The organism is Propionicimonas sp., from assembly GCF_049840635.1.
Taxonomy (GTDB): domain Bacteria; phylum Actinomycetota; class Actinomycetes; order Propionibacteriales; family Propionibacteriaceae; genus Propionicimonas.
The window spans coordinates 624,981-682,651 of record NZ_JASGKL010000004.1; the positions used below are offsets into that span (position 1 = coordinate 624,981).

Genomic DNA, 57,671 nt, shown 5'->3' on the forward strand with positions numbered 1-57,671 from the left:
GCACATGCGCCGGCTCAATGTCGACTTCGTTGCCGATCCCGCCCAGCGGGCGAAGATCGGGGAGGCCCTGGAGCTGATCGCGTCCGCCGACGGCCCGGTCGTCGTGCACTGCACGGAGGGCAAGGACCGGACCGGGTGGATCTCCGCAATGCTCCAGTACATCGCCGGTGCCGACGACGAGCAGGTGCTCGCCGAGTACCTGAAGTCGAACGAGTACCGCGCCGGGCTGCTCAGCAGCACCTTCGCGCGGACGAGGCGGACCAGGGGGCTGACCGCGGCCCGGATCGAGCGGGCCCTCCTGCGCGTGGAGAGCGGGTACCTGGGGGCCGGTCTGGACGAGGTCGCGGCTCGCTACGGCGACATCGACACCTACCTGACCGAGGGCGTGGGCCTCTCGGCGGCCACGGTGAAGGAGCTCCGTCGACGCCTCGTGGTCGCCTAGCCGAGCTGGCCCTCCGCCGGCGCGGCACCCGCGGCGCTGCCGGTGAGCTGGTCCCAGGCACGGAGCCGGACCAGGTCGAGCAGCGCGTCCCGGCCGGCGATGGTGGACGCCTCGGCGGAGAAGCTGAAGTGGCCGTCCAGCCACAGTGCGCTGAGCGTGTAGACGCCGCTGGACCGCTTGTCACTGCGGTAGATGGTGCCGACGGTGTGCCCGTCCAGCACCAGCGGGGTGGCGTCCGCGTCCTCGTACTTGCCCGTGTAGTGCCGCTGCGCCTCGTCGGAGTCCTCCCAGTAGCGGTACCTCAGCACGCCCCCGGGAAGTGAGCAGTCATAGTCGACGGTCGTGGAGCGATAGGCCTTGTTGACGCAGGAGTCCCACTGGTCGACCAGCGACAGGTACACCCAACGCAGGCCCTCGGTGCCGTGGGGCGGCCCGCACTGCTCCTGGTCGTCCACCGGCACCGCGTTCCAGCAGACCACGGCGGCGGAAGGGGAGGAGCCAGGGGTCGGGGTCGCCGTCGGTGCCGACCTGCCGGCACCGAGGGAGAGGGTCGTCGCGAGGACCAGCGCCGCGACGACGAGTGCCCCGACGCCGATCAGCCACGCGCCTCGGCGACGGCGCTGCGGAGGTGGCGGGGCAGCGGCGGGCTCGGACGGGGTGAGGGTCTGCGGTGGCGCTGCGGCGTGGGGGCGGAAGATGCCCGAGTCGGGGCGGGAGATGTCCAGCGGGCCCACCCCGTCGGCGAGGGCGAGGGGTGTCGCCGCCAGGCGGAGGGCCTCTGCCGCGGTCTCGGGGCGCTCGGCCGGGTCCTTCGCGAGGCAGGACCAGAACAGCCGGTTGAGGGCGACCACGAGGGGGTCGGACCCGGGGAGCTGGGCCACGGGCGCGTTCAGGTGTGCCATCGCCACCTGGACGTCCGTCCCCGAGTACACGTTTCGGCTGGTCAGCATCGCCCACAGCACGCACGCGGCCGAGTACAGGTCGCTGGCGGGTGTGGCGGGCCGGCCGGACTGGCGTTCGGGGCTCAGGAAGGCCCAGCTGCCCGCCACCATCCCCGTGCGGGTGTGGTGGGAGTCGTTCGCCTGGGCGATCCCGAAGTCGCACAGGTAGGCGAACGGCTCCGCCTCGCCGGGGCGGAGCAGGACGTTGCTGGGCTTGACGTCGCGATGGACGATGCCGCGGGAGTGGGCGTCCTGCAGCGCCTCGAGGACCTGGCCGAAGATCTTCAACGCCGTCTGCGGCGGCAGTGCGCCGGTGCGTCCGATCAGCCCGCTGAGGTCGCCGCCCGCCACGTACTGCATGGCGAGGTAGAGGCAGCCGTCCACATTCCCGTGGTCGAAGATCTGCACGATGTGGGGCGAGTCGAGACTGGCCAGGATCGAGGCCTCCCGGGAGAACCGTGCGACGAAGTCCGGCTCGGTGGCGAGGCGCGGATCCAGGATCTTCAGGGCGACGGGACGGTCGAGCCCCACCTGCGTGGCGCGGTAGACGATCCCCATGCCGCCGCGTCCGACCTCGGCGTCGACCCGGTATGCACCGATCAGGTCTCCGATCTCCGGAAAACCAACCATGGGCGACTCCATCAGTGCGGGGCGTTTCCCCAGCGTACCGACGAGCCGGGCCGATCCCGGTCTTGCCCCTAGGATGTCTGCCTGCGGGCGCATAGCTCAGTTGGTTAGAGCAGTTCCCTTACAAGGAACAGGCCGGGGGTTCGAGTCCCTCTGCGCCCACCGCAGCCCGGTGGGATTCCCGCCTACGAGGCCACCGGCTCGTCAACCTCCGCCGTCCGCGCCGGGGACGCCGGCTTGCGGAGCCCGGGCTCGCGGATCGCCAGCGCGGCGAGCCCCGCGATCAGGATCACGGCGGCCAGCACGTTCATCGAGATCGTGTACGAGCCCGTCACGGCCAGGGCGGACGACCCGACCGCGAGGCCGACGAACGAGCCGAACCCGGCCAGGCTGGTCGTGGTGCCGCCGAGGCGTCCGGACACCGCGCTGGGGTAGTGGTTGGCGATGTAGCCGTAGATCGTCGGGTTGACGATCGAGCTGAACAGGAGCATCGCGCACGGCAGCAGCACGAGGGCGAGCCCGCTGTCCTTGGTGATCACGTGCATGCCCATCGTGAACGCGGCGGACAGGACGCAGGCGATCCCCAGCGGCACCTTCGGGTTGCCCTTGAACACCCGGTCGACGATGAACGGCGCGATCAGCGTGCCGACGATCGACGCGTAGCCCGCCCAGGTCAGCGCCTGGCCCGCACCGACGGGACCGAGGCCGAGGCCCACCGGCGCCGCGACGGCGTAGAAGCCCGGTGCCATGTCGTTGTACGCCTGCTGGAACCACGCCTCGAAGAACGCCATCACGAACAGCACCCAGATGGCCGTGGTCGCCAGCGACCGCTTCATGTCCGCGGCGTGGGCGGCGCGGTCCACCCCGGTGGCGAGGGTGGTGCGCACCGGAGGCTTCGGCCCGAACATGATCACCACAGCGAGGACGAGGCCGATCGCCGGCGGGATCGCGGACATCATCAGCGCGCTGTGCCAGCTGCCGAACGTCGCGAACCAGTGCGGGGTCCAGAGCAGTCCGAACGAGATGCCCAGCCACATCGACACGCCCTGCGCGGACGCGACGTAGCCGCGCTCTGCCGGCTTGAACCACTGTGCGCAGACGGTCGCGATCACCGCGTTGATCGGGCCCATGCCCATGCCCATCAGGATGCGTCCCACGACCAGGCCGGCCGCGGTCGAGCTCAGCGGGCCGATCGCGAGCGCCGCGACCACCTGCATCGCGCAGCCGGCGATCCAGACCGCGGCGAAGCCGACGCGGTCGATCACGAAACCGCTGAGGAAGGCGAAGATGCTCGTGGTGAGCATGACGACCATCATCGTCATCGCCGTGGCGGCGCCCAGGCTGACGCCCAGGTCCTTCGACACCTCGCCGACGAGCGGAGCGGGGCCGATCATCGACATGGCTCCCGCTGTCGTGATCACGACGAGCGATGCCAGGACGAACCAGCGGTAGCCGGGATAGTTCGGTGCGTTCACGTCTCTCCTTCGAGTCGTGCGGCCGCGCGGGGACGCGGCGGTGCGGCAGGTTGGCGGCAACACTGGCACCCCCACCGCGGATCAGCTACGTCGTTTCTCGCATGAGTCCTGGCTCTCCCGGAGGCGTTCCGGCGGGGATCCACCGGCCCGTCGAGGGGGCACAGGATCTATGCGCAATCGGGATTGGCTGACGCAGCGCGGGGCTGGCTTACTCGGATCGTCAGTGGTGGCGAACAGCAGCCGTCTGCGCTGCTCGCACCGATCCAAGGAAGGAAGACACGACAGATGATCCGGGGCAATTACGAGTCCGACGCCGGAAAGCGCAAGGAGATCCCGCATTCCGAACTCGGCACCATCCCGCACATGCCGTTCGAGGAGTACCAGGAGAAGTGCAAGCACTTCCTCACCATGAAGAGGGAGAACGGCATCCTCGAGGCGCGCCTGCACACCAACGGCGACTCGCTGGTCTGGAACGCCCAGGCGCACCAGGGCCTGCACTACTTCTTCGACTGGGCCGGCCGGGACCCGGACAACGAGGTCATCATCCTCGGCGGCTCCGGCAAGGACCTGTTCAAGGGCATCGGCCGCGTCCAGCCGGACGGCTCGACGGGCTACGCCCACGAGTTCGACTCGGCACCCGAGAACGCCTGGCGCCTGTACGACTACCAGTACTACGACGGCACCAACGACATCGAGGGCCAGGTCTTCGACGTCGAGGTCCCGACGATCGGTGTCTGGAACGGCGCGGCCTTCCACACCGACCTGGTGCTGTTCTCCGACATCACCCTGTGCACCGAGGACGCCTGGACGACCGAGATGCACTACCGCGTCAACATGGTCCCCGGCGACGGCATCCAGATCGCCTGGCGTGAGCTGATGGGCCGCAAGCGCTTCGCGTACGCCGAGCTCACCGGCGAGATCATCACTGCCCGCAAGGCGCTCGAGCTGGGCATGGTCAACGAGAATCTGCGAGGACACCGAGGCCGCGTACGCCCGGGCCCAGGAGATCGCCGAACTGATCATGCGCGCCGGCACCCGGCAGACCCGCCGCCTCACCGTCCAGCAGCTGCGCAAGCCGTGGAAGGAGGACATCTCCAACGAGGTGCGCAACGCCTTCGCCACCGAGATGTGGAACACCTCCACCGAGCACTCCCCGCACGAGGTCAGCTTCTGGGAGTGGGCGCACGAGGAGGCCGAGCTGGTCAAGGCCGCAGAGAAGAAGGGCAAGGTCGTCCGTCCGCGCCTGAACGGCGGCCAGGAAGAGGACGAGATCAAGTAGTCCCCACCGGCCGGGGCGCCCGCCACAGCGCCCCGGCCGGACCGGGTCCGGATTCATGCACGATCCGCAATTCCTCATCTTCCGGATCCTGCCTAGCTTCATGACTGTCAGCCGTACGCCCACCGTGCGTGACACAGGCGTCCGACCCGCCCAGGCGGGGTCCGGCTCCGGCGCTCCGGCAGGCACCACAGCGATGTCGACGACGACGTCTCGTCCCAAGGAAGGAACACCGGCAATGCCGAACACGAACTTCGTGAACTGGCCCACGTTCGACCAGATCAAGGAGATGTTCAAAGAGCACTTCATCATGGACCAGCGCGAGGACGGCGTGGTCACCGTGCGCATGCACACCCTCGGCGGTCCCCTGATCTGGTCGATGGAGCTGCACGACGCCATCGGCAAGATGTGGCGGATGCTCGGGACCGAGCGCTCCACGGAGATGATCATCTTCACCGGCACCGAGGATGCGTGGGTCACCGACTTCGAGAAGAAGTCGTGGATCCCGGAGAGCGTCGAGCCCGCCGCCACCCGCTACAACCACATGTTCATCGACGGCCGGCGCATGCTGATCGCCCAGATCCAGGACGTGGAGGTGCCCACCCTCGGCGTGCTGAGCGGCTCCGGCGGCCACACCGAACTGGCCCTGTGCTGCGACCTCGCCATCGCGGCCGACGACATCACGATCCTCGACCCGCACATGCTGGTCGGGAACGTCCCCGGCGACGGTATCCACAGCTGCTTCTTCCAGCTGATGCCGTACCGGCAGGCCGTGTGGTACCTGCTCAGCGGCGCGAAGATGACCGCGGAGGAGGCCCTGAAGTTCGGCCTCGTCTCCGAGCTCGTGCCGCGGGAGAAGCTGATGGACCGCGCCTACGAGATCGCCGACCTGCTGATGGCCCAGAACCGCTACACGCGTCGCCTGGCCACCCAGGTGATGCGCCGCGGCTGGAAGCAGCGGATCGTGGACGACCTGGACATGACGTTCGGCACCGAGTGCTTCGGCATGTTCACCGACTCCCACGAGCACTCGTACATGCAGTCCATGAACGAGTACCTGGATCTCAAGCCCCACTACAAGGGCGCCATCGACATGCCGGAGAACGTCGACCGCGAGGCCGTCGCCCGGCGCGCAGAAGAGGCCAACTCGAGCCTCCCTCCCCACGGGGCCGGTCGCCGCTGACCGGCCGGCCCCGTCCGGGGCGCCGCCGGCGCCGCGGATGACGTCAGCGATGGATCATCGCCAGGAAGTTCAGCAGCGTCTGCTGCCGGTTGTCCTTCCTGTAGATGGCCACCAGGTCGAACTGCGTGTCGAGGTCGGCCAGCTCACACACCCGGATCGGAACACCCTGGAAGGCGGTGTCACTGATGAACCGCGGCTGGATCGAGATCCCGAGCCCCAGTTCCACGCGGAGCACCGCTGTCGGCGTGTTCGGGACGAAGGAGATGCCCGGGCTCGGCTCTGTGCTGTTCCGCGCCGCCAACTGCAGGGCCCGCAGGACCGGGGGGTCGACGTGACGCGGCATGATCAGGCGCTGGCCGAGCAGTTCGGCGATCGTCACCACATCCCCGGGGGGAACGGGTAGTCCTCGCGCATCACGGCGACGAAGTGGTCGTGCCCGATCGAGATCTGGGCGAGGGCGTCGTTGGCGGGAACCTCGAAGTCCAGCGTGAACGCCAGGTCGTAGACGCCGTGCAGGATGCTGTCGCTGAGTTGCGGGAACGCGACGTCGTCGATCCGCGTCCGCACGTTCGGGTACGCGGCGGTGTACTGCTGGACGAGCGTCGTGAACGCCGCGCCGAAGTTCGTCACGGTCGCGATGCCGAGCTGGCCGGACGCTCCCGACTTGGCCGCCTCCAGCTTGCGGAAGACGAGCTCGTGGTGGCGCAGCAGCAGGTCGCACTCGTCGTAGAGCACCGCGCCGGCGTCCGTCAGGTGCACGTTGCGGGTGTCCCGGACGAACAGTTGGACGCCCAGCTCCTTCTCCAGGTTCGCGATCTGCCTGCTCAGGGCGGACTGGCCGATGTAGAAGTGCTCGGCCGCCTTGCTGAAGTTCCGGTACATCGCGACGAACTGGAAGTACCTCAGCGACTGCAGGTCCACGTGGGCCCCCTTGCTCAACATTCCTCGACCGACCAGCAGGCAAGCCTAAGCCATCTCCCTGTCCTCCAACTGTGCGGAGCCACCACATCATGAGCCGGATACTCACCATCAACTGCGGGTCGACCTCCACGAAGGTCGCCTTCTTCGACGACGACCGCGAGCTCGCCCGCGCGTCCCTGGACGTGCCGCTGGCCGACCTCGCGACCATGCCCAAGGTGCTCGACCAGACCGGCTACCGCACCGCGCAGGTGCGCGAGTTCCTCGCCGCCAACGACCTCGACCCGGCGTCGGCCGACATCGTCGTCGCCCGGGCCGGCACCATTCACCACGTCCGCACCGACGGCGCGTACGCCGTGAACGAGCTGATGGTCGCCACCCTCACGTACGCGCCGGCGGCGCAGCACGCGTCCGCGCTCAGCTGCCTGATCGGACGCGAGCTCGTCGAGGGCACCGACATCCCGGTGATCATCTACGACCCGACCTGCGTCGACTCGGTCGACGAGATCGCGAAGGTCACCGGCGTCCCCGAGATCGTGAACATGCCGGTCTACCACCTGCTGAACCCGAAGGCGGCCGGACGGAAGTACGCCGCGTCGATCGGCGCCGACTACGCCGACCTGAACCTCGTCATCGCCCACCTCGGCGGCGGCATCACGATGGCCTTCCACGACCACGGCCGGGTCGTCGACTGGCTCTACGACGACGGCGGCCCGATGTCCCCGCAACGCGGCGGCGCGATCCCGACCCGGCTGCTCACCGACTTCATCTACACCTCCGGGATGACCCACGCGCAGATGCGGATGTACCTGGCCGGCAAGACGGGGATCGCCGCCCACCTCGACACCCAGGACGTCCGAGAGGTCGAACTGCGGATCATCGCCGGCGACGAGCACGCCGAGCTGATCTACCGCGCGATGGCCTACGGCGTCGCGAAGGGCATCGGCCAGCTCGCCACCGTCCGGGCCGGGAAGGTCGACCAGATCATCCTCACCGGCGGCATCGCGCACTCGCAGATGTTCACCGAGTGGGTGTCCGAGCTCGTCGCCTGGATCGCGCCGGTGACGATCATCCCCGGCGAGAACGAGATGGAGGCCCTCGCCGCCGGCGGCCTGCGCGTCCTGCGCGGTGAGGAGCCCGTCCACGACTACGACGTGCTCCCGGCCGGCTACAGCTCGCTCGAAGACATCATCGCCCGCCCCAGCTTCCTGGCCTGATCAGCAATCCCAACGAAGAAGGAAACCACCATGGATCTGTCCAACAAGGTCGTGCTGACCGCGGCGCTCACCGGCGCCGTCACCCCGAAGTCGATCAACGACGCCATCCCGATGACCCCGGAGGAGATCTCCGAGGACGCCTACCGCGTGTGGCAGGCCGGCGCGTCCGTCGTGCACTTCCACATGCGCGACGACGAGGGCCTCGGCACGATGGACAAGGAGCGGTTCAAGAAGACCATGCAGCTGCTGCGGGGCAACCACCCCGACTGCGACGTGGTGATCAACTTCACCACCGCCGGTGACAGCCGCGCCTCCGACGACGAGCGGCTCGCCCACCTGCCCTACGTCACCCCCGAGATCGGCACCTTCGACGCCGGCTCGTTCAACTGGATGCCGGACGGCGTGTTCGTGAACTCCCCTCAGTTCCTCGAGCGCCTCGGCCGCACCCTGACCGAGCTGGACATCAAGCCCGAGTTCGAGATCTTCGACTCCGGCCAGATGTACAACGTCGCCCACTACGCGAAGGCGGGCATCCTCTCCGACCCGCTGCACTACCAGTTCGTGCTCGGCGTTCCCGGCGGGATGCCGGCGGACGTGGAGAGCCTGATCTACCTGAAGAACCTGCTGCCCAAGGGTGCGACCTGGGGCGCGTTCGGGGTCGGCAGGGACAACCAGAAGGTCGTCTACGCCACCCTCGCCCTCGGCGGCCACGTCCGCGTCGGGCTGGAGGACAACGTCTACCTCACCCGCGGGGTGAAGGCCACGAACCTGCAGCTCGTCGAGCGGGCCGTCCGGGTGATCCGCGAGTTCGGCAAGGACGTCGCCACCCCCGACGAGGCCCGCCAGATCCTCGAGATCCCGTCCCACACGGGCCTCGTCAGCGCGGCATGAGCACCGTCAATACCGTCACCGGTCCGGTCGAGGTCGACACCCTCGGCCGGACGCTGATGCACGAGCACCTCGTCTTCGGCTACCCCGGCCACGAGGGCGACCGGACGATGTGGACCTACGACGAGGACGCCATCGTCGCGGCCGGCGTCGCGTCCCTGCGCGCGATCAAGGCGCAGGGTTTCTCGACGATCTTCGAGGCCACGCCGAACGACTGCGGACGCAACCCGCTGGTGATGAAGCGGATTGCGGAGGAGGCCGACTTCACCGTCATCTGCGCGACCGGCTACTACCGGGAGCACCACGGCGGTGCCGCGTACTTCGACATGCGCAGCCTGTTCACCGACACCGTCTCGGAGATGGCCGACCTGTTCATCAAGGAACTCACCGAGGGCATCGGCGACACCGGGGTCAAGGCCGGCATCATGAAGCTCGGCACCGGCCACGGCGAGATCTCCGACTACGAGCAGGTGGTGATCAAGGCCGCGGCCCGCGCGCAGCAGGCCACCGGCGCCCCGATCATCACCCACACAGAAGGCGGCACGATGGGCCCCGAGCAGGCCCGGGCGCTGGTCGAGGCCGGGGCGGACCCGTCGAAGACGATCGTCGGCCACATGTGCGGCGGCGCCAAGGACCTCGACTACCAGCTCGAGGTGCTCTCCTACGGCGTCGGCGTCGGCTACGACCGGACCGGCGGCAACCGGCTGTTCAACGACATCACCGACGACGACCGAATGGACACGGTCACCACCCTCGCCGAGCGCGGCTACCTGAACCGGATCTTCTGGTCGCAGGACAGCATCGCGACCTGGCTGGGCCGCAGCTGGGACGGATTCCGCTCGCTGCCGGGCGCCGAGCACTGGAAGATCACCCGGATCGGCGACTACATCATCCCGGGGCTGCTCCAGCGTGGCCTCACCGAGGCGGACATCGACCAGCTGCTGGTCGGCAACATCGCCAGCCTGTGGGGTGGGCAGTGAGCTACGCCACCTTCGCCGAGCTGCGCGCGGCCCGTCCGCTGACCGGGCGGCCGCAGCGCTGCGCTGTCGCCGGCGCAGCGGACGCGCACGCACTCGAGGCGGTCATGCTGGCAGCCCGCGAGGGCTACCTCACCCCGGTGCTGGTCGGGCCGGCGGACGCTATCGCCGACGTGATCGCCGCGCTCGACGTGGTCGAGCCGCACGTGGTGGTCGACTGCCCGGAGGAGGAGAACCCGGCCGCTGTCGCCGTCCGGCTGGTGCGTGACGGCGAGGCCGACTTCATCCTCAAGGGCGGCATGCAGACCGCCGACCTGCTGCGTCCGATCCTGAACAAGGAGACCGGGCTGAACGAGCGCGGCTTCATCACCCACTTCGGGCTGATGCAGCTGGGCAGCTACCACAAGCTGCTCGCGATGAGCGACTCGGCGGTCATCCCGCACCCGTCCCTCGCCGACAAGGCCCGGATCGTCGAGGTCTGTACCGAGGCGCTGCGCAGCCTCGGCATCGAGCGTCCCGTCGTCGCGGCACTGTGCCCGGCCGAGACGGTCAGCCCGAAGGTCCCCGAGACGGTGGACGCCGCCGAACTGGCCGCGATGAGCGAGCGCGGTGAGTTCGGGGACGCGGTCGTCGTCGGCCCGATCTCCTACGACCTCGCCACCAGCCGCGAGGCCGCCGAGGTCAAGGGCTACGACAACCCGTACGCCGGCGACGTCGACATGCTGCTGGTGCCCGAGATGGTCACCGGCAACGTGATGAGCAAGATCTGGAACGCCGATCCCCGCAACACCCTCGCCGGCTGCCTGGTCGGCGCCCGGGTGCCGGTCGGCCTCACGTCCCGCAGCGCCTCGATGGAGGAGAAGCTCGCCTCGCTGCTGCTGTGCAGCCTGCTGAGCGCCGCTGCCCGCGCTAACCAAGGAGCACAGCAATGACCGAGTACCAGCCGGACGATGTCGTCATCGTCGGCGCGGCCCGCACCCCGAACGGACGCCTGAAGGGCGGGCTGTCCGAGGTCAGCGCCGTCGACCTGGGCGCGGCCGCCATCCGCGGCGCGCTGGAGCGGGCGGGCATCGACCCGTCGGTCGTCGACCACGTGGTGATGGGCAACGTGCTGCAGGCCGGACTGGGCCAGTGCCCCGCCCGCCAGGCCGCAATCGCCGCCGGACTGGGCTGGGACGTCCCGGCCAACACCGTGAACAAGGTGTGCCTGTCGGGGCTGACCGCGATCATCGACGGCGCCCGGATGATCCGCTGCGGCGAGGCGTCCGTCGTGGTCGCCGGGGGCATGGAGTCGATGACCCGCGCGCCCCACCTGCTGACCGGCTCCCGCAACGGGTGGACGTTCGGCCACGTCACCGCCATCGACTCGATGGCCAACGACGGTCTCTCGGACGCCTGGAGCCACGAGGCGATGGGTCTGGACACCGACAAGCGGACCGCCGACTACCCGGCCACCCGTGAGGACCAGGACGCGTTCGCGGCCCGCTCCCACCAGCTGGCCGCGAAGGCCTGGGCCGGGGGCGTGTTCGCCGACGAGATCGTGCCCGTCACCATCCCGGGCCGCAAGGGCGACGTGATCGTGGACGCCGACGAGGGCATCCGGGCCGACACCACCACCGACACGCTGGCGAGGCTGCGTCCGGCGTTCCGTCCGGACGGGACGCTGACCGCGGGCAACTCGTCGTCCATCAACGACGGGGGAGCGGCGGTCGTGCTCACCACGAGGGCGAACGCCGAAGCCAACGGGTGGACGATCCTGGCCACCCTGCGGGCCCACGCCCAGGTCGCCGGGCCGTCGCCCGCACTCGCGCCGCAGCCCGGCAACGCGATCCTGGCCGCGCTGAAGACGCAGGGCTGGGGCGTCGACGACCTCGACCTGGTCGAGATCAACGAGGCGTTCGCCGCGGTCGCCGTGTACGCCGTCCAGCAGCTCGGCATCGACGAGGACAAGGTGAACATCCACGGCGGCGGCATCGCCTACGGCCACCCGATCGGCCAGTCCGGCGCCCGGCTGGTCGCCCACCTCGCGCACGAATTGCACCGCCGCGGCACCGGACGTGCCGCCGCCGCCCTGTGTGGCGGCACCGGACAGGGCGACGCCCTGCTGTTGGAGGCATGAGATGACCAAGGTGATCGCGGTCGAGGAGGCAGCGGGCAAGCTCCGCGACGGCATGACCGTGATGTTCGGCGGGTTCATGGGGTGCGGCAACGCGCACCACATCGTCCAGGCGATCATCGACGCCGGCGTGAAGGACCTGACGATGATCAGCAACGACGCGTCCGTCCCCGGCTACGGGGTGGCCAAGCTGGTCGAGCAGAAGCGGCTGAAGAAGCTGATCACGTCGCACGTGGGCCTGAACCCGGAGGTCGGCGTGCAGATGAACGCCGGTGAGCTGGAGGTCGAACTCGTCCCCCAGGGCACGCTCGTCGAGCGGATCCGCTCCGGCGGGGCCGGGCTCGGCGGCGTCCTCACACCGACCGGGCTGGGCACGCCGGTCGCCGACGGCAAGCAGGTGGTCACGGTCAACGGCCGCGACTACCTGCTGGAGGAGCCGCTGCGCGCCGACGTCGCGGTGATCAACGGCTACCGGGTCGATGTTGCCGGCAACGTCTGGTACAAGGGCGACGCCCGCAACTTCAACCCGGTGATGGCCACCGCCGCCGACCTGGTGATCGTGGAGGCCGACCACCTCGTCGGGCTCGGCGACATCACCCCCGAGGACGTCGTCACCCCGAGCGTCCTCGTCGACTACATCGTTGAAGGAGGAGAGCTCCCGTGACCGCATCAACGCTCGACCGTGCCGGGCTGAAGGACTTCATCGCCGCCCGGGTCGCCCGCGAACTGCGGGACGGCGACTTCGTGAACCTCGGCATCGGCCTGCCGACGCTCGTGCCGAAGTACCTGTCCGCCGACGTCAAGGTCGTCCTGCAGGCCGAGGTCGGCATGGTGGACGCCGGCCCGTGCCCGGAGTGCGACCCGGAACCCCGCTATGTGGTGGACGCGGGCGGACGTCCGGCGTCCATCCGGCTCGGCGGGGCGTTCATCGACTCGGCCACCTCGTTCGCCCTGATCCGCGGCGGCCACGTGGACGCCACCGTCCTCGGCGCGTTGCAGGTGGACGCGGCCGGCAACCTGGCCAACTGGATCATCCCCGGGAAGATGGTGCCCGGCATGGGCGGGGCGATGGACCTGGTCGTCGGCGCGAAGCGGGTGATCGTCGCCATGGAGCACACCCAGCGCGGGGCGCCCAAGATCCTGCCCACCTGCACGCTGCCGCTGACCGCCATGGCCTGCGTCGACCTGATCGTCACCGAGATGGGCGTCATCCAGGTCACCCCGGACGGCCTGGTGCTGGTCGAGATCAACCCCGACCTGAGCGTCGAGGACGTGGTGGCGGCGACCGCCGCGCCGCTGACGATCTCCCCGACGCTCGCTCCGATGTGCTGACGCCGCCGTGGCTAGCTTCTATGCGTTTCTTGGATTAGCCCATGCAGCCACCCCGGGGTTTACTGATCCCGGTGGTGGCGGCGACGGGGCCGCGAACGCTGGAGAGCGACGCCACCAGGGTGCAGACGAGGACGGGAGGGTCCGGGCCGCGAGGGTCCGGGAACCGTCGACAACACGGACGGAGGTCTGAAGGGCAAAGGCTCAACGCCCACGGCATCGGACGCCGGGAGGGTGTTGGGCAGCCGGCCCCAACCGGCCGCCCGACACAGCACGTCCGACCGCACGACCTGAGCGGAAGTTCAGGCAGAGAAGTAGCTCACAACCCCGCGCTCCACGCAGACGCGGCAGAACGTACAAGACAAGGAAACCACAATGGCACACAGTGCAACGTCGCCAGCCGTGAGCGAAGGGGCGTACAAACCCTTCCGCTGGTTCATCCTGGCAACCCTGATCGTCGTGGTGGCCGTACAGGCCATCGCCCTGATCACCCCCGCCCCGCTGATCGGCGAGATCATCAAGACCACCGGCCTCTCGGCCGGCGAGGTGACCTGGATGACCATGGGCACCTGGAACCTCTTCGTGGCGTTCGCCGCCATCCTCGGTGGGCCGCTGGTCGACAAGTTCGGGTTCAAGTGGATGTACATCTTCGGCATGGTCATGATCGGCCTCGGCTGGATCCTCATGCCGGCCATCGGCGGCACCTTCACGGGCATGACCATCGCCCGCGCCGTCCAGGCCATCGGCGGCGGCCCCATCATGGGCGCCGGCGTCTACGTCTCGGCCACCTGCTTCCCCAAGAAGGAGCGGGCCATGGTCAACGGCGTCCTCGGGGCGGCGATGGGCCTCGGCATCATGATCGGCCTCAACCTCGGCCCCGCCAGCATGGCTGCGGCCGGTGACTGGGCCGTCGGCCTGCGCAACCTGTGGCCGCTGGCCCTGGTCGGCATCGTCATGACGGTCGTCTGCATGGTCGGCCCGAAGGTCGCGCCGGAAGGCGCGGGCCTGGAGAACGTGGACGAGGCCGCGGCCGCGTCCAACCTCGCGCTGTACAAGAGGGCCATCCTGCTCCCGCTGACCTGGATCGCGACCGCCTGCGTGGTCATCGCCTCGTGGTTCAACCAGGCCTACAACGACATGACCCCCGGCTACCTGGCCCTCGACCCGCCCGTCGGCCTCGGCCTCGGTGCGGCGGGCGCCGGCTCGATCGCCTCCCTGGCCCAGATCGGCAACATCGTCGGCTGCCTGGTCGTCGGCATCATCGTCGAGCGCGTCTTCAAGGGCAAGGCTCGTCCGGCCCTGATGATCGCCTTCGGCGCGATGGCTGTCGGCGCAGCCCTGATCCTGGTGCCCGGGGTCAAGACCAGCCAGGTCATCCTGACCACGGTCATGCTGGTCACGGTCTTCTTCCTCGGCTGGATCAACGCCTCCGCCCTCGGCTGGATCGCGAAGAACTACCCGGCGGAGATCACCGGCAAGCTCGGCGGCATGGCGCAGGGCATCGGCATCTTCGGTGGTCTGGCCGGTGTCGCTGCCGGCTCGGCCGCCCTGCACGCGACGGGCTTCTACGTGGTGTCGACGATGATCATGGTCGGCGTCGCCCTCGTCGGTGTCGTCGTGGCCTTCTTCATGCAGACCCACAAGCACCAGAAGCTCGAGAGCACCGCTCCCGAGTCCCTGGCCTCGTCGGATCGCTGACCACCCGGCGTGGGCTCGCGGCCATCCGCCACGAGCCCACGCCGTTCCACGCCTGCGGAAGGAATCGTTGTGACCGTGCACCAGGACAGGGAGACCTCGGGTCGTCTCTCCGTCGACGATCGCAACACCTTCGGCCTGCTCACCGACGCGCTCTACGACGAACCCGGCGTCGTCTTCCGTGAGCTCGTCTCCAACGCGTTCGACGCCATCGGGCGGCGCGCGGCGCTGGACCCCGGTGCGCCCGCCGGCCGGGTGCTGGTCGCCCTCGACACCGAGCGGGGGACGCTGGACGTCCGCGACAACGGCATCGGGATGAGCGCGGACGAGGTGCGCCGCTACCTCAACCAGGTCGCCTGGTCCGGCACCGCCGAGCACCTGCGGCAGTGGCAGGACGCGGGGGCGTCCGCGCCGATCGGTCAGTTCGGTGTCGGCTTCTACTCGGCCTTCATGCTCGCCCCCACGGTCGAGGTCCACACCAGGTCCGTCCTCGGCGAGGAGCCGGTGCGCTGGACGTGCACCCGCGAGATGGAGTGGCGGATCGGTGCGGGCGAGCGGGCCGAGGCCGGCACCACCGTGTTGCTCCACCTGGACGCCGACAGCCCCTACCTCACCCACCCCGCGAGGATCAGGGAGGCGCTCCTGCGCTGGTTCCCCTTCCCCCGGGTTCCGCTCGAGCTGCGCGTCGACGACGCGGAGCCGGAAGCCGTCGGCGACCTCGACCCGGCCTGGCGCCGTCCGGACGCCACGGCCGCCGAACTCGACCGCTTCTACCGCGAGCACTTCGGCGAGGCCGACGACCCGGTCGGCGTGGTGCCGTTGGGCAGCCCCGACCTCGGTCTGCGCGGCATGGTGTTCCTGCGCGACACGCACGGCGGTGCGGACGCCATCGACGGTCGCGTCGAGGTCTTCAGCCGCGGTGTCCACGTGGGCACAGACCTGCGGGCGCTGGTGCCGAAGTTCGCGAACCTCCAGCACGCGGTCATCGAGTGCGACCGGCTGCCGCTGGTGGTCTCCCGCGGACAGGTCCGTGGTGGGGGGACCGACGACGTCGCGGCGCTGGTGGCCGAGTGCCTCAGCCAGGAGTTGGCGATCGCCCTGCACGGGATGTTCACCGAGGACAGGGCCCGCTACGAGGTCCTGTGGCCGGAGCTCGCACCGTTCGTGAAGTACGGCGTGCTGACCGACCGGATCTTCGGGTCCGTGATGACCCGCAGGATCCTGTTCCCCGGCATCGACGGCACGCTGCGCACGGTGGCCGAGTACCTCGACCAGGTGGCAGGGACGCACCCGGGCACGGTCTTCTACGTCTCCGACCCGGTCGGCCAGGCCGCAGCAGTCGAGGCCTTCCGGCACGCCGGCGTCCCCGCTCTCGTCCTCGACCACGTGATCGACCAGCCGCTGTTGCAGCGCCTCGAAGCGGTCACGAAGGACGTCCGGTTCACCCGTCTCGACGCCGACATCGCGCACACCCTGGCCGGTGACCCCGATCCGGCGGACGCGGAGCTCGCCGGGCGGGTGGTCGACCGATTCGAGCGCCACGCGTCCGACCGGCTGCCCGGCGCACGGTTCGCTGCGGTCCGGCTGCGGGTGCCGGACCTGCCCGTCGTGCTGTCGAGCGAGGAGGACGTGCGCAGGATGAGCGAGCTCGCCCGCATGGGCGGACTGCTGAACGGGCGCGAGACGAGCGAGCCGGTCGTCCCGCAGACCCTCGTGCTGAACCTGCACAACCCGCTGGTCCGTCGCATCGGGACCGCACCGGAACCGGTCGCGGCGCTGGCCGCGGCCCAGCTGGCCGACCTGACCCTGCTCGGCCAGGACGAACTCTCGCCGGAGAGCCTGCTCGGCTTCCTGGCGCGCAGCCAGGCGATCCTGGCCGACTACCTGGGCGCAGGCCCGAACGAATGAGGAAAGACATGGACGCAGTGATCGTCGGCTACGGCCGATCCGCCATCGCCAAGGCGGGGAAGGGCAGCCTCGCGGGGGTGCACCCCGTCGACTTCGGCGCGGAGGTGCTGCGCGGCGTGGTCGGGCGCGTGCCCGCGCTGGATCCGGCCCAGATCGACGACGTGATCGTCGGGTGCGCGATCCCCGAGGCCGCGATGGGCCTCAACCCCGCCCGCAACATCGTGCTGCGCGCCGGCCTTCCGGACGCCGTGTCCGGCGTCACGGTGAACCGGTTCTGCTCGTCGGGACTGCAGGCCATCGCGGACGCGACGGCCAGGATCCGCGCCGGCATGGCCGACGTGATCGTGGCCGGCGGCGTGGAGCACATGTCGAGCCCCGTGCTCAGCGACAACCCCGAGTACCTCGATCCGTGGCTGGTGGAGCACACCGACGCCTACCTCCCGATGGGCATCACGGGGGAGAACGTCGCCAGGAAGTGGGGGATCACCCGCACCGAGCTCGACGAGCTCGCCGTGCAGAGCAACGCCCGCGCCGCCCTTGCTCGGGAGGAGGGCCGGTTCGCCGGCCAGATCGTCCCCGTGTCCGGACGCACCCCCGCCGGGGAGGAGTTCGCCTTCGCCGTCGACGAGGGGATCCGTCCCGGCACGAACCTGGAGTCGCTGGCCGGGCTCAAGAGCGTGTTCGCAGAGGACGGCCTGCTCACCGCGGCCACCAGCTCCCAGCGCAGCGACGGCGCAGGGTTCGCCGTCGTGATGTCGGCAGAGCGCGCCGCGAGCCTCGGCGTCCGTCCGCTCGCCCGGCTGCTCGGTTTCGCCGTCGCCGGCGTGGACCCCGCCTTCATGGGGATGGGCCCGGTGGCGGCGGTCCCGAAGGTGCTCGCTCAGGTCGGGCTGGGCATCGATGCGCTCGACGTGGTCGAGCTGAACGAGGCGTTCGCGTCCCAGGCGCTGGCCGTGGTGCGCGACTTGGGCCTCGACCCGGAACGGGTGAACCCGAACGGCGGCGCGCTGGCCATGGGCCACCCGCTGGGCGCGACCGGCGCGATCCTCACCGCCAAGGTGATCGCCGAGCTGGAGCGCCGCGATGCCCGCTACGGGCTCGTCACGATGTGTGTGGGAGGCGGCATGGGCGCCGCCGGAATCCTCGAGAAGCTGTGAAAGGCACGACGATGACAACGAAGTACAGCCACCTGGCAGCGCCGATCAGGATCGGCAATCTTGAGCTGCGGAACCGGTTCATGAAGAACGGCACCGGCTTCTTCTGGGACGACCCGGACTCGGGCAGCTACATCAACGATCGCTACCTCGACTACTTCGAGGCGCTCGCCAAGGGCGGCACGGCGCTGATCTCGTCCGCGAGCGGCCCGCTGGGCCGCGACCTCGAGGCGAAGATGCCGGGCTTCCGGATCATCGACGACCGCTACATCCCCGGCTGGCAGCGCTGGGCCGACGTCGTGCACCGCCACGGCGCGGTCGCGTTCGGGCAGTTGTTCCACCTCGGGCCGATGGCGCCGCTGCTGATCAATGTCCCGCCGTCCGCGTCGGCGTCGGCGATCCCGCGGGAGGAGTCCCCGCGTCCCGGCTTCGGCGACTACCGGGCGTTCACCGTCCCCGAGATCGAGGACATCATCGACCTGTTCGGCGAGTGCGCCGAGCGGCAGAAGAAGGCCGGCCTGGACGGCACCGAGCTGAACGCCGCCTGCAACCACTTCATCAACAACTTCCTCTCCCGGGCGTGGAACCGCCGCGAGGACGAGTACGGCATCGGCTCCATGGAGAACCGGACGCGCGTGGCGGTGAACATCATCCGCGAGATCAAGCGGCGCAACGGGGCGGACTGGCCGCTGATCATGCTGTTCAACGGCATGGAGGTGGATCTCGACAACGGCATCACGATCGAGGAGAGCACCGAGTTCGCGAAGATCTTCGTCGCGGCCGGGGCGGACGCCCTGGAGGTGCGCGGCGAGTACTACACATGGACGAAGGACGTCGACCGCCGGGAGAGCCTGCACTTCCCGGACATGTACCTCTACCCGCACCGGACCGGCCCGGTGGACCCGTACGTGGACGCGTCCCGGCGCGGAGCCGGCGCGAACATCCCGATGGCTGCGGAGATCAAGAAGGTCGTCACCGTCCCGGTGATCACCGTCGGACGGCTGGACTGGGAGATCGGCGAGAAGGCGATCGCCGAGGGCAAGATCGACATCGTCAGCATGAACCGGCGGCTGTTCGCCGACCCGGGGCTGCCGAACAAGGTGCTGCACGCGGACACCCGTGACATCAACCCGTGCAGCTCGTGCATGACTTGCTTCGACGCCTGCGAGCACTTCGAGCCCGTCCGCTGCCGGGTGAACGCGAGCCTGGGCCACGAGCGCGAGTACGCGATCCGCCCGGCGCCGGTGAAGAAGAAGGTCGTCGTCGTCGGCGGCGGACCCTCCGGCATGGAGGCCGCCCGCGTGGCGGCGCTGCGCGGCCACGAGGTGGTGCTGTACGAGAAGCTGCACAAGCTGGGCGGCTCGCTGCCGGTGGCGGCACTGGTGAAGGGCCCGCGTGAGGACATCGCCGGGCTCGTCCACTACCTCGATCGGCAGGTGCACTCCGCCGGCGTGACCGTCCACCTCGGCAAGGCCGCGACGCACGAGATGCTCGCCAAGGAGCACCCGGACGCCGTGGTGGTCGCGGCCGGCGGCACCCACGAGGTGCCGGCGATCCCCGGCATCAACGGGTCGAACGTGCTGCCCGCGGCCGAGCTGCACAAGATGGCGAAGACGCTGCTGCAGGTGGTGCCGATTGGGGCACTGCGCACCCTCCAGTCGCTCCCCGTGGCCCGCGACGTGATGATCGGCAAGCGGGTCGTGATCATGGGCGGACGCCTGCACGGCTGCCAGACCGCCGAGTACCTGATCGGCCTCGGCAAGCAGGTGACGATCGTCGACACCGCGTCCCGCGACGAGATCGGCGAGGGGCTGCTGGAGGTCTTCCTCAAGCCGTACCTGCTGTTCTGGCTGGAGGATCAGGGCGTCGAGTTCGTCACGGACGTGACCTACGACCGGGTGACGAAGGAGGGCCTGGTCGTTCGCACGAAGGACGGCGGGACGCGGCTGCTGGAGGCCGACACCGTGATGACGGCACTGCCGCTGCACCCGAACAAGGCGGCCACGGCGCTCGCCCAGGGGCTGGGCGCCGAGGTGCACACCATCGGTGACGCGGCCGACCCGCAGCTGATCGTCGACGCGATCGCCGCCGGCGCCCGCCTCGGCCACGAGCTGTAGGGGCGAGGCATGCGCGCAGCAGTCCTGTACGGCACCGGCGACCTCCGGGTGGAGGAGCGTCCTGTCCCGCACGCGGGGCCGGGGCAACTCGTCGTCCGGATGCTCTACGCGGGCCTGTGCGGCACGGACGTGGAGGCCTACGAGCACCCGATCCTGCCGCCGGACATGGTGCTCGGCCACGAGAACGTGGGCGAGATCATCGAAGTGGGCGAGGGCGTCCGCGGCGACTGCACGGTGGGAATGCGGATCATCTGCGGCCCCCCGGACGCGTGCGCGGACGGCTGCCCGGCGTGCCGGGTGGGCAAGACCAACGTCTGCTCGTCAGCGTTCCCGCACACGAACGGCATCGGCGGCCCGGACGGCGGCATGGCGGAGTTCATGCTGGTGGCCGACGCCGACCACACGATGCTGATCCCCGTCCCGGAGGGCGTCGATCCCCGTGATGCGGTGCTGTACGACCCGGTCTGCGTGGCGCTGCACGGCGTCCGCCGGTCGAGCTTCCGAGTGGGCGACGACGTGGTGGTGTCCGGCGCCGGACCGGTGGCGCTCGGTGCGATTCAGTTCCTGAAGGCCGGCGGAGCCCGGCGGCTGGTGGTGCTGGGCACCAACAGTGCGAAGTTCGATCTGCTGCGGCGGTACGGGGCGGACGTGTGCATCCATGCGTTGGAGTCGACCGACCTGGCCGGCGACATCCGCGAGGCGCTCGGCCGTCCGGAAGGTGCGGACGTCACGTTCGAGTGCGCCGGCAACGCCACCAGCCTGCGCAACTGTGTGTTCGCCGCGGCGAAGAACGGCAGCCAGGTGGTGCTGCTGGGCACGATCGCCACGCCGATGGACCTCGTCCAGGCGCAGTTCGGCCCGCGCGAGATCGACCTGATGGGGAGCTTCGTGTACACCCGCGAGGAGATCGGCATCTTCCTCGACATGCTGCGTTCCGGGAAGGTCGCGTTCCCCGACATGGTCGGTGACGTGATCGGCCTCGACGACGTGGTGACCCGCGGCCTGTGCCGACCCGAGCGCAGCAGCGCGTTGAAGATCCTGGTCGATCCGGCCCTACGGTAGGCAGGCATGGGACAACTCGAAGGCAAGGTGGCGATCGTCACCGGCGCGAACTCGGGGATCGGCAGGGCGACCGCGCTGCTGTTCGCCAGGGAGGGCGCGACGGTGGTGGTGTCCGGACGTCGGCAGGACGCGAACGAGCGGGTGGTCGCGGAGATCGCTGAGGCGGGCGGGACAGCCATCGCCGTGGCCGCGGACGTGGCCGTCGCGGAGGACTGCCGGCGCCTGGTGGACGCGACGATCGCCGCGTACGGCCGGATCGACGTGCTGGTGAACAACGCCGGGATCGCGGACAGGCACCTGCCGATCGACGCGTGCAGCGAGGAGTGGTTCGACCAGGTCACGAGGATCGACCAGTACTCGGTGTTCTCGATGTCGAAGTACGCACTGGAGCACATGGAGCGGGTCGGCGCTGGCGCGATCGTGAATGTGTCGTCGATCGGGGCCGGGGGAGTGGCCGGCATCGCCTACAGCGGGGCCAAGGCGGCCGTGAACGCGATGACGAAGAACATCGCGATCCGCTACGCCGCGACGGGCATCCGCTGCAACGCGGTCGCGCCCGGGCCGACGCCGACGCCCCTGAACGCGCCCGAGGCCGCGGCCACGTTCCACAGCGAGTTCGCCGACATGTGCGCACGCCACATCGACACGACGCTGCCGACCGCCTCCGCCGAGGACCAGGCCCAGGCGATCCTGTGGTTCGCGTCCGACGCGTCCCGCGCGGTCACCGGCCAGATCCTCTACGTCGACCACGGGACCAGCCTCTACGGCTGAGCTGCGGGCAGGGTGTGACCTTGTCCACCGAGTTCGGGGGACGAAGTCACAGTCAGGCTCCTGTGCCGTGCCGTTCCGCGATCGAGAGCCGGACACCGGTGCACTCAAGAGTTGAGCGTGAAGGCTCCTCCGATGAGCACCGGCACGTGGGGCGACGCATCGATCTCGACTGCGGCGGCAACGTCGGCCTCGAAGCCTCTCGCTGAGAGCTCCTTGCCGGAGACGCATTCGCGAATGGCCTGGCCGAAGCTGGCGGAATGTGCCGTGAACAGGAGTGCTGCGGCGCGTGCTTCTGGGCTCATTCGGCCGGCAAGACCTCCTTCGGCGAGGATCGCGAGCGCGGCGCCGGCTCCCAGGTGGTCCTCCAGGCACGGCCGGAGGGTGTCGTCGCCGTTCCATCGTTCACCGGCGGCGATGAAGGTCACCGTCAGTCCGGCGTCCAGAGCGTTGCGGACGTGGTGCGCTGCTGCGGTGGCGTTGCGAAGGCTGCCAATAGCCACCCCGATCTCCCGCTGCCGGAGCGCCTCGCAGATCGCGGAGCCGTTGGGAGATGGCAACACCAGCCTCGAGGCCGGCTGACAGTTCAGGAGTGCGGACGGGGAGAGCGATGGTGCGGTGCCGCCAGAACGTCGCGCCTCGAGGCGGCCGAGGGCGAGCACGGCATCGTGGTTGCGTGCGAACAACTCGGCCGATTCGTCATCCCACCGATACGGGTACACGAGCATGCCCCGATCGACCGCAATGGAGACGGTGGTCGAGAAACTGAGCACGTCGATCACCACTGCCAGGTCTGCGTGTGAACGCTGCGCGCCTGACGCTCCCCAGTCGAGCCGCAGCGCATAGCCGTCCTGCGAGAAGAGTCCGTTCATCCCCGGGAGCCTACGACCGTGCGACGCAGCTGATCATCGCGCATCCCCCTGCAGCCCGCATGGGCTGTGCCGCTTCTTGCATGAATGCCATAGTCAGATTCACCTTGGGGGCGCCTGAAGCTAGCGTTGGATCGTCCCCGGGGGACGCCCGAAGCATCGTCGGCCGCAGTGCAGTGGCCGGGTGCGCGACCGCCCACCGGACGCTGAACCACGCCGATACCGACAGGACATCCATGGCCATCTCGATGAACGATCCGCTCGTCCTCCGCTGCGGAGTCGAGCTCCCCAACCGGGTGCTGATGGCGCCGATGACGACGCTGAACGCGAGTCACGACGGCATCTGCAGCGACGAGCTGCCGCTGTACTACGGCATGCGCGCCGGCGGTCCGGGTGCGGTCATCGTCGAGTGCGCGCACATCGACCCGCTCGGCAAGGTGTTCCCCGGCGGCATCGGGCTCGACAACGACGGCGAGATCCCCGGCCTGGCGAAGGTCGCCGAGGCGATCAAGGCCAAGGGCTCGCGCGCCATCCTGCAGATCTTCCACGGCGGACGGATGTGCTCGCCCGGCCAGCTCAACGGACGCCAGCCCGTCGGCCCCAGCGCCGTCGCGGCACCCCGTCCCGAGGCCGTCGTGCCGCGCGAACTGACCGCTGCCGAGATCGACGAGATCATCGCCGAGTTCGCCGCCACCGCTCGCCGCGCGGTCGAGGCCGGCTTCGACGGCGTCGAGATCCACGGCGCCAACACCTACCTCGTCCAGCAGTTCTTCTCGCCGCACTCCAACCGCCGCGACGACCAGTGGGGCGGCACCCGGGAAGCCCGCGCCCGGTTCCCACTGGCCGTGCTCCGTGCGGTCAAGGACGCCGTCCCCGCCGAGGGCTTCGTCGTCGGCTACCGATTCAGCCCCGAGGAGATCGAGGTTCCCGGCATCCGCCACGACGACACGATCTACCTGCTCGAGCAGCTCGCCGCCGAGGGCTTGGACTACCTGCACTACTCCACCAAGCGGCTGATGCAGACCTCCATCGTGGACACCGCGGACACCCAGACCCTGCTCGCGAAGCTGATCGCCCAGCGCTCGGAGACCCTCGCGTCCGTCCCCATGATCGGCGTCGGCGGCGTGATGCAGCTCGACCAGGTCACCGAGGCCCTGGACGCCGGGTTCTCCGGCGTGGCCGTCGGACGCGAACTGATCGTCGAGCCCAACTGGGTGCAGAAGGTGACCGCGGGCGAGCCCATCGCCACCTTCATCCGCCGCGACGCCTGCGTCGGCCTGGCCGTCCCCGACTCGCTGTGGGACTTCGTCGAGGCCGACATGGCTGCGGAGGAGCGCCGGGTGAACGCCGCCCGCGCCGCGTCCCGCGTGTACGTGCCGAACGTCTACCTGGAGTCGTTCGACGACCTGCACGGGGTGATCACCGTGAAGGTGACCGTGGACGTCAACGGCATCGAGGACATCAAGATCATCGGCGCCACCCACGCCGAGGAGCAGTTCAGCGAGGAGAACGTCTGGGAGGTCCTCCCGCAGCGGATGATCGCCCTCAACTCCACCGCCGTCGACATCATCACCGGCGCCACCATGTCCAGCAAGCGGCTGATCTCCGCCGTCGACCGGGCGCTGGCGAAGGCGTCCGGCGAGGCCGACCCGATGATCGTCTCCGAGCACCCGGAGGAGGTCACTCCGCCGCCGTGGCTCGGCGCCGAGCCGGCCGTCCCCGACGAGGACATCGAGACCACGATCGAGTGCGACGTGATCGTCATCGGCGCCGGCGTCGCGGGCGTCACCGCTACCCGGTCGGCCGCCGAGGAGGGCGCGAAGGTCGTCGTCTTCGAGAAGGCCGCCGAGCCGCAGTGCCGCAGCGGCGAGTACGCCGTCATCAACGGCACCCTCAACGAGGCCTGGGGACGGGCCACGATGAACCCTGACGAGATCACCGACCGGTTGATGAAGGAGTGCTCCTACCGGATCAAGCGTCCGATCATCTCCCGCTGGGCGCACCACTGCTCGGAGGTCTTCGACTGGTACATCTCCGCCAAGCCCGACCTGTACATCGCCCCGACCAACCGGGCCGACATCCCCGACGAGAACGCCGCGTCCTTCCTGGTGCCGCTGTACCACCCGCTGCCGAAGCACTACGATTACCGCGAGGAGAACTTCCCGACCTACCCCACGTCGGTCGAGTTCCTGCCCAACCAGGCACCGGTGTTCCAGGCGAACATGGCCAAGGCGATCGCCGAGGGCGACGTCACCACCTTCTACGGCCACTTCGCCGTGAAGCTGCTCAAGGACGGCAACCGCGTGGTCGGCGTGATCGCCCGCAACGCCAAGACCGGTAAGTACGTGAAGGCACTGGCGTCCAAGGGCGTCGTCCTCGCGTCCGGTGACTACGGCAGCAACACCGAGATGGTGCGCTACTACTGCCCCGAGATCATCGAGAACGGACTGCCGGCCGTCTGGCTGAACAGGGACGTCGAGGGCAGGCCGACCAACACCGGGGACGGGCTGAAGCTCGGCGCCTGGGCCGGCGCCCGGATCCAGCAGAACCACGCCCCGATGGTGCACCACATGGGCGGCACGTCCGGTACCGGCGGCGTGATGGGCAACACCCCGTGGCTGTTCCTCAACTCCCACGGGCAGCGGTTCATGAACGAGAGCGTCCCCGGCCAGCAACTGGAGAACCAGATCGAGCTGCAGCCCGACCGCCTCGCCTTCCAGCTGTGGGACGACAAGTGGCCCGAGCAGGTCGAGTACATGCCGGCCAGCCACGGCACGATCTGCTACTACTCCGAGGAGAAGCCGGCCAACAACGACTGGGACCGCAGCTACCGCTCCCGCGCCGACCTGGACAAGGCCGTCGAGACCCACCAGGTGCAGAAGGCCGACACCCTCGACGAGCTGTTCGAGAAGCTCGGGCTGCCGGCGGAGGCGTCCTGCGCGTCGGTGACCCGGTACAACCAGCTCGCCCGACAGGGTTACGACGACGACTTCGGCAAGCCGGCCAAGCGGCTGTTCCCGCTGGAGCAGGGCCCGTTCTACGGGGTCCGGATGGGCGTCACCGGCATGCTGGTCTGCGCCGGCGGCCTGGAGAGCGACGAGGAGGGGCGCACGTTCGACAACGAGCGCAACGTCATTCCCGGGCTCTACGTGGCCGGCAACATCCAGGGCAACCGGTACGCCGTCGAGTACCCGATCTGCCTGAAGGGGCTCAGCCACTCGCTGTGCATGTTCTACGGTTACGTCGCCGGGAAGAACTGCGTGAACGGAGTCTGATCGCGGTGGGCGAGCGCACGGTGACGACGTTTCCCCTGATGGGGACGCTGGCGACGCTGTGCGTACCCGGTGCGGTGGACGAGGCGGTGACCCTGGCGGTCGCTCGGACTCTCCGCGACCTGGAGCGACGGCTGACGGTGAACGGGCCGCCGGCCGCCCGCGCAGGGTCGCAGGTGGAGGCGATCAACGTCGCGGCGGGGGATCGTGCCGTCGAGGTGGACCCGGAGGTGTACGGGCTCGTCCGGACGGCGGTGCTGGCGAGTCGCGAGTACCGCACGAGCTTCAACGCGCTGATCGGTCCGGTCGTGAAGGCGTGGCGGATCGGGTTCGCGGACGCTCGCGTCCCCGATGACGCGGAGATCGAGCGGCTGCTGGCGCTCACGGACCCCTGCGACGTGGAGCTGGACGACGGACGCTGTTCCGTCCACCTCGGCAGGCCGGGAATGCGGCTCGACCTCGGCGCGATCGCGAAGGGGTACGCGGCAGATCGGGCCGCCGACGTGTATCGCGAGCACGGCGTCGACAACGGCCTGATCGACCTGGGTGGCAACGTCGTGGCGATGGGGTCGGCCGAGGAGGGCGCGCCGTGGCGGGTGGGGGTCCAGTCGCCGGGCGCCGGGCGGGGGACCGTGCTGGGCAGCCTCGCTTTGAGGGACGCGTCCGCGGTCACCTCGGGGGTGTACGAACGGGTGCTCGAGGTGGACGGACGCCGCTACCACCACATGCTCGACCCGCTCACGGGCCGCCCCTTCGACACCGACCTGGCCGGCGTCACGATCGTCTGCGCATCCTCGATGACGGCCGACCTGTGGGCGACGATCGCCCAGTGTGGAGGCCTCGCCGTCGGCGTCGCCGCGGTGGAGGCCCAGCCGGGTGTCGAAGCCGTGTTCGTGACGCACTCCGGGGAGGTCGTGACCACGGCGGGCTGTCGTCCCCTGTTCACCCTGTCGGCGTAGCTGTCCCACTACGATCGGCTGCGCGGCCGTTCAGCCGGTAAGGCGAGACGCGGGTCGTCCCGAGAGGGTTCGAGAAGGGCTGAAAGTAGACCCCGGTCTCGCGCCGCCCCGCAGGAGGCACGCCGGCCCTGCCATCGTCGTCCATCCTCAAGGTGGACCGTTTGTCGTGAGTTCGCCGCAGTCGGGTCCACCTTGTTGTGGACGCGGGTTCGCCCGTAGCCAAGGTGGACGGTTTGTCGTGAGTTCGCGCCGTTTGCGGCCACCACAACGTGGACGGGCGGAGGTTGCGGCGGCCCTGCGAGCGCGTCCGCCACGCTTTCTGTCATCCCGGGCTTGACCCGGGATCTCCGGGTGGGTGGTGGCCGCTGTGTCGTCGAGATCCCGGCTTTCGCCGGGATGACAGGGTGGGTGCGATCATCCCGGGCTTGACCCGGGATCTCCGCGTGGAAGCCGGCCGCTGCGTCGTCGAGATCCCGGCTTCCGCCGGGATGACAGGCTTGCTGGGTCGTCGGCCTGGTGGCGCGGGGATCGCGGGCTTCGCCTGGACGACAGGGTGGGGGTGGTCATCCCGGGCTTGACCCGGGATCCCGGCCTGATCGCAGCCGGAAGCGGGCGTGCTGTCGCGGTCTTCGTTGTCGGTCGACGTAGTCGGGCGGGAGGACTTCGGGGAGTCCGTCGTCGCGGAGCCGGATCTCCCAGCGGTGGATGGTGGGCTGGTGGGGTGGCTCGACGATGCCGTGGTGGTGCGGGCAGACGAGGACGAGGTTCGACAGCGCCGTGTGGCCGCCGTTCCACCAGGGCCGGATGTGGTGGGCGTGGCAGTCGGCGGGAGCCTTGTCGCAGCCGGGGAAGGCGCAGCCGCGGTCCCGGGCCTCGAGAGCCGCGCGGATGGGGCCCGTGACGAGGCGCTGGGTGCGTCCGACATCGAGGGGTTCGGACGCGCCGCCGAGCACCGCGGGCAGCACGTCGGCGTCGCAGGCCAGCTTCCGCAACACGGAGGCGGCCACCTGCTCTCCGGCGCCGAGCAGGCCGGCGTCCACGCACTTCTTGTGGAGCTTGTCGTAGTCGAGCAGCACCACGACGCGGGGCCGGTCGCCACCCTGGCTGGGCGCGAGAGCCTGCTGGGAGTGCGCGTGGACGAGGGCCATCAGGCCGTCGGCGCGGCGCTGGCCGCGGCTCGGGACGGTCTGGTGGGGGTCGAGCGCTTCGAGCGCCCGCTTCTGCTGGGCGGCGTGGGCGTCGACGAGGCGGATGAGTAGTTCGGCGTCCACGGTCGGCAGCGAGCCCTTCAGGTCGGTGGTGCCGTGGCCGTCGTGGTGGAACTGCAGGTACCGGTTCCGGACGGCGAGTTCGTGCTCGCGTTCGAGCCTTTGGGCGTCGGACTCCTCGGCGACGTCGGGGGCCAGCACCTCCAGCAATCGCCGGGACAGGGTTGCCAACTCGGCCGAGTTGAACTGGCCGGCGTAGCCGACCATCAGCTGCTCGGCCTCGCACACGGCTCCGGCGGGCAGGTCGTCAGGGAGGTCGATCAGGACGCGGCTGATCGATCGCGCCTGCTGGGGGAGCACGGCCCCATCAATAGTCGCCGCTGCGAGGTGGGGGAAGGCTTCGAGGTCGCGGCCCGCATACAGGAGAGCGGACGCCTCACGCCGGGTGAGCCTCGTGGTGTCGGCCAGCCACGACGCGGCGCCCGTCCCGTGGGCGTGCTCTGCGGCCTCTGCGCGCACCACCTCTCCCGCCAGACGCTGGGCCAGCGCGGTGCACCGTCCCGCGACCTGCACGGCCGCCTGCAGCATCCCGAGCAGGTCGGTGTCGGTGGCGAGCCGTCGGCCGTCGTGGTCGACCGCGTCCAGCAGCGCCGAGACGTCAGCCAGCACCTCGCCGGTCGATCGCACGCTCGTCGCTTCCATGTGTCCAGCCAATCACCCGGCTCTGACATTTTCGTCCCGGATTGCCGCATGCATGGCCTTATGAAGCTGAGAAAATGCTATAAAAAACGAACGGAAAAGCGACTATGACGAGGACGCGCCGAGGCGCAACGAGTGTCATCTCTCAGGACATCGGTGACGGTTCTGCGTCAGGACATCGGTGACGGTTCCGGGGTTCTTGGTGGTGACACTTCCTCGGCAGGGTTGGCCGGATGGCTGCCAACGACCCCATCGATCCTGTTGTCCGTCTCGCGATCGCCGAGTGGCCCGACGACGCCCCTCGTGGTGCGGTGTCGACGTTCTGTGCCGAGCACGGAATCTCGCGCAAGTCGTTCTACGAGCTGCGCAAACGGGCACGGGTCAACGGGCAGGCGGCGGTCCTCGAACCGAGGTCGCGGCGGCCGAGGTCGTCCCCGACGCGGCTGAGCGAGCAGGTGAAGGCGCAGGCGGTCGCGGTCCGCAAGGTGCTGGAGTCCTCCGGGTTGGATCACGGCCCGATCAGCGTGCACGACAAGATGACCGCGATGGGCCTGCCGGTGGTGCCCTCCACCGCAGCGTTGGCCCGCATCTTCCGCCAGGCCGGCGTGGCCCGGGCCGAGCCGAAGAAGAGGCCACGGGCCGCGTGGCGCCGGTTCGTCTATCCGGCACCGAACGCGTGCTGGCAGCTCGACGCGACCGAGTACGTGCTCACCGGTGGCCGAAAGTGTGTGGTCTTCCAGCTGATCGATGACCACTCCCGCTACGCGGTCGCCTCCCACGTCGCCTGGAGCGAAACCTCCGCTGCGGCGATCGCGGTGGTCGACAAGGGCATCGCCGCCCACGGCGTCCCCCAACGCCTCCTCAGTGACAACGGTGCCGCGCTCAACCCGTCCCGGCGCGGTGTCACCGGACAACTCTTCACCCACGTGACCCGGATGGGCATCCACGCGATCACCGGCAAGCCCTACAAGCCGACCACCCAGGGCAAGAACGAACGCTTCCACCAAACCCTGTTCCGCTGGCTCGACGCCCAACCCCTCGCCGAGTCCCTGGCGGAACTGCAAGCCCAGGTCGACACCTTCGACCGGATCTACAACACCCAGCGGCCCCACCAAGGCCTGCCCGGCCGGGTCACCCCCGAGACCGCCTGGCTCGCCACTCCGAAAGCCGCACCACCCCGCCCCCTGACCAGCCAGCCGACCCCTCCCCGCCCCCGCAAGCGACGCCGACCCGCACCGGCGCCCGACCTGCCCGCCGGCACCGTGATCCGCCACCTGACCAGCCAAGGAACCTTCGGACTCGACAACGTCCGATACCTCGTCGGCCCCGAACACGGCCTCGCCGAAGTCCTCGTCCAGCAACACGACGACCAGATCACCGTCATCGACCACAACGGCGAGATCCTCCTGGAAACCACCCGACCAGCGGCCGGGGTGACCTACGTCGGCCGGACCCGCAGCACCCACCGAACGTCACCGAAGTCCTGACACACGATCCGTCACCGATGTCCTGATGCTGAACTGTCACCGCTGTCCTGAGACATCACACCGAGGCGCAACGAGGCGCAACGACCCCTGGATCAGTCGCGAGCCGCGCTGGCCTCTGTACTATCCGCGCATGCGGGGAGAGGAGCAGGACGTGGCAGCGTTTGTCGACCTGGTCACCCACGGGCTCGGGCTCGACGTGACGAGCGATCGCACGGCTGCCCGGTCTGCGTGCGTCGGCGGCATCACCGTGGAGCTCCTGCTGCACGAGGCGGAGGATGATCTGCCCAGCCCCGCCGAGTGTCCGGGCTCCCTTGGCAAGGTCTCAGCGACCCGGGCCGCGCCGTGCGTCGAGGTGATTCTTCACCTCAGTGACTCGGAGGCTTCGTGGACGCTGCGTCTGGAGGAGCTGGCCGAGGACGACGCCTTGCGGCGCCGGCAGGCTGCCTCGCTGCGCGGGACCATCGAGGGGGTGGCGTCCCTGGAAGGGATCGCCGAGCGCGCTCTCCGGGAGGCGGTGTCCGCCCGGGTGCTGCCGGCAATGTTCGCCGGACTTCCCGAGCCTTCCCTGGGATTCTTCCCGGGTGAGGAGTGGATCGGCCTCTACGTGGAGGCCTGGCACAGGCTGGGCCAGCCCATCTCACCGGAATGGGTGGAGTCCGTGGACCGGCGCCTCGAACAGTTGGGCTCATCGCTCCCGCTCGAAGCGAGGGTTCAGCTGTCCCGTGCGCTGTGGCGAGCCTCTGTCTGCTACATCGCCCACAGTGGACGCGACGTCCTGGATCCGCCCGTCTTCGCCGAGCCGGATCAGGGCGGGCCTCTCGGTCGGGCGGATTCGGACGAGGACCCGGGAACCAACGCCCACCGGGCATTCCTCGCTGCGGCAGTTCGCGGCCGGAACCTTGTCCGGCCGCCGTACCGGCCCACAGCCGCGGAGGCCGTTGCCCTGATCGAGCACGACCAGACGCAATGCCTCTTGAACGTCGTTGTCGAGGGAGGGTTCGCCCGCGTCGGCTTTCGCGCCCAGCTCAAGCAGGGCTGGATCGGGAAGGACTTCCCGCCCATCTTCTCCCACACCGAACGTGTGAGGATCGCCGACCTCGTCGACGCTCCGGTCGCTGCAGTGTTGGGCGAACGCCTTCGCGCCATGGATGACGCCTGGTCGTCGCGTCGGGCAATCTCCCGGACGGCGGAGAGTGAGGCGTCCGGCAGGACCGCACTGTTCCGTCGCGGCGCGCCCCCTGACAACCCGTGGCCCGTCTTCTACGTCCTGTCGGAGGCGCTCGAGGGTCGTCGAGTCACGCCACGCTGGATCGAGGGCATCGCTGGCAGGTTCGGCGGTTGGGCTGCCACCGCGGCGGGACCGTCCGACAGTCTGGCTGCCGCACTCGCCGACCTGCAGGCTCGCGAGTCCGCCGCGTACTTCGGGTTGATCGCCATGGCGGCTCAGAACGGCCTCATTCCGACCAACAAGCCCCACGCCTTCGCCGATCGTTGACGTGCGCCCCCCGCCACGCCGCCCGCTCACTCGACGGCGACCGGCTCCACCCGCGAGGACGCGGCGACCGCGTCGCACACCTTCGCCAGCGGCCACAGCTGGAACAGGTCGTGGTACATGGCCATCACGGGGAAGGTGACGGCGAGCAGAGCGCTGCCCAGCCACAGGTGCACGTCGAGGGTGCCGGACGCGCCGCCGGGCGCGGGGACGTCCGGCGTGAGCGCCGGCTGCAGGAGCAGGAAGAGCTGCGCGAGCGCCGTACCGACGACCGCGGCGATCCCGGCGCTGGCCAGCCCACGAGGGACGCCGCTGAGCCGGGCGGTGAGGGATCCCTTGAGGATCGTCAGCACCACCACCGTGCCGAACATGAACGGCACCGGCACCGTGACCATGAACGTGTCGGGGCTGATCCCGAGTACCCGGGTGCCGAGGAGGTAGGTCCCGATCCCCACGCCCAGCACGAGCACCGTCCAGACAAGGCCGAGGACGGGCTGGCGCATGACCCGCGGGAACCGGGTCAACGGCCACAGTTCGAGGTGCAGGAACAGGAAGATCGTCGCCAGGCACGTGACACCGCCGACCAGCCCGTCCCACGCCGGGAGCGGTCCGGACGGGTCCATGCCGGCGGAGAACGACTGCCCGGCGAAGACCGAGAAGTCGAAGGTGCGCAGCAGCAGCCCGGTCAGGGCGTACGCGGCCACGATCAGCCCGATGCCCCCGACCACCGTGTTCCGCCCGAGGGAGAACGGCCAGCCGCCCCACACCACGTCCAGCCAGAAGCAGATGACCACAGAGAGGATGATGCCGAACGCGAGGAACGGCGTGTCACCCCTGCCCCCGCCGATCGTCGCGGCGAGCACCGCGTAGGAGACGCCCGCAACCACGGCCGCCATCAGCAGCAGGCCGATGCCCCGCCACGGTTGCGCCCATCCGGCGACCGGACGCGGCCCTTCCAGAACGAGCCGACGACCACCGTGAACGGGATCGAGCACATCGTCACGTTCGCCACCACGCCACCCAGCGCGGCGTACGTCCACGGGGCGATCGCCAGCAGCGAGACCACGACGGTCGCTGCGGTCGCGATGATGCCCAGCCAGGGTTGCCGGAGTCGAGCCATGATGCCTTTCGGGACGGGGGAGCGCAGGAACCGCCCCACGGGTGGCACCGGGACGGAAGCTAGCGGCGCGGAACTGGATCAGCCACGCCGGATCCCGCATAGCTGGCGGCACAGGCGCCGCACAGAGCGGACGTTGCCCGGCCAAAGCTCCCTCACCGCGCCCTCCAAGACTCGCTGACAAGGGGTGATGGATGCCGTGTTCGCGTGGACGGACACCGTCTCGCGTGCCATCATCGACAGCGATCCCCCCACTGCAGGAAGAAGAACCGGCAATGCCCCGACGCTCGATGGTCGCCACCGCGGCCGCACTGGCCCTCATCGGCGTGGCGCTGCCCGCCACCCCCGGTTACGCCGAAGGGAGCCGGGACGACACCCCGGCCCTGGGCGTCCGTACCCCTGACCGCACCGCCACCGGACGCACCACCACCTCGCGCACCAACACGATCATCGTCACCTTCGATCGCGACCAGTCCCACCCGTCCCGCGCGGGCAGGGACGTGGTCGCCCAGGCCGCCGAGACGGTGGCCGGCGCTGAGGTCACGAAGGTCCAGCCGATCACCGACGACACCGTCGCGGTCACCCTCGACACCTCCCTCACCGCCGACCAGCAGGCCGAGGTCGGCACCAGGGTCGAGGACGTCGACGGCGTCGCCGCCGCAGAGCCGTCCGTGACCTTCCGTCCCACCTCGACCGACGACACCTACTACGACTACCTGTGGAACCTGGCCTCCGGCAGCTCCTACGGCGTGGACGCCGAGGACGCCTGGCCCGCCACCACCGGTTCCGGCGTCGTCGTCGGCGTGGTCGACACCGGGATCACCGCCCACCCCGACCTGACCGGCTCCCGCTCCTCGATCACCGGCGGCAATGTGGTGGCCGGCTACGACTTCATCTCCGACTCCTCCACCTCCGGCGACGGTGACGGCCGCGACGCCGACCCCACCGACGAGGGCGACTACTGCACGAGCGACGGCACGGATTCCTCCTGGCACGGCACCCACGTCGCCGGGATCGTCGCCGCGATCCGCAACAACAGCGAAGGGGTCGTCGGCGTCGCGCCCGGGGCGAAGGTGCAGCCATTGCGCGCGCTCGGGAACTGCGGCGGGGAGACCGCCGACATCATCGCGGCCCTGCGCTGGGGCGCGGGCCTGACCGTGAGCGGGATCACCGCGACCAACCCCACCCCCGTGGACGTGCTGAACCTCTCGCTGGGCGGCACCGGCACCTGCTCGACAGCGATGCAGAACGCCATCAACGACGTGGTGGCCGCCGGTGCCACGGTCGTCGTGGCCGCGGGCAACGACGGCACGTCGCTGTCCACCTCCACCCCGGCCAACTGCCAGAACGTGATCCGGGTCACCGCGACCTCCCACGGCGGGACGCGGGCGAGCTACAGCAACTACGGGACGTCCAGCTACCCGGCGACCGTCGCCGCACCGGGCGGAACGGGCGCGAGCCAGACCGACGCCACGGCGTGGATCGTCTCGACCTGGAACAGCGGCACCACGACCGCCGGGGACCCGTCCTACGTCGGCATGGCCGGCACCTCGATGGCTGCACCGCACGTCAGCGCGACCATCGCCCTGCTGAAGTCGCTGGACCCCGCCCTCACCCCCGCCCAGCTCACCGCCATCCTCACCGACACCGCCACCCCGCTGTCGAGCACCTGCAGCACCGCGAAGTGCGGCGCCGGCATCGTGGACGCCGCGGCCGCCGTCAGTGCCGAGTCGGCGATGCTCGCCGGCTTCACGGCGAAGGTCACCGGCACGGCGAAGGTCGGCACGGCGCTCACCGCGACGATCACGCCGAGCTCCTCCGCCACCACGACCAGCTACCAGTGGCTCAGGGACGGCACGGCGATCAGCGGGGCCACGTCCCGGACCTACACCGCCGTGGCGAAGGACGCGGGCACCACGCTCTCCGTGCGCGCGGAGGTGAGCATCGGCTCGGTCTCCGACACCGTGACCGCCAGCGCCGGCACCGTGGCGAAGGGCAGCTTCACCCGCAAGACGTCCCCGTCCACCAGCGGCACGTTCAAGGTCGGGAGGACCGTGACGGCGAAGAAGGGAACCTGGTCGCCCACGCCCACGTCCTACAGCTACCGCTGGCTGCGGGCAGGGTCGGCGATCAAGGGCGCCACGAAGTCCACCTACACGCTCACCAGGGCGGACAAGGGCCGGAAGATCTCGGTCACGGTCACGGTCTCACGCGGCGGCTACACCACCACGTCCTGGACCACGAAGGCGAAGAAGGTGGGCTGACGCCGGCGTTGTCGGTGCGACGACGTAGCCTGCCGGGATGAGCGGTACCGAGGACTTCGATGCGGCGGCACTCGCCGTTCTGCGCCGCCTGGTGGGCAGCGACGACGCGACGTTCCACGACGGCCAGCGGGAGGCAATCGCGGCCCTCGTCGTGCGGCGGCAGCGGGCCCTGGTCGTGCAACGGACGGGCTGGGGCAAGTCGGCCGTCTACTTCGTGGCGACCTCCCTGCTGCGGGCCGCTGGCGCGGGGCCGACCGTGATCGTCTCCCCGCTCCTGGCGCTGATGCGCGACCAGATCGCCGCCGCCACGCGCGCGGGCGTCCGCGCTGTCGCGATCAACACGGCCAACGCCACCGAGTGGGGCGAGGCCTACGCAGCCCTGGAGGCCGACGAGGTCGACCTGCTGCTGGTCAGCCCCGAACGGCTGAACAACCCGACGTTCCGCGAGGAACAACTGCCTGCGCTGGCCGCCCGGTGCGGTCTGCTCGTCGTGGACGAGGCGCACTGCATCAGCGACTGGGGCCACGACTTCCGTCCCGACTACCGCAGGATCCGCGACCTGCTCGCCACCCTTCGCCCCGACGTGCCGGTGCTCGCCACCACGGCCACGGCGAACGCCCGGGTGGTCGACGACGTCGTCGAGCAGCTGGGTGCCGGCGGGCACGAGGTGGTCACCATCCGCGGCGGCCTGGCCAGGGACTCCCTGCGGCTGGGCGTGCTGAAGCTGCCCTACGAGGAGACCAGGGTGGCCTGGCTCGTCGCGCACCTGGCGGACTTCACCGGCAGCGGCATCATCTACACGCTCACCGTCGCGCAGGCCGAGGACCTGGCCGCGCTCCTCGTCCGTCAGGGTCACGCGGTGGCCGCCTACACCGGCCGCACCGAGCCCGCCGAGCGGGAGGAGCTGGAGGCGCGCCTTCGGGACAACCGGGTCAAGGCGCTCGTGGCGACCTCGGCGCTGGGGATGGGCTTCGACAAACCGGACCTCGGCTTCGTCATCCACCTCGGGGCGCCCAGTTCCCCGGTGGCGTACTACCAGCAGGTGGGCCGGGCCGGACGCGCGGTCGAGCGCGCCGACGTCCTGCTGCTGCCCACGCCCGCCGACCGGGACATCTGGCACTACTTCGCGACCGCGTCGATGCCGTCGCGCGCCGCCGCGCAGGCCGTGATCGGCGCGCTCACCGACGCGGGCCGGCCGCTGTCGACGGCGGCGATCGAGCCACTGGTGGACCTGCGCAGGGCCCGCCTCGAACTCCTGCTGAAGGTGCTCGACGTCGACGGGGCGGTGACCCGCGTCCGCGGCGGCTGGCAGGCCACGGGCGAGCCGTGGACCTACGACGCCGAGCGGTACGAGCGGGTGGCGCTCGCCCGCACGCGCGAGCAGCAGCTGATGCGGGACTACCTCGACGCCCCGGGCTGCCGGATGGCGTTCCTGCAGCGGACGCTCGACGACCCCGACCCCCGTGACTGTGGTCGGTGCGACCGCTGCGCGGGACCCTGGTACGCCGCCTCGGTGGGCGACGCCGAGGTCGGAGCCGCCCGGGCCGACCTCGACCGGGTGGGGGTGGAGGTCGCCCCCCGCAGCCTGTGGCCGACGGGAATGGCGAACCTCGGTGTGCCCGTGTCGGGACGGATCGCCGCCGGTGCGTCGGCCGAGCCGGGCAGGGTGCTGGCGCGGTTCACCGACCTCGGCCTCGGCCAGCGGCTGCGCGAGCTGACGGCCTCTCCCGACGGACCGGTCCCCGACTGGGTGCACGCGCCCTGCGTCCGCGTGCTCCGGGAGTGGGACTGGGCGCAGCGACCCGTCGCCGTGGTGGCGGTGCCGTCCCTGCGCCACCCGCAGCGGGTCGCCTCACTGGCCGCGGGGATCGCCCGCGCCGGCCGTCTGGTCGATCTCGGCAGCCTGGAGCTCACCGGCGACCCGGAGTGGGAGGAGCCCGCGGCCAACAGTGCCTACCGGCTGCGGCAGGTGTACGGGCGGTTCCGGCTCGGCCCGGCCCAGGCGGAGTGGCTGGCCGCGACGCCCGGCCCGGTGCTGCTGGTGGACGACGTCGTGGATTCACGCTGGACGATGACGGTTGCCGGCGGGCTGCTCCGCGAGAACGGGGCGACCGGGGTCCTGCCTTTTGCGCTCGCAGCGCTCGGTTGACGGAATCCGCGGGTAATCGGGCCTCGAATAGGCGACCGCCCCGAAAAGGGGGAAAGCCCGCCACGAACCCGGGGGTTCTGCGGGCACTGCCGGGGGGCAGCCAGTCCAGTTCGGGGGGAACCGGAGCTGATATGAGACTCGGGTTCGGGGGGAACCGCTTGCCTCGTTCAGAACTTTATTCAGGTCCACCGCCGTCGTGCAAGTAGTTTGCCCAGCCATTTTTCGGGGATTTCTCAGGGTCCCCCGGAATGGTGACAAACCCCGGTCACTCCTAGTGGGGACACGGTCGGTCGGGCGAGGGTGGACGTTTCCGGATATCCGCCAGAAATGCGCTCGGGAATGTCACCCGGGAAGGGGACACCGACGTCGGGAAGCCGGTCCGGGCGGCGCGTACGCGGTGGCGTAGAGTTGTCCCTCGTGACTGCCGCAGACCTCCAGGCCGACCTGGCCGTCCTCGACCGGACCCTGACCTCCATCGAGGCCGTGATCGACCCCGCATCGAAGCGCGCCGAGATCGCGGAACTCCAGGAGCAGGCCGCGGCCCCCGACCTGTGGAACGACCAGGAGAACGCGCAGCGCGTGACCTCACGGCTCTCCCGCCTCCAGGCAGAGGTGGACCGCGTCGCCGCGCTGCGCGGCCGCGTCGACGACCTCGGCGTCCTGATCGAACTCGCCGTGGAGGAGGACGATCCCGGGACACTGGCCGAGGCGCAGAAGGAGTACAAGGCGCTGGCGGGCGACATCGAGGCGCTCGAGATCCGCACGCTGCTCTCCGGCGAGTACGACCAGCGCGACGCCCTCGTGACCGTCCGCTCGGAGGCCGGGGGCGTGGACGCCGCCGACTTCGCCGCGATGCTGCTGCGCATGTACCTGCGCTGGGCGGAGCGCCACGGCTACTCCACCGAGGTCTACGACACCTCCTACGCGGAGGAGGCAGGCATCAAGTCGGCCACCTTCACGGTGCGGGAGCCGTTCGCCTACGGGATGCTCTCGGTCGAGCAGGGGACGCACCGGCTGGTCCGGATCTCTCCCTTCGACAACCAGGGCCGCCGCCAGACGTCCTTCGCCGGCATCGACGTGCTCCCCGTGACGGAGGAGACCGACCACATCGACATTCCGGAGCAGGACATCCGGGTGGACGTGTTCCGCAGCTCCGGCCCCGGCGGCCAGAGCGTGAACACCACCGACTCGGCCGTCCGGATCACCCACCTCCCGACCGGCCTGGTCGTGTCCTGCCAGAACGAGAAGTCCCAGCTGCAGAACAAGGCTGCAGCCCTGCGGGTCCTGCAGTCACGGCTGCTGGAGCGTGCGCGGGCCGAGAAGGAGGCCGAGATGCGCGAGCTGAAGGGCGAGGGCGGGAACTCCTGGGGCTCCCAGATGCGCTCGTACGTCCTGCACCCGTACCAGATGGTCAAGGACCTGCGCACGGACTTCGAGGTGGGCAACCCGGACGCGGTCTTCGACGGCGACATCGACGGCTTCATCGACGCCGGCGTGCGCTGGCGTCGTCAGCAGGGGGACCGTTGACACGCCGGGGGATGGCGGCGGTGACGCCCGGGGGTTCGCCTAAACTCCCCCTGAGACCGGCCTCAGCCATCGTTGAGGAAATGTCCCCACTGCCTACCCGGTCGGTGTGAGCAACTGTGATCAGATTCGAAGACGTCTCCAAGACCTACGACGGCCAGACGCGTCCCGCGCTGAAGAACGTCACCGTGGAGATCGCCAAGGGCGAGTTCGCCTTCCTCGTCGGTGAGTCCGGCTCCGGGAAGTCCACCTTCCTGCGCCTGATCCTGCGGGAGTACCTGCCCTCGTCCGGGCACATCCACGTCGCGGGGAAGGACCTGAGCCGGCTGCACAGCTGGAAGGTGCCCGCGCTGCGACGCCAGATCGGCACCGTGTTCCAGGACTTCCGGTTGCTGCCGGGCAAGACCGTCAACGAGAACGTGGGGTTCGCGCTCCAGGTGATCGGCAAGCCCACGTCGTTCATCCGCAAGGTCGTCCCCGAGACCCTCGAACTGGTGGGCCTCGGCGGCAAGGGCGACCGGCTCCCCGAGGAGCTGTCCGGCGGCGAGCAGCAGCGGGTCGCGATCGCGCGCGCCTTCGTGAACCGTCCCGCGATCCTCATCGCCGACGAGCCCACCGGCAACCTCGACCCCAACACGAGCATCGGCATCATGAAACTGCTCGACCGGATCAACCGGTCGGACACCACCGTGATCATGGCCACCCACGACGCGAACATCGTGGACCAGATGCGCAAGCGCGTGATCGAACTCGCCGGCGGCGAGGTCGTCCGCGACCAGAGCAAGGGCGTTTATGGCTATCAGTGAACAGCGACGACGGGACGGCCGGACGGGGGTGACCCGGTGAGGCACACCTTCAGCGAGGCCTGGTCGGGGCTGCGACGCAACGCGTCCATGACCCTGGCCGTGATCGTGACCATGTGGGTGTCGCTCACCCTGTTCGGCGCCGGCCTCCTGGTCGCCCAGCAGGTGGAGCGGCTGAAGGACGACTGGTACGACAGGGTAGAGATCAGCGTGTTCCTGTGCGTCGCGGACTCCCGCGGTGGCAACTGTGTCGAGGGCGAGGGCGCCACGGACGCCCAGCGCAGCGACATCGAGCAGACGCTGAAGAGCAACCCGGAGGTCGCCGAGGTCTTCTACGAGACCAAGGAGCAGGCCTACCAGCAGTTCCGCGAGTACTACGCCGACAACGACCCGATCCTGCAGTCGACCACCGTCGACATGATGCAGGACTCGTTCCGGGTGAAGCTGAAGGACCCGGAGGAGTACCAGGGCGTGGTCTCCGCGGTGAGCGGCATGCCCGGTGTGGAACAGGTGCAGGACCTGCGCAAGATCCTCGACCCGATGTTCGCCTGGCTGAACCTCGCCCGGTGGGCGACGGTGGGGCTCAGCGTGCTGCTGCTGCTCGCCGCGGCCCTCCAGATCGGCAACACCATCCGGCTGGCCGCCTACTCCCGGCGCAGGGAGATCGGCATCATGCGGCTGGTCGGCGCGTCCAACTGGTACATCATGCTGCCCTTCCTGCTGGAGTCGCTGATCGCGGCTGTCGGTGGCGCGGTGATGGCCTGCCTCACCCTGGCGGCCGTCCAGCAGTTCGTCGTGGTCGGCCGTGCCGAGGCGGAGATCCAGACGATCCGGTGGATCGACTGGGGGAATGTGGGGTGGGCCATGGCGTGGCTCGCGATCCTGGCCGTCGTTCTTTCTATCATTCCTACATTGATCGCGACCCGGAGGTTCCTCCGGGTCTGACCAGACAAGAACCGATTGGGGCAACTCGTGCAGGTGTCTTCCCCCACCGCACGCGGACCCCGGGGTAGCCGCCTCGGCCCGCTGGTGAACACTGTCAGGACAACGACGGTCGCAGCACTGCTGCTGGCCCTGGTCTTCGGGCTGAGCCCGACGGCCGGCGCCGAGGACCTCAAGGACGCCAGGGACAAGGTGCGCAAGGCGCTGGTCCAGGCGAAGAAGGACGTGTCGTCGGACACCAAGGCGGTCCGGACGGCCGCGGAACGGCTGAAGGACTCCGAGTCCGCCCTGGCCAGGGCGAGGTCGGAGCTGGCCTACGTGCAGGACAAGCTGGCGACCGCGCAGGAGAAGGACGCGGCGGTCGCCGCCGACCTCACGGTCGCCCAGGCGGCCTTCGACACCGCGGCGGCAGCGGTCGTCCACGCGCAGGCGGACGTGGACCAGCAGCGGGCGCTGGTCGGCGTGGCGGTGCGCACGGCCTACCAGCAGCACACCGACCTGCAGGGCATGACCGTGGTGCTCGGCACGGACTCCGCGTCCGAGCTGGCCGACCGCGTGCAGTGGGCGAACACGATCTTCGACACCTCCACCGCACGCCTCGACCGACTCAGTGAGTTGCAGGCCGGGCTGGAGACCGCCCGCGCCGCGCGGGCGGACGCCGAGGCGACCCTGACCGACCGCAAGCAGGCGAGCGCCGCGCAGGTCGCGGAGGTGAAGAGGCTCACCGCCGAGGCCGCGTCCCGGAAGGCCGACCTGGCGGACCTGGTCGTCGAGAACCGCGCGCTCAAGGCGAAGGCGACCGACGAGCTCGAGTCGAGCAGGGCGCAGTACCGGAAGCTGGAGAAGCAGGAGGCCAGGATCACGGCCAGGCTGCGCAGGGACAGCTACGACATCGTCAACCGCGGCGGCTTCATCAAGCCGGTGAATGCCCCGGCCGGCTCGGGCTTCGGGATGCGGCTGCACCCGATCCTGCACTACTGGCGGATGCACTGGGGCACCGACTTCGGGGCGGCCTGCGGTGCGCCGATCCGGGCGATGGCGAACGGGAGGGTCATCTCGGCCGGCTGGACCACCTACGGCTTCGGCAACTTCACCCTGATCAGCTACGGGCACATGAAGGGTGCGCAGCTGGTCAGCGGCTACGCCCACCAGTCGAAGATCATCGTGCACGCGGGGCAGCACGTGAAACAGGGCCAGATCGTCGGCTACGTCGGCACCACGGGCCTGAGCACCGGCTGCCACCTGCACCTGCAGATCTATCGCAACGGCGTGCGCGTGAACCCGATGAACTACCTCTGATTCGGGGACGCTCGCTCCCGCTCGGCGGGGATCCGTCGCTTGGTAGGCTGGCCCGACGGGTGAGTCGCGGGGGAGAGGAGCCGTCATGCCACGACCACAGGGCCGGATCATGGTGGCGCAGAACCGCAAGGCGCACCACGACTACCACATCCACGACCGGTTCGAGGCCGGGATGGTGCTCACCGGCACGGAGGTGAAGTCGCTGCGGGCCGGACGCGCGTCCCTGGCGGACGCGTTCGCCACCGTCGACGACGGCGAGGTGTGGCTGCGCAACGCCCACATCCCCGAGTACGCCTTCGGCACGTGGAAGAACCACGCCACCCGCAGGAACCGGAAGCTGCTGCTGCACCGCAAGGAGATCGCCAAGCTCGAGCGGGAGACGACCGCGTCCGGCAAGACCATCGTGCCGCTGGCGATCTACTTCTCCGACGGGTACGCCAAGGTCGAGATCGCGATCGCGTCCGGCAAGAAGGACTGGGACAAGCGGCAGACCATAGCGGCCAGGGACGCCGACCGCGAGGCCCGGCGGGAGCTGGCCGCCCGGAACCGGGGCGAGCGATGAGCCGGCGGGCGCCCGGCCGATGGCTGGCAGCGCTCGCCGCCCTGCTCCTCACCGGCTGGATCCTGGTCGGCGCTGCGCCGACCGCCCACGCGGCGTCGGCGGACGTCTTCGACTCCTTCGACGTGGTCGCCACCCTCGACGCCGATGGCTACGTGCACGTCAGCGAGACGATCGTGCTGCGGTTCGGGTCGTCCTCGGGGCGCCACGGGCTCGAACGGACGTTGATCACCCGCGAGCCCGACGACAAGACCCACGACGTCGTCTACGAGATCGACCAGGTGCAGGTCACCAGTCCGACGCCAGGGGTGTCGACCGAGCTGGACACGTCCGACCAGGGCAGTGGACGCAACACCTACCTCCGGATCCGCGTCGGGTCCTCCGATCGCACGGTCTCCGCCAGCACCGCCACCTACGTGCTGTCCTACCGCGTGCTGGGCCTGGTCCGCACGTCCGGGAGCTACGACGAGCTCTACTGGGACGTCACCGGCGCCTCCATGCCGACCATCACGAAGGCCACCGCGCAGATCACCGTCCCCGGCGGGGCGACGGACGTGTTCTGCTCCGTCGCGCTGCCGGGGCAGACCGGCGCCTGCGCGAAGGACACGGTCAGCAACGGGGTCGCGCAGTTCGCCGCGTCCGACATCCCGAGCGGCGAGGTGATGACCGTGTCGGTGAAGATCGGGCCCGGCCTGGTCACCCACAACACGCCCATCCAGGTCGAGAACGCCGAGACGGCGGCGCAGCGCCAGGCCGCGTGGGCATTCGGAGGTTCGGTCGCCGGCGCCGCCCTCGTCCCGTTCATCGGCTGGTGGTACTCGCGCCGCCGAACCCGCGACTACCGCTGGGACGGACTGCCCCCGGGGAGCTTCCCCGCCCGCGGCCAGCAGGTGGCGGAGGTGCTCTCGGACCCGCGGATCGAGATCCCGGTCTCCTTCGCGCCGCCCCGCCTCGGGGTGGCGGAGGCCGGGCTGCTGATCGATGGTGAGACGCAGGTGCGGGACACCACCGCAGCACTGGTCAGCCTCGCGGTGGCCGGAGCGATCCAGCTGCGCAGCGACGACACCCAGCAGGTCCGGCTGGTCGACCCGTCCCGGGCGCCGGACGCGACGAGTGCCCTGGTCCTCGCCGAACTGTTCCCTGCGGGCAGCCGTCCCGGCAAGGTGGTCGACCTCGGCGAGCCGGGGACGCTGTCGGACGCGCACGAGCGCGTGCAGCGGGCGGTGCTGGCCCGCGCCACTCAGGAGCAGTGGTTCGCCAGGTTGCCCGGCGCGTCCGGCGGCCTGGGCTGCGGGATCGGCGGCCTGCTGTTCCCTGTGCTCACCGTCGGGATCGTCGGCAGCGCGTTCCTCGGCAGTTGGCTGCTGATCGCGCTCCCGCTGCTGATCTCGATCGCGATCACGTCCTACGTGCTGCAACGAAGGCTCCGGCGCGGCCAGCGCACCGCCTACGGGCGCGCGCTGACCGACCAGGTCGAAGGGTTCCGCACCTACATCGCCACCGCGGAGGCCGAGCAGTTGCGGTTCGAGGAGGGCGAGGACATCTTCAGCCGCTACCTGCCGTGGGCCATCATGTACGACCTCACCGAGCGGTGGACGCAGGTGTGCCAGCGGCTCGTCGAGCTCGGCCGGATCCCCGACGTGCCCCCGGCCTGGTACTACGGGACCAGCTGGAACCTGAACAGCTTCGCGTGGCAGCTGAACACGTTCGACAGTTCGGTGGCGACGTCCATCGCCACCCCGGCACCGTCCTTCGGCGAGTCCGGCTTCGGCAGTGGCGGCTCGGCGTTCGGTGGCGGCGGTGGCTTCGGGGGTGGCGGCGGCTTCTCCGGCGGCGGTGGCGGCGGCGGAGGCGGCGGCAGCTGGTAGCTCCGCGACCCCGGCTGGAAGACAAACGCTCCCGAAAGGCACAGACGCTCCCGAAGTTCCGGGAGCGTCTGCGAGTTTCGGGAGCGTGTGTGGGGGACGGGTCCCCGGTGGGACGGGTGGGACGCCGCGGCTACTTCACGCCGACGAGGTCACAGACGAAGATCAGGGTCTCGCCCGGGCCGATCACGCCGCCGGCGCCACGGTCCCCGTAGGCCAGGTGCGGCGGGATGACGAGGCGGCGGCGTCCGCCGACCTTCATGCCGACCAGCCCGTTGTCCCAGCCGGTGATCACGCGACGCGCGCCGAGCGGGAAGACCAGGGGCTGGCCGCGGTCGTAGCTCGAGTCGAACTCCTCGCCGGAGGAGAAGGCGACGCCCACGTAGTGCACGGCGACGGTCCTGCCGGGGGCGGCCTCGGGGCCGGTGCCCTCCTCGATGTCGACGATCTCCAGGTCGGTCGGTGCGGGACCCTCGGGCGGGTCGACGAACGGTTTCTCCATGCGCCGCACCCTACCCGAGCCGGTCGCCCCGCCTGTCGTGTATGATTGTGAGGCTGGGCGGGCATCCGTCCGGCAACAATTGAACAGCGTTGACCCACTTGGGGGTGACTGGTTTCGACTTGGGACGGTAGTTCCAGGAGAAGCGGGCCGAGGATCCGGGGACATCTCGTTAACGACTCCCGGAAACCAATAAGTGCCAATACACAGCGCACTGACTTCGCTCTGGCTGCCTGATCAGCTAACGAAGGGTCAGCCCGGACGCGCCTTCCGTCCGGATCCTGGCCTCATCTAGAAGGCTCACCTTCCTGACCTCGTTCCAGGGTCAGGAGGGGACATTCATGGAACTGGGCTTGTTCACCACGTGCTGACGCGAGGGTGAGAGCCGAGCAGAACGCCTGGTCAGCTGCGCCCGGAGAATGTCTGGTTCGCCGCTCGAGGACGCGGGTTCGACTCCCGCCACCTCCACCCCTGCCGGGACCTCGGTCCCGGGGAGTCACGGATCGCCGCCCTGCGGCGGTCGGGCCCCGCACGGAGCCGCTCGCGCGGTTCGGTGCGGGGCCTTTGTGCGCCCGGGCCCGGACGCACCCGGACAACGCCGGTGCCGACCGCCGCGGAGATGCCAGACTGGACCCGGAGGTGTGATGCAGAGCTTCGGGGTGGGGGACCTTCTGGTCGCCGGGATCTCGATCACCGACGGCGTCTTCGACGGCACGGTGGTCCTGCTGCTGGACGCGGACGAGTCCGGCACCCTCGGCGTCGTCCTCAACCGGACCACCGACATCGACCTGTCCGGTGCGCTGCCGGCCTGGTCGGACCTCGTCAGCGAACCGCGGGCCCTGTTCGACGGCGGGCCGGTGTCCCAGCAGGGAGCGGTGTGCCTGGCCGAACCGTGGGCCCAGAACGAGGAGCCGCCCGGCTGGCGTCCGGTGTTCGACCGCGTCGGCCTGCTGAACCTCGACACCCCCGTGGAGATCGCCGAGGGCACCTACCGGCACCTGCGGGTGTTCGCCGGCTACGCGGGCTGGGACGCGGGCCAGCTGGAGCAGGAGCTCGAGTTCGAGATGTGGCACGTGGTGACCGCGCAGGCCGGGGACGTGTTCGACCCGGACCCGGCCACCCTGTGGCGACGGGTACTGCGCCGGCAGGGCGGGGAGCTGGCCCTGCTGTCGACCTGGACGGCGTCCGCCGACCTCAACTGATTCCGCCGCCCCGGAGTGCGCGGTCGGCCGGTGCGCCTCCCGGTGCCCGACTAGTATCTTCAGCACCGACGACCAAGGGAGGGCGACAAGGTGAGTGAGGCTCCCCGGGCTTCCGCACCGCGGATCCTGGTGGTCGACGACGACGAGGCCCTTGCCGAGATGCTCCACATCGTGCTGGGTTCAGAGGGGTTCGACGCGCGACTGTGCCACGACGGGGCGTCCGCCCTGGACGCCTTTCGCGACTACCGGCCCGACCTGGTCCTGCTCGACCTGATGCTGCCCGGGAGGGACGGCGTCGACGTGTGTCGCGACATCCGCGCCACCTCCGGCGTCCCGATCGTCATGCTGACGGCCAAGAGCGACACGATCGACGTGGTGGACGGCCTGTCGGCCGGCGCCGACGACTACGTGGCGAAGCCGTTCAAGACCCAGGAACTGATCGCCCGGATCAAGACCAGGCTGCGGCGCCACGTCACCCCGGAGCCCGACGTCGAGAACCTGCGGATCGGTGACCTGGTGATCCGGGTCAACGAGCACACCGTGCGTCGCGGCGAGGAGGAGATCACCCTCACCCCCCTGGAGTTCGACCTGCTGCTGGCGCTGGCTCGGCGGCCGCGGCAGGCCTTCACCCGCGAGGTGCTGCTGGAGGAGGTGTGGGGCTACCGCCACGCGAGCGACACCCGCCTGGTGAACGTCCACGTGCAGCGGCTGCGCTCGAAGGTGGAGAAGGACCCGGAGCGTCCGGAGATCATCGTCACCGTCCGGGGCGTCGGCTACCGGGCCGGTGAGCCCAAGTCGGCCTGATGCGGGGGATCGCCCGGTTCGGGCCGTTCCGGCTGTGGGCACGATCGTTGCCCTTCCGGGTCGTGCTGAGCACGATCGCGGCCGCGATCGTGATCCTCGTCTCCACGGGCTGGTTCCTGATGGACCAGTCCAGCCGGGGCATCATGGACGGTAAGACGCAGGCGAGCGTGGCCGAGGCGTCCGCCGTGGTCGCCGGCATGCAGACCACCCTGTCCACGACCGACTTCCGGACCACGTCGGCCAGCGAGCAGATCAGCAGGCTCGCCAGGGAGGCGGCCAGCCGTGGCCAGGCGGGCAGCCAGTACTTCGTCGTGGTGGAGACCCCGATCTCGCAGATCGGCACGGCGGGGCTCGCCGCCGACAGCATCCCGGACAGCATCCGGCAGGCCGTCGCCAACGGCGACGGCGACGGGCTGTGGAGCACGCCCACCCTGATCCGGTTCACCGACCAGCGCGAGGACGAGCCGGGCCTGGTCGTCGCGGCCAACCTCGACGCCCCCGGGGAGGACCCCTACCCGATCTTCTTCCTGTTCTCGACCAGCCAGGAGCAGCGCACGCTCGCCGTCGTCCAGCAGGCCACGCTGGCCACCGGTGTGTTCGTGCTGGTCGGGCTGAGCGCCACCGTCTACCTGATCGCCCTCCAGGTGCTCCGCCCGGTGCGGGCCGCCCGCCTGGCCGCGGAGAGCCTCGCCGCGGGCCACCTGGAGGACCGGATGGACGTGGTCGGCACCGACGACCTCGCCGCGCTGGCCCGGTCGATGAACCACATGGCCGAGGAGCTGGACAAGAAGATCACCCAGCTCCAGAACCTGTCGCTGGTCCAGCAGCGCTTCGTGTCCGACGTGTCCCACGAGCTGCGGACGCCGATGACGACGATCCGGATGGCCGCCGAGGTGCTGCACGCGCACCGCGCCGACTTCGACGCGGCGTCCCGGCGGTCCAGTGAGTTGCTGTCGGCCGAGCTCGACCGCTTCGAGGGCCTGCTCACCGAACTGCTGGAGATCTCCCGGTTCGACGCCGGGGCCGCCGAATTGGCTCTCGACGACGTCGACCTGGTCGCCCTCGCCGGCGACGAGGTCAACTCCCTGCAGCGGCTCGCGGAGGGCACGGGCAGCGTGATCTCGCTCGACGCGGACGGTCGGTGCGTGGCCGAGGTCGACGGACGCCGGATCCGCCGGATCCTGAGGAACCTGGTCACGAACGCCATCGAGCACGGCGAGGGACGGCCGATCACCGTCCACCTGCGCAGCGACGACCAGGCGGTCGCGATCGCCGTCCGCGACCACGGCGTGGGGTTCTCCGCCGCCGAGGCGGGGCAGGTGTTCAACCGGTTCTGGCGTGCCGACCCGTCCCGTGGCCGCCGGGTCGGAGGGACCGGGCTCGGCCTGTCGATCTCGCTCGAGGACGCCCGGCTGCACGGCGGCTGGCTGAACGCCTGGGGGCGGCCCGGGCTCGGTGCCCAGTTCCGGCTCACCCTGCCCCGCAGGGCGGGCGAGGAGTTGCACGGCTCGCCGTGGCCGGTCGTCCCCCCTGATGTGAAGGACATGACCCGTGTCGCCGTCCGGTAGCCGACCCCGCCCGCGCCGCGGTGGTGCGGCAGCGCTGGCGTGTGCCCTCGTCGTGCTCAGCGGTTGCGCCACCGTCCCCACCAGCGGTGACGTCGCCCACCACACCCCGCAGGCCAGCGGGGTGAACTCGGGCGTCCAGGTCGACCCGCTGCCCCCGGCGGACGGGGCGAGCCAGCTGCTGGTCGTGGAGGGCTTCCTGCACGCGATGGGCACCTACCAGCCCGACTACCGGGTGGCCAGGCAGTACCTCACCGAGGCGGCGAGTGCGACCTGGGACCCCGAGTCCGGGGTGCAGGTGTACGCCGACGGCTCCCCGCCGACGGAGACCGAGCAGTCGGTCGTGCTGTCGGCGCGGGTCACGGGCAAGGTGGACGCGGCCGGCACCTACACACCCGTCGGCAACGACGCGCCGCCGCTGCGCCAGGACTTCGGGCTGGTCAAGAACAGCGCCGGCCAGTGGCGGATCTCCAGCCCTCCCGCCGGCCTGCTCGTCTCCCGGTACGCGTTCACGACGGGATTCGTGGCAGTGACCCTCCACTTCACGGACCCGGCCGGCTCGGTCCTGGTGCCCGAGCCCCGGTTCTTCGCCGCCGGCGACCAGGCACTGGAGGCCGCCGTGAACGCGCAGCTGGCCGGGCCGGGGGCCTGGCTCGCCCCTGCCGTCCGGAAGACGGAGACCAAGGGGCTCACCGTCGACGCGGTCGAGGTCGACTCCACGGGCATGGCGGAGGTCGAACTCGGCGGCGACACCGGCCGGCTGACGAGCGACGAGAAGCGCACGCTGCTGGCGGAGCTGACCTACACGCTGTCCGGGTTCAGCCAGGTCAGCACGGTCCAGGTCACCGCCGACGGGGAGGCCTGGCGCGACGACGCCGGCCAGTCGGTGGTGCGCACGGACTCCTTCGCGGGGCTCGCCCCCGTCGCGGCCTCGTCGCCACGGACCCTCTTCGTGGTCAAGGACCGCAAGGTGCAGCGGCTGAAGGACATGACCGACTGGGACGACCTCGCAGAGGTGTCGGCGTCGCTGGCCCATCCCGAGCAGGTGGCGGTGAACGCCGACCTCAGCGAGGTGGCCGCCACCTCCCAGTCCGCGACGCGGCTCCAGGTGGCACGGACCGACTCCGACAAGGTGACCCTGCTCCGCACGGGCGCGGGCCTGCTGCGTCCGGACTATGCCAGGGACGGCGAACTGTGGTCGCCCGCCGAAGCCGGCGTGGCGTCGCTGCAGGTGTTCAAGGGCGAGCAGCGGCTCAAGGTCACGCTGGGCGCCGAGCCCGTCCCCACCCTCAAGGTGCGGGCACTCTCGCTGTCCCCGGACGGCACCAGGGTGGCGCTGATCCTCGCCGACGGCAGCCAGACCCGGCTCGGCCTGGCCACGGTGGAGCGCGGGGACGGCGAGGTCACGGTCAGCGGCTGGAGACCTCTGGACCTCTCGGTCGTCACCGGCAGCTCCGGCACGGCGATCGACGTCGGTTGGGTCACCGCGACCGAGCTGGTGGTGCTGCAGGCCAGCGACGAGGGCACCAACGTGTTCCGGGTGAGCCAGGACGGGGCGAGCTCCACCGACATCGGCCCGAGCGAGAACCTCACGCTCAGCCAGCTCGCCGTGGTGCCCCAGCGCCCGGTGGCCGCGCTGAGCCCCACCGGCAACGTCTACCGCCGCGACGGCGAGTTCAACTGGAACCTCGCCATCGCCTCTGTGGATGCGGTGGCCTGGTCGGGCTGACCCTGTGGACGGATGACCGGTTCGCCTCGTCGCTGCCGAGGATGTCGGTGTGCGCGTCGCGGACGTGGTGGGTTCGGCAGCCGAGCTGGTGCTCGGCGCCTGCTGCGCGGGCTGCGGGCGACCGGGCCCCGGCCCTTGCGTGGGCTGCGTCCGACGCGTGCGAGGGGTGCGTCCGTTCGTCGTCCCGTTGCTGCCGCCCGGTCTTCCCGACGTGTTCGCCGCGGGCAACTACGAGGACAGCCTGCGGCGGCTCCTCCTCGCGGCGAAGGAGCGCGGAGCGCTCGGCCTCGTTCCCGTCCTCGGTGAGCGGCTGGCCGCGGCGGCCGCCGCTGCGGTGTTGGCCGGGGGGACGGCGGAGCCGGTGGTGCTCGTCCCCGTGCCCACCGTCGCGGCGCACGTCGCCGAGCGTGGGCTCGACCTCACCCTCGCCCTCGCGCGGGTGGCGGGCACCCGGCTGAGGGCGGCGGGGCTGGGGGTGCGGGTCTGGCCGGGCCTGCGGATCCTCCGGCGTCCCGCGGACCAGTCCGGGCTCGGCAGAGGAGAGCGCCTGGCCAACCTGGCCGGGGCGTTCGTGGCGCGGAGTCCCCCGCAGGGACGCCTGGTCGTGGTGGACGACATCGTGACGACGGGCGCGACCCTTGCCGAGGCGGTCCGGGCGTGCGCCCTCGCGGGAGCCCTGCCGGCCGGTGCGGCGACGGTCGCCGCCACGCCGCGTACGGGCGTGAGAAGGGGCGCCCGGTGAGACCGGGCGCCCCCTGGGGTGATGATGTTGGGACCGGGTCAGACGGCCGTGCTGCCGCTCTCACCGGTGCGGACCCGGACGACGGTGTCGACCGGAACGATCCACACCTTGCCGTCCCCGACCTGCCCGGTGCGGGCCGCCTGGACGATGACGCCGGTGAGCGCCTCCGCCTCCTCGTCCTCGACCAGGACCTCGAGCCGGACCTTGGTGATGAAGTCGATGGTGTACTCCTCGCCGCGGTAGACCTCGACGTGACCCCGCTGGCGCCCGTAGCCGGACACCTCGCTGATGGTCATGCCGCCCACACCGTGGCGCACCAGCGCCTTCTGCACGGTCTCCAGCATTTCGGGCTGGATGATCGCGGTAACCAGTTTCACTTGGAAGCTCCCGTCTTCGTCGCGGCCTCGTCGAGGTCGTCCTTGGTGAGCACGAGCGTGCGCTGCACCTTGTTGGTGTAGTAGACCGGGCTGAGGTCGTAGCCGGCCTCGGAGTGCTCGGCCAGGTCGATGCCCGACAGCTCGTCGGCCGCGCTGATCCGCCAGCCGATGGTCTTCTTGATCAGCAGGGCGATCAGGTAGCTGAGCACGAAGGCGTAGATCGCCACGGCGATCGCGCCGACGGCCTGGCGCCAGAGCTGGTCGACACCGCCGCCGTAGAACAGGCCGGCCTTGCCCGCCGGGCTGGACGGATCGGCGAAGAAGCCGATCAGCAGGGTGCCCGCCATGCCACCGACGAAGTGGACGCCGACCACGTCGAGCGAGTCGTCGTAGCCCAGCTTGTACTTCAGGCCCACGGCGTAGGCGCACAGGGCGCTGGCGATGCCGCCGACGAAGATCGCACCGACCGGGCTCACCGAGCCGGCGGCAGGGGTGATCGCGACCAGACCGGCCACGACACCGGAAGCGGCACCCAGCGAGGTCGGGTGACCGTCACGGAGCTTCTCCACCAGCAGCCAGGCGAGCATGGCGGCCGCGGTGGCGACCATCGTGTTCACCCAGGCCACGGAGGCCGTGGTGCCCGCGCTCAGCGCGGAGCCGGCGTTGAAGCCGAACCAGCCGAACCACAGCAGGCCGGCGCCGAGCATGACGAGCGTCATGTTGTGGGGACGCATCGGCTTGGTGCCGAAGCCGATCCGCGGGCCGAGGACGAGGGCGAGGGCGAGGCCGGAGATGCCCGCGTTGATGTGGATCGCGGTGCCACCGGCGAAGTCGATCACGCCGAGCCAGTTGGCGATCCAGCCACCGTGGGTGCCGGTGAAGCCGTCGAAGGAGAACACCCAGCCGGCGACCGGGAAGTACACCAGGATGCCCCACAGGATCGTGAACAGGGTCCACCCGCCGAAGGACGCCCGGTCGGCGATCGCGCCGGAGACCAGGGCCACCGCGATGATCGCGAAGCAGGCCTGGAAGGCGACGAACGCGAGGGCGGGGAGGGTGCCGGCGGCGGCGTCCGGACTCATCAGGCCCTGCAACCCCGCGTACTGGAACGGGTTGCCGAGGAGACCGATGAAGGTCGGGCCGCCGTCCCTGGTGGCTGCGGCTTCGAAGCCGAACGAGTCACCGAAGGACATGCTGTAGCCGAACAGGACCCAGAGCACACCGATGGTGCCCATGCTGATGAAACTCATCATCATCATGTTCAGGACGCTCTTGGCCCTGACCATGCCGCCGTAGAAGAACGCGAGACCGGGGGTCATCAGCAGCACGAGAGCGGCAGCTGTCAGGACCCAGGCGGTGTCGCCTGCGCTGATTTCCAACATCATGGCGAAAAGGGTGGCCGAGGCCTGTTACGTCCTGATTCATCCGGTGTTACGGGCCGGTTAGGGCGTGTTACAGGCTGGTTGCGGTGCGTCGGGCAGGCACAGGAAGAACACAGGGCGAACCGCTGGAAAACCGGGGGCCCCCCGACTACGTTGGGGCTATGGCACCAAGGCCAGTAACCGGTCCTCGCGGACTGGGAGCGGGGCGGGTGCCTTTGCTGTTTGGGCAAGCCGCGCGCGGTTTGCAGCACCGACCGAGGAGGTAGACATGGACGTCCTGGTTACTGGCCGGCACTGCCAGATCCCTGACGATTTCCGCGCTCGCGTCGAGGACAAGATGGCCTCGATCGAGAAGCTGAAGGACCGGGTGATGCGGGTGGAGGTGCAGGTCTCCGCCTACGGCTACAAGCGACAGCCCGACCAGTCGACCCGGGTGGAGATCACGCTGCGCAGCCGCGGACCGGTGGTGCGGGCGGAGGCCTCGGCGGACGACAAGACGGTCGCCTTCGACCACGCGCTCGACCGGCTCAAGTCGCAGCTGCGGCGCGCGTCCGACCGCCGCAAGACCCACCGCGGGCTGCGCAACTCCGGCAGCGTCGTCGACGTGGTCGAGGGCCTCACCCCCGAGGGCGAGGACGTGCGTCCGGAGATCCGCAAGATCGCCGGCCTCGAGGTGCAGGGCGACGGCCCCCTGGTCGTGCGGGAGAAGAACTTCGACGCCGTCCCGCTCACCCTCGCGCAGGCGCTGGACGAGATGGAGCTGGTCGGACACGACTTCTTCCTCTACGTGGATGCGGAGACCGGCGCCCCCAGCGCGGTCTATCGCCGCCGGGCCTACGACTACGGCGTCATCCACCTCAACGTGGACACCCCGGAGGAGGCCACGGCCTGATCCGACCGCTGCAGTCGGTTTCGTGCCGGCCGCAAGGTGGACGCTTTGTCGCGAGTTCGCCGCAGTAGCGTCCACCTTGTGGTGGACGGGGCTGCGTGCCGCGTCTAGGTGGACGCTTTGTCGCGAGTTCGCCGCAGAAGCGTCCACCTTGTGGTGGACGGCGGCGCGGTGGTCGGGTGCTGTCATCCCGGGCTTGACCCGGGATCTCCGTGTTGGCGCAGCGGTTCGTGATCGAGGGTTCGGGCGCAAGGTGGACGCTTTGTCGCGAGTTCGCCGCAGAAGCGTCCACCTTGTGGTGGACGGGGCTGCGTTCCACGTCTAGGTGGACGCTTTGTCGCGAGTTCGCCGCAGTAGCGTCCACCTTGTGGTGGACGGGGCTGCGTCCACCTTGTGGTGGGCTGGGTGTCGGTGGGCGTCGCTAGGCTCGCGCCGTGACCGCAGAACTCACCGCTGGCCAGGCCCGGCGGATCATGCTGACCGCGCAGGGGCTGGGACGCCGGCCGCAGGGTGAGCCCGGGACGCGGCACCTGCAGGGCGTGGTGAACCGGCTCGGCCAGCTGCAGATCGACTCCGTCAACGTGTGCGTGCGCGCGCACTACATGCCGCTGTTCACGCGGCTCGGCCCGTACGACCGCGCGCTCCTCGACCGCGCCGGCAACAGCGCGCCGCGGCGGGTGTACGAGTTCTGGGGGCACGCCGCCTGCCTGCTCGACGTCGGCCTCCAGCCCGTGCTGCGCTGGCGAGCGGACGCGCACCGGGACCGGCCCTGGCAGGCGATGAGCCGGATCCTCGACGAGCAACCCCACCTGCTGGACAAGGTGAGGGGCCAGATCGCCGAGCGCGGCCCGCTCACGGCGCGGCAGGTCGAGCACGACGAGCAGCGGACGCCGGGGAGCTGGTGGAACTGGTCGTCGGTGAAGTCGGCCCTGGAATGGCTGTTCTACACCGGCGAGCTGACCAGCGCGGGGCGCAACAGCCAGTTCGAGCGCCGCTACGACCTGCCCGAGCGGGTGCTGCCGAAGGCGGTCCTCGCCACGCCCACCCCACCCGAGGACGAGGCGCGGCTGGCGCTCGCCCGCCGCGCGGCGGCCGCGCTGGGCGTCTTCACTCCCGCTTGGCTCGCCGAGTACTTCTACAACGACCGTTCGCAGACGGCCGTCGTCCTCGAGCGCATGGTCGCCTCCGGCGAGGTCGAGCAGGTCGGCGTCCGCGGTTGGTCGGCGCCGGCCTACCTGTGGGCGGAGGCCGCGCGTCCTCGGCGCGTGCACGTGGACGCCCTCGTCGCCCCGTTCGACCCGCTGGTGTTCGACCGCAAGCGGCTCCTGGAGGTGTTCGGCACCCACTACCGGATCGGCCTCTACACCCCGAAGGCCGATCGGGTGCACGGCTACTACGTGTACCCGTTCGTGATGGACGAGCGGGTCGCCGCCAGGGTCGACCTGAAGGCCGACCGCAGGGCGGGGGCGCTCCTCGTCCAGTCGGCGTGGCGGGAGGAAGGGGCGCCGGAGGCCGAAACGGCTGCCCGGCTCGGCGCCGAGCTGCGCCGGATGGCCGACTGGCTGGGGCTGGCAGACGTCGTCGTGGAGGACCGGGGCGACCTCGCGACAGCACTGCGGGCCGCCTCGGGGAGCAGCGTCCTCGCCGGGGAGGTCATTTCGTAGTGAAATCGTGATCGTGGACGCGCTCGGGGCGGGGTAGTGTAACGCCACCTTCACACGGGGTGGGTAGCGTCACGGCTCGTTCCGCACTCCCGGGGGAAAGCCCGATCTCTTCGAGAAAGTAGTTCCGCCTCATGCTCGTCAAGAAGTCCATGACCCTGGCGGCCTCCGTGGCCGCCCTCGCTCTCGCCCTGACCGCCTGTACGTCCAGCACCCCGGCGGCCCCGGCGAGCTCGGAGCCCGCCTCCTCGACCGCACCCGCGGTCGACTACCAGCTCGTCACCGCCGGCACCCTGACGGTGTGCTCGGACGTCCCCTACGCCCCGTTCGAGGTCGAGGACGCCACGACCGCCAGCGGCTACAGCGGGTTCGACATCGACCTGATGGACGCCATCGCCACGAAGCTGGGCCTGAAGCTGGCGGTGATCGACTCCGACTTCGACGCCCTCCAGTCCGGGACGGTGCTGGTGGCCAACCAGTGTGACCTGGCCGCGTCCGCGATGACGATCACCGACGAGCGCAAGCAGAACCTCGACTTCTCCGACCCGTACTACGACTCGCTGCAGTCGCTGCTGGTCAAGACCGACTCCGGCATCACGAACCTCGCCGGCACGGCGGGCAAGAAGATCGGCGTCCAGAAGGGCACCACCGGCAAGTCCTACGCGACGAAGAACGCCCCGTCGACGGCCGAGATCGTGGACTTCCCCTCCGACGGCGAGCTCTGGCCCGCCATCCAGGCCGGCCAGATCGACGCGATCCTGCAGGACCAGCCGGTGAACCACACCCACGAGGTGGCCGACCCCAGCTACAAGATCGTGGAGACCTACAACACCGACGAGTCCTACGGCTTCGCCTACGCCAAGGGCAAGAAGCTCGAGCTGCAGAAGGCGGTCAACGACCAGCTGACAGCGATGAAGTCCGACGGCAGCTACGACGCGCTGTACAAGAAGTACTTCGGCTGATCATCGGGGGGTCGGGACAGCCCGTCCCGGCCCCCGCACCCGACGACCATTGGACGTGAGTTGAGCATCCTCCCGTATCTGAGGCCCACCGTGAGGCAGCGCGTGGGGCGGCTCGCGTCCTACGCCGTCGGCATCCTGTTCGTCATCGGCGTCGTCGTGATGGCGGACTGGCCGACGATCGTCCACCAGTTCTTCAACGCGGAGGTCGCGGCCAAGATGTGGCCCGCGATCGTCACGATCGCGTTGAAGAACACCCTGCTGTACACCTTCGCGAGCTTCATCCTCGGTTCGGTCCTCGCGGTGCTGCTGGCCGTGATGAAGGTCGCGGGCGGGCCGCTCAGCTGGTTCGCCATCGTGTTCATCGAGTTCTTCCGCGGCATCCCTGCGCTCCTGACCCTGTTCAGCGCCGCGTTCGTGGTTCCCATCGCCTTCGGGTTCAAGCTCCCCGGCGGCGGTGTGGGGGCCGGCATCCTCGGCCTCACCCTCGTCACCGGGGCCTACGCGGCGGAGATCATCCGTGCCGGCATCCAGGCCGTCCCCCCGGGCCAGCTCGAGGCTGCGCGGTCGCTCGGCATGGGCTCCGGCCAGACCATGTTCTTCGTCGTGCTGCCGCAGGCCATGCGCATCGTCATCCCGCCGATGACCAACGAGTTCGTGATGCTGCTGAAGGACAGCTCGTTGCTGTTCATCGTGGGCATGGGCGTCTTCGACAAGGAGCTCACGACCTTCGCCCGCGACGCCCTCGCCACGACCTCCAACGCGACGCCGCTGTTCATGGCCGCCATCGCCTACCTGGTCGTGACCCTGCCGCTGACCTGGCTGGTCGGCCTGCTCGAGAAGAAGCTGGATCCCAAGCGATGAGCACCAACCTGTTCCCGGACCTGGACTCCACCCGGCCCCCGGTGGTGATCAACGGCCTGCACAAGAGCTTCGGCGACAACGAGGTGCTCAAGGGCATCGACCTGACCGTCCAGCAGGGCGAGGTCGTCTGCGTGATCGGGCCGTCCGGCTCGGGCAAGTCGACCCTGCTGCGCTGCATCAACCTGCTCGAGGCACCGACCAGCGGTTCGATCACCCTGCTCGGCGCGGAGATGACCAACCCGGACGTCGAGCTCAACCAGGTCCGCACCCACGTGGGCATGGTGTTCCAGTCGTTCAACCTGTTCCCGAACATGACCGCGCTCGGCAATTGCGTGATCGCCCAGCGACAGGTGCTCAAGCGCTCGAAGGCCGAGGCCGTCGAGATCGCGAAGAAGAA

At 70.0% G+C, this 57,671-nt stretch carries 48 protein-coding genes, 1 tRNA gene, 1 other RNA gene and 1 pseudogene (2 of these 51 cut by a window edge); 40 read left to right on the plus strand and 11 right to left on the minus strand.

What is annotated here, in order from left to right:
- Positions 1–442 carry the 3' end of a tyrosine-protein phosphatase gene (locus QM779_RS03155; protein ID WP_428531474.1) on the plus strand. Its footprint begins 485 nt before the window's first position, so 442 of the gene's 927 nt are visible here — the last part of the coding sequence; its start codon lies beyond the left edge, outside the window; the stop codon is at positions 440–442.
- Here QM779_RS03155 and QM779_RS03160 read toward each other — a convergent pair.
- Positions 439–2,013, minus strand: coding sequence for a serine/threonine-protein kinase (locus QM779_RS03160; protein ID WP_428531477.1), 1,575 nt, complete (start codon positions 2,011–2,013; stop codon positions 439–441). The two genes, QM779_RS03155 and QM779_RS03160, sit on opposite strands and share 4 nt — an antisense overlap.
- Before the next feature lie 85 nt (positions 2,014–2,098).
- On the opposite strand from QM779_RS03160, the gene QM779_RS03165 reads away from it, so the two are divergent.
- Positions 2,099–2,172, plus strand: a tRNA-Val gene (locus tag QM779_RS03165).
- Positions 2,173–2,195: 23 nt separating this feature from the next.
- Here the strand turns inward: QM779_RS03165 and QM779_RS03170 are convergent.
- Positions 2,196–3,485, minus strand: a complete 1,290-nt coding sequence (locus tag QM779_RS03170) for an MFS transporter (RefSeq protein ID WP_428531480.1) — start codon at positions 3,483–3,485, stop codon at positions 2,196–2,198.
- A 183-nt stretch (positions 3,486–3,668) separates the two neighbouring features.
- Here QM779_RS03170 and QM779_RS03175 point away from each other — a divergent pair, with 183 nt between their 5' ends.
- Together QM779_RS03175 and QM779_RS03180 are read left to right on the plus strand one after the other, a co-directional pair.
- Entirely contained in the window at positions 3,669–4,868 is a 1,200-nt protein-coding gene (locus QM779_RS03175) for an enoyl-CoA hydratase/isomerase family protein (protein WP_428531483.1), read from the plus strand.
- Positions 4,869–4,999: 131 nt separating this feature from the next.
- Entirely contained in the window at positions 5,000–5,944 is a 945-nt protein-coding gene (locus QM779_RS03180; protein WP_428531486.1) for an enoyl-CoA hydratase/isomerase family protein, read from the plus strand.
- 43 nt (positions 5,945–5,987) lie between these two features.
- Here QM779_RS03180 and QM779_RS03185 read toward each other — a convergent pair whose 3' ends face one another.
- Positions 5,988–6,323: a LysR substrate-binding domain-containing protein gene (locus QM779_RS03185; protein ID WP_428531489.1), complete on the minus strand. Its 336-nt coding sequence runs from the start codon at positions 6,321–6,323 to the stop codon at positions 5,988–5,990.
- Positions 6,320–6,865 (minus strand): LysR family transcriptional regulator, encoded by a 546-nt coding sequence (locus QM779_RS03190; protein ID WP_428531492.1) that lies wholly within the window; start codon positions 6,863–6,865, stop codon positions 6,320–6,322. Before QM779_RS03190 ends, QM779_RS03185 begins: the two co-directional genes overlap by 4 nt.
- A gap of 89 nt (positions 6,866–6,954) precedes the next feature.
- Here QM779_RS03190 and buk point away from each other — a divergent pair, with 89 nt between their 5' ends.
- The 13 genes from buk (at position 6,955) to QM779_RS03255 (ending at position 22,096) form a co-directional block, all read left to right on the plus strand.
- Entirely contained in the window at positions 6,955–8,079 is a 1,125-nt protein-coding gene (gene buk / locus QM779_RS03195; RefSeq protein WP_428531495.1) for a butyrate kinase, read from the plus strand.
- Positions 8,080–8,109: 30 nt separating this feature from the next.
- Positions 8,110–8,970 carry a 3-keto-5-aminohexanoate cleavage protein gene (locus QM779_RS03200; protein WP_428531498.1) on the plus strand — a complete coding sequence of 287 codons (861 nt, stop codon included), beginning with the start codon at positions 8,110–8,112 and terminating at the stop codon, positions 8,968–8,970.
- Positions 8,967–9,947, plus strand: a complete 981-nt coding sequence (locus QM779_RS03205) for a phosphotriesterase family protein (RefSeq protein ID WP_428531501.1) — start codon at positions 8,967–8,969, stop codon at positions 9,945–9,947. Before QM779_RS03200 ends, QM779_RS03205 begins: the two co-directional genes overlap by 4 nt.
- On the plus strand, positions 9,944–10,876 hold the full coding sequence (locus QM779_RS03210) for a phosphate acyltransferase (RefSeq protein ID WP_428531504.1): 933 nt from the start codon (positions 9,944–9,946) through the stop codon (positions 10,874–10,876). The genes QM779_RS03205 and QM779_RS03210 overlap by 4 nt, the downstream gene beginning before the upstream one ends.
- The gene (locus QM779_RS03215) at positions 10,873–12,063 is read left to right on the plus strand and encodes an acetyl-CoA C-acetyltransferase (RefSeq protein ID WP_428531507.1); all 1,191 of its coding nucleotides are present in this window, start codon (positions 10,873–10,875) and stop codon (positions 12,061–12,063) included. Before QM779_RS03210 ends, QM779_RS03215 begins: the two co-directional genes overlap by 4 nt.
- Before the next feature lies 1 nt (position 12,064).
- Positions 12,065–12,724 carry a CoA transferase subunit A gene (locus QM779_RS03220; protein WP_428531510.1) on the plus strand — a complete coding sequence of 220 codons (660 nt, stop codon included), beginning with the start codon at positions 12,065–12,067 and terminating at the stop codon, positions 12,722–12,724.
- The gene (locus tag QM779_RS03225) at positions 12,721–13,392 is read left to right on the plus strand and encodes a 3-oxoacid CoA-transferase subunit B (RefSeq protein WP_428531513.1); all 672 of its coding nucleotides are present in this window, start codon (positions 12,721–12,723) and stop codon (positions 13,390–13,392) included. Before QM779_RS03220 ends, QM779_RS03225 begins: the two co-directional genes overlap by 4 nt.
- Before the next feature lie 399 nt (positions 13,393–13,791).
- Positions 13,792–15,087 carry an MFS transporter gene (locus tag QM779_RS03230; RefSeq protein ID WP_428531516.1) on the plus strand — a complete coding sequence of 432 codons (1,296 nt, stop codon included), beginning with the start codon at positions 13,792–13,794 and terminating at the stop codon, positions 15,085–15,087.
- 69 nt (positions 15,088–15,156) lie between these two features.
- Positions 15,157–16,992 carry an ATP-binding protein gene (locus QM779_RS03235; protein ID WP_428531519.1) on the plus strand — a complete coding sequence of 612 codons (1,836 nt, stop codon included), beginning with the start codon at positions 15,157–15,159 and terminating at the stop codon, positions 16,990–16,992.
- Positions 16,993–17,000: 8 nt separating this feature from the next.
- The gene (locus QM779_RS03240) at positions 17,001–18,149 is read left to right on the plus strand and encodes a thiolase family protein (RefSeq protein WP_428531522.1); all 1,149 of its coding nucleotides are present in this window, start codon (positions 17,001–17,003) and stop codon (positions 18,147–18,149) included.
- Between the two features lie 11 nt (positions 18,150–18,160).
- Positions 18,161–20,263, plus strand: coding sequence for an FAD-dependent oxidoreductase (locus tag QM779_RS03245; RefSeq protein ID WP_428531525.1), 2,103 nt, complete (start codon positions 18,161–18,163; stop codon positions 20,261–20,263).
- 9 nt (positions 20,264–20,272) lie between these two features.
- Entirely contained in the window at positions 20,273–21,325 is a 1,053-nt protein-coding gene (locus QM779_RS03250) for a zinc-dependent alcohol dehydrogenase (RefSeq protein ID WP_428531528.1), read from the plus strand.
- 6 nt (positions 21,326–21,331) lie between these two features.
- Positions 21,332–22,096 (plus strand): SDR family NAD(P)-dependent oxidoreductase, encoded by a 765-nt coding sequence (locus tag QM779_RS03255; RefSeq protein WP_428531531.1) that lies wholly within the window; start codon positions 21,332–21,334, stop codon positions 22,094–22,096.
- A gap of 104 nt (positions 22,097–22,200) precedes the next feature.
- On the opposite strand, the gene QM779_RS03260 is transcribed toward QM779_RS03255, so the two are convergent.
- Positions 22,201–22,965 carry a 2-phosphosulfolactate phosphatase gene (locus QM779_RS03260; protein WP_428531534.1) on the minus strand — a complete coding sequence of 255 codons (765 nt, stop codon included), beginning with the start codon at positions 22,963–22,965 and terminating at the stop codon, positions 22,201–22,203.
- 233 nt (positions 22,966–23,198) lie between these two features.
- On the opposite strand from QM779_RS03260, the gene QM779_RS03265 reads away from it, so the two are divergent.
- Both QM779_RS03265 and QM779_RS03270 read left to right on the plus strand, forming a co-directional pair.
- Positions 23,199–26,237 (plus strand): FAD-dependent oxidoreductase, encoded by a 3,039-nt coding sequence (locus tag QM779_RS03265; RefSeq protein ID WP_428531537.1) that lies wholly within the window; start codon positions 23,199–23,201, stop codon positions 26,235–26,237.
- Positions 26,238–26,242: 5 nt separating this feature from the next.
- Complete coding sequence (locus QM779_RS03270) at positions 26,243–27,193, plus strand: FAD:protein FMN transferase (protein WP_428531540.1); 951 nt, start codon at positions 26,243–26,245, stop codon at positions 27,191–27,193.
- A gap of 563 nt (positions 27,194–27,756) precedes the next feature.
- Here QM779_RS03270 and QM779_RS03275 read toward each other — a convergent pair.
- Positions 27,757–29,103, minus strand: a complete 1,347-nt coding sequence (locus QM779_RS03275) for a DUF222 domain-containing protein (RefSeq protein ID WP_428531543.1) — start codon at positions 29,101–29,103, stop codon at positions 27,757–27,759.
- A 230-nt stretch (positions 29,104–29,333) separates the two neighbouring features.
- Here QM779_RS03275 and QM779_RS03280 point away from each other — a divergent pair.
- Together QM779_RS03280 and QM779_RS03285 are read left to right on the plus strand one after the other, a co-directional pair.
- A pseudogene (locus QM779_RS03280) lies at positions 29,334–30,305 on the plus strand (integrase core domain-containing protein); the annotation flags it as partial.
- A 412-nt stretch (positions 30,306–30,717) separates the two neighbouring features.
- The gene (locus tag QM779_RS03285; protein WP_428531546.1) at positions 30,718–32,082 is read left to right on the plus strand and encodes a hypothetical protein; all 1,365 of its coding nucleotides are present in this window, start codon (positions 30,718–30,720) and stop codon (positions 32,080–32,082) included.
- A gap of 26 nt (positions 32,083–32,108) precedes the next feature.
- Here the strand turns inward: QM779_RS03285 and QM779_RS03290 are convergent, their stop codons facing one another.
- The gene (locus QM779_RS03290) at positions 32,109–32,975 is read right to left on the minus strand and encodes a hypothetical protein (protein WP_428531549.1); all 867 of its coding nucleotides are present in this window, start codon (positions 32,973–32,975) and stop codon (positions 32,109–32,111) included.
- Positions 32,975–33,199 carry a hypothetical protein gene (locus QM779_RS03295; protein ID WP_428531552.1) on the minus strand — a complete coding sequence of 75 codons (225 nt, stop codon included), beginning with the start codon at positions 33,197–33,199 and terminating at the stop codon, positions 32,975–32,977. Before QM779_RS03295 ends, QM779_RS03290 begins: the two co-directional genes overlap by 1 nt.
- Positions 33,200–33,471: 272 nt before the next feature.
- Between QM779_RS03295 and QM779_RS03300 the strand changes: the two genes are divergently transcribed.
- From QM779_RS03300 to QM779_RS03335, 8 genes are all read left to right on the plus strand, one after another.
- Positions 33,472–35,460: a S8 family serine peptidase gene (locus QM779_RS03300; RefSeq protein WP_428531555.1), complete on the plus strand. Its 1,989-nt coding sequence runs from the start codon at positions 33,472–33,474 to the stop codon at positions 35,458–35,460.
- Positions 35,461–35,497: 37 nt separating this feature from the next.
- Positions 35,498–37,609: a RecQ family ATP-dependent DNA helicase gene (locus tag QM779_RS03305; protein WP_428531557.1), complete on the plus strand. Its 2,112-nt coding sequence runs from the start codon at positions 35,498–35,500 to the stop codon at positions 37,607–37,609.
- 417 nt (positions 37,610–38,026) lie between these two features.
- On the plus strand, positions 38,027–39,136 hold the full coding sequence (prfB, locus tag QM779_RS03310) for a peptide chain release factor 2 (RefSeq protein ID WP_428531560.1): 1,110 nt from the start codon (positions 38,027–38,029) through the stop codon (positions 39,134–39,136).
- 116 nt (positions 39,137–39,252) lie between these two features.
- Positions 39,253–39,939, plus strand: coding sequence for a cell division ATP-binding protein FtsE (gene ftsE / locus QM779_RS03315; protein WP_428531563.1), 687 nt, complete (start codon positions 39,253–39,255; stop codon positions 39,937–39,939).
- Positions 39,940–39,975: 36 nt separating this feature from the next.
- Positions 39,976–40,881, plus strand: coding sequence for a permease-like cell division protein FtsX (gene ftsX / locus QM779_RS03320; protein WP_428531566.1), 906 nt, complete (start codon positions 39,976–39,978; stop codon positions 40,879–40,881).
- Positions 40,882–40,965: 84 nt separating this feature from the next.
- Complete coding sequence (locus QM779_RS03325; RefSeq protein ID WP_428531569.1) at positions 40,966–42,177, plus strand: peptidoglycan DD-metalloendopeptidase family protein; 1,212 nt, start codon at positions 40,966–40,968, stop codon at positions 42,175–42,177.
- Positions 42,178–42,262: 85 nt separating this feature from the next.
- The gene (smpB, locus tag QM779_RS03330) at positions 42,263–42,739 is read left to right on the plus strand and encodes an SsrA-binding protein SmpB (protein WP_428531572.1); all 477 of its coding nucleotides are present in this window, start codon (positions 42,263–42,265) and stop codon (positions 42,737–42,739) included.
- The gene (locus QM779_RS03335) at positions 42,736–44,604 is read left to right on the plus strand and encodes a DUF2207 domain-containing protein (RefSeq protein WP_428531575.1); all 1,869 of its coding nucleotides are present in this window, start codon (positions 42,736–42,738) and stop codon (positions 44,602–44,604) included. Before smpB ends, QM779_RS03335 begins: the two co-directional genes overlap by 4 nt.
- Positions 44,605–44,734: 130 nt before the next feature.
- Here QM779_RS03335 and QM779_RS03340 read toward each other — a convergent pair whose 3' ends face one another.
- Complete coding sequence (locus QM779_RS03340) at positions 44,735–45,103, minus strand: FKBP-type peptidyl-prolyl cis-trans isomerase (protein WP_428531578.1); 369 nt, start codon at positions 45,101–45,103, stop codon at positions 44,735–44,737.
- A 100-nt stretch (positions 45,104–45,203) separates the two neighbouring features.
- On the opposite strand from QM779_RS03340, the gene ssrA reads away from it, so the two are divergent.
- From ssrA to QM779_RS03370, 6 genes are all read left to right on the plus strand, one after another.
- Positions 45,204–45,571, plus strand: a transfer-messenger RNA (tmRNA) gene (ssrA, locus tag QM779_RS03345).
- A 173-nt stretch (positions 45,572–45,744) separates the two neighbouring features.
- A complete protein-coding gene (locus QM779_RS03350; protein WP_428531581.1) occupies positions 45,745–46,302 on the plus strand; it encodes a YqgE/AlgH family protein in 558 nt (185 codons plus the stop codon).
- A gap of 90 nt (positions 46,303–46,392) precedes the next feature.
- The gene (gene mtrA, locus QM779_RS03355; RefSeq protein WP_428531584.1) at positions 46,393–47,106 is read left to right on the plus strand and encodes an MtrAB system response regulator MtrA; all 714 of its coding nucleotides are present in this window, start codon (positions 46,393–46,395) and stop codon (positions 47,104–47,106) included.
- On the plus strand, positions 47,106–48,674 hold the full coding sequence (gene mtrB / locus QM779_RS03360) for an MtrAB system histidine kinase MtrB (protein WP_428531587.1): 1,569 nt from the start codon (positions 47,106–47,108) through the stop codon (positions 48,672–48,674). Before mtrA ends, mtrB begins: the two co-directional genes overlap by 1 nt.
- On the plus strand, positions 48,658–50,400 hold the full coding sequence (locus QM779_RS03365; protein WP_428531590.1) for a GerMN domain-containing protein: 1,743 nt from the start codon (positions 48,658–48,660) through the stop codon (positions 50,398–50,400). The genes mtrB and QM779_RS03365 overlap by 17 nt, the downstream gene beginning before the upstream one ends.
- Positions 50,401–50,449: 49 nt before the next feature.
- Positions 50,450–51,142: a ComF family protein gene (locus QM779_RS03370; protein WP_428531593.1), complete on the plus strand. Its 693-nt coding sequence runs from the start codon at positions 50,450–50,452 to the stop codon at positions 51,140–51,142.
- Between the two features lie 38 nt (positions 51,143–51,180).
- Here the strand turns inward: QM779_RS03370 and QM779_RS03375 are convergent, their stop codons facing one another.
- Both QM779_RS03375 and QM779_RS03380 read right to left on the minus strand, forming a co-directional pair.
- Positions 51,181–51,519, minus strand: a complete 339-nt coding sequence (locus QM779_RS03375; protein WP_428531596.1) for a P-II family nitrogen regulator — start codon at positions 51,517–51,519, stop codon at positions 51,181–51,183.
- Complete coding sequence (locus QM779_RS03380; RefSeq protein ID WP_428533046.1) at positions 51,516–52,901, minus strand: ammonium transporter; 1,386 nt, start codon at positions 52,899–52,901, stop codon at positions 51,516–51,518. The genes QM779_RS03375 and QM779_RS03380 overlap by 4 nt, the downstream gene beginning before the upstream one ends.
- 268 nt (positions 52,902–53,169) lie before the next feature.
- Here QM779_RS03380 and hpf point away from each other — a divergent pair, with 268 nt between their 5' ends.
- The 5 genes from hpf to QM779_RS03405 all read left to right on the plus strand — a co-directional run.
- Positions 53,170–53,793 carry a ribosome hibernation-promoting factor, HPF/YfiA family gene (hpf, locus tag QM779_RS03385; RefSeq protein ID WP_428531599.1) on the plus strand — a complete coding sequence of 208 codons (624 nt, stop codon included), beginning with the start codon at positions 53,170–53,172 and terminating at the stop codon, positions 53,791–53,793.
- A gap of 431 nt (positions 53,794–54,224) precedes the next feature.
- The gene (locus QM779_RS03390) at positions 54,225–55,454 is read left to right on the plus strand and encodes a winged helix-turn-helix domain-containing protein (protein WP_428531602.1); all 1,230 of its coding nucleotides are present in this window, start codon (positions 54,225–54,227) and stop codon (positions 55,452–55,454) included.
- 131 nt (positions 55,455–55,585) lie between these two features.
- Positions 55,586–56,413, plus strand: a complete 828-nt coding sequence (locus QM779_RS03395) for a transporter substrate-binding domain-containing protein (RefSeq protein WP_428531605.1) — start codon at positions 55,586–55,588, stop codon at positions 56,411–56,413.
- 90 nt (positions 56,414–56,503) lie between these two features.
- Positions 56,504–57,274 (plus strand): amino acid ABC transporter permease, encoded by a 771-nt coding sequence (locus QM779_RS03400; protein WP_428531608.1) that lies wholly within the window; start codon positions 56,504–56,506, stop codon positions 57,272–57,274.
- A protein-coding gene (locus QM779_RS03405; protein WP_428531611.1) for an amino acid ABC transporter ATP-binding protein crosses the window boundary here: on the plus strand, positions 57,271–57,671 show its 5' end (the start). 412 nt of this gene lie beyond the right edge of the window; only the first 401 of its 813 coding nucleotides appear in the window; it begins with the start codon at positions 57,271–57,273; its stop codon lies off the right edge, out of view. The genes QM779_RS03400 and QM779_RS03405 overlap by 4 nt, the downstream gene beginning before the upstream one ends.

Coding starts and splice junctions, on each gene's coding strand:
- QM779_RS03160 (WP_428531477.1), bottom strand. CDS start 2,013: ATGGTTGGTTTTCCGGAGATCGGAGACCTGATCGGTGCATACCGGGTC.
- QM779_RS03180 (WP_428531486.1), top strand. CDS start 5,000: ATGCCGAACACGAACTTCGTGAACTGGCCCACGTTCGACCAGATCAAG.
- buk (WP_428531495.1), top strand. CDS start 6,955: ATGAGCCGGATACTCACCATCAACTGCGGGTCGACCTCCACGAAGGTC.
- QM779_RS03200 (WP_428531498.1), top strand. CDS start 8,110: ATGGATCTGTCCAACAAGGTCGTGCTGACCGCGGCGCTCACCGGCGCC.
- QM779_RS03205 (WP_428531501.1), top strand. CDS start 8,967: ATGAGCACCGTCAATACCGTCACCGGTCCGGTCGAGGTCGACACCCTC.
- QM779_RS03215 (WP_428531507.1), top strand. CDS start 10,873: ATGACCGAGTACCAGCCGGACGATGTCGTCATCGTCGGCGCGGCCCGC.
- QM779_RS03220 (WP_428531510.1), top strand. CDS start 12,065: ATGACCAAGGTGATCGCGGTCGAGGAGGCAGCGGGCAAGCTCCGCGAC.
- QM779_RS03240 (WP_428531522.1), top strand. CDS start 17,001: ATGGACGCAGTGATCGTCGGCTACGGCCGATCCGCCATCGCCAAGGCG.
- QM779_RS03245 (WP_428531525.1), top strand. CDS start 18,161: ATGACAACGAAGTACAGCCACCTGGCAGCGCCGATCAGGATCGGCAAT.
- QM779_RS03250 (WP_428531528.1), top strand. CDS start 20,273: ATGCGCGCAGCAGTCCTGTACGGCACCGGCGACCTCCGGGTGGAGGAG.
- QM779_RS03255 (WP_428531531.1), top strand. CDS start 21,332: ATGGGACAACTCGAAGGCAAGGTGGCGATCGTCACCGGCGCGAACTCG.
- QM779_RS03260 (WP_428531534.1), bottom strand. CDS start 22,965: ATGAACGGACTCTTCTCGCAGGACGGCTATGCGCTGCGGCTCGACTGG.
- QM779_RS03265 (WP_428531537.1), top strand. CDS start 23,199: ATGGCCATCTCGATGAACGATCCGCTCGTCCTCCGCTGCGGAGTCGAG.
- QM779_RS03275 (WP_428531543.1), bottom strand. CDS start 29,103: ATGGAAGCGACGAGCGTGCGATCGACCGGCGAGGTGCTGGCTGACGTC.
- QM779_RS03285 (WP_428531546.1), top strand. CDS start 30,718: ATGCGGGGAGAGGAGCAGGACGTGGCAGCGTTTGTCGACCTGGTCACC.
- QM779_RS03290 (WP_428531549.1), bottom strand. CDS start 32,975: ATGGCGGCCGTGGTTGCGGGCGTCTCCTACGCGGTGCTCGCCGCGACG.
- QM779_RS03295 (WP_428531552.1), bottom strand. CDS start 33,199: ATGGCTCGACTCCGGCAACCCTGGCTGGGCATCATCGCGACCGCAGCG.
- QM779_RS03300 (WP_428531555.1), top strand. CDS start 33,472: ATGCCCCGACGCTCGATGGTCGCCACCGCGGCCGCACTGGCCCTCATC.
- QM779_RS03305 (WP_428531557.1), top strand. CDS start 35,498: ATGAGCGGTACCGAGGACTTCGATGCGGCGGCACTCGCCGTTCTGCGC.
- smpB (WP_428531572.1), top strand. CDS start 42,263: ATGCCACGACCACAGGGCCGGATCATGGTGGCGCAGAACCGCAAGGCG.
- QM779_RS03335 (WP_428531575.1), top strand. CDS start 42,736: ATGAGCCGGCGGGCGCCCGGCCGATGGCTGGCAGCGCTCGCCGCCCTG.
- QM779_RS03340 (WP_428531578.1), bottom strand. CDS start 45,103: ATGGAGAAACCGTTCGTCGACCCGCCCGAGGGTCCCGCACCGACCGAC.
- QM779_RS03350 (WP_428531581.1), top strand. CDS start 45,745: ATGCAGAGCTTCGGGGTGGGGGACCTTCTGGTCGCCGGGATCTCGATC.
- mtrB (WP_428531587.1), top strand. CDS start 47,106: ATGCGGGGGATCGCCCGGTTCGGGCCGTTCCGGCTGTGGGCACGATCG.
- QM779_RS03380 (WP_428533046.1), bottom strand. CDS start 52,901: ATGTTGGAAATCAGCGCAGGCGACACCGCCTGGGTCCTGACAGCTGCC.
- hpf (WP_428531599.1), top strand. CDS start 53,170: ATGGACGTCCTGGTTACTGGCCGGCACTGCCAGATCCCTGACGATTTC.
- QM779_RS03395 (WP_428531605.1), top strand. CDS start 55,586: ATGCTCGTCAAGAAGTCCATGACCCTGGCGGCCTCCGTGGCCGCCCTC.